The organism is Streptococcus sp. HF-2466 (genome assembly GCF_015594645.1).
GTDB classification, from domain to species: domain Bacteria; phylum Bacillota; class Bacilli; order Lactobacillales; family Streptococcaceae; genus Streptococcus; species Streptococcus anginosus.
Genome location: NZ_JADNQU010000007.1, coordinates 1 through 57,671, shown reverse-complemented (window position 1 = coordinate 57,671; position 57,671 = coordinate 1). Strand labels below are relative to the sequence as shown.

Sequence of the window (57,671 nt, the reverse complement as noted above, 5' to 3'; positions counted from 1 at the left end):
ATCAGAGGGTGAAGAGTATGCAGAAGTTAAGGCACAAGACTTTGTGACAGGCTTAAAATATGCTGCGGATAATAAATCTGATGCTATTTACTTGGTGCAAGATTCTGTTAAAGGCTTGGATGCTTACATGAAGGGTGAAAATAAAGATTTCTCTTCTGTCGGTATCAAAGCAGTTGATGATTACACGGTTCAATACACGCTTAATCGACCAGAAAGCTTTTGGAATTCTAAAACAACAATGGGCGTTCTAGCACCAGTTAATGCAGAATTTTTGAAATCAAAAGGCAATAAATTTGCACAAGCAACAGACCCATCTAGTCTTCTTTATAATGGTCCATACTTGCTGAAATCTATCACAGCGAAATCGTCTGTTGAATTTGCTAAAAATCCAAACTACTGGGATAAGAAAAATGTGCACATTGACAACATCAAGCTGTCTTACTATGATGGTCAAGACCAAGACAAACTTGCTAAAGGATTTAGTGATGGCTCATTTACCAATGCTAAAGTATTTCCAACTAGCCCAAGTTATGCTTCTGTCAGCAAGAAATACAAAAACAACATCGTTTATACTCCACAAGATGCAACAACTTACTTAGTAGCTACAAATATTGATCGTCAATCTTACAATCACACTTCAAAGACAACAGATGCTCAAAAAACTTCTACTAAGAAAGCTTTGCTAAACAAGGATTTCCGTCAAGCGATTACCTTTGCATTTGACCGCACTGCTTATGCATCACAGGTGAATGGTAAAGACGGTGCGACGAAGATGCTCCGTAATCTCTTTGTACCACCAACGTTTGTTCAAACAGATGACAAGAGCTTTGGAGAATTGGTCAAAGAAAAATTGATTGGCTACGATGAAAGTTGGAAAGATGTCAACTTAAATGATGCGCAAGATGGTCTTTACAATCCAACTAAAGCTAAAGAAAAATTAGCGAAAGCGAAAGCAGCGCTTCAAGCAGACGGCGTTCAATTCCCAATCCACATTGATATGCCAGTTGACCAAACAGCAACTAATAAAGTTCAACGTGTGCAATCATTGAAACAATCTATTGAAAAAAATCTTGGGAAAGAAAATGTTGTGATTGATATTCAACAAATGTCTAAAGACGACGTGAATAATATCACTTACTTTGCCGAATCCGCAGCGGCAGAAGATTGGGATCTTTCTGATAATGTTGGTTGGAGTCCAGACTTCCAAGACCCATCTACCTATCTTGATGTTATCAAACCTTCAAGCGGTGAAAGCACTAAGACCTATCTAGGATTTGATGCAGGCACGAACAACGCTGCTGCAGCACAAGTTGGTATGAACGAATATGAAAAGTTGTTGAATGAAGCTGAAAAAGAAACCACTAATACGAATGCACGCTATGAAAAATATGCTGCAGCCCAAGCTTGGTTGACTGATAATGCTTTGGTTATTCCGACAACAACCTTGACTGGTCGTCCAATTCTTTCTCGCACAGTGCCATTTACTAATCCATTTGCTTGGTCAGGAAACAAAGGGAATAGTGAAATCATTCTATATAAGTATCTTGAACTCCAAGATGAGCCTGTGACTCAAAATCAATACAAGAAAGCAATGGAAAAATGGAATAAAAAGCGCACAGAATCTAATAAAAAGGCTCAAGAAGAACTTGCAGATCATGTTAAATAATTGAAAAAAATTAGATAAAATTTAACAGAAAAACAAAAAAAGTTCAATTATGATAAAAATATTCTGACAATTGATTTTACAATTAACCAGAATTGTGATATAATTTTAAACAATCAGTTTAAAAATTGAAGGTATTCTAAAATTGAAAATAGGTATTTGTCGTGACGCGTGGCATTTCTCTATCAGTTCCTTCGGTCTTGGCTGACAGGTTATGTTTAATAACTTAACCATAGTTATTAAAGTGGAATATCTGATGTGACTCATGCTGAATCATTAAAATACAAAAAGAATTAGCAGATCATGTAAAATAAACTTCTCATCCGAACTTTCTCTAACAGGAGGGAAAGTTCTTTTGGGATTTTAAAGGAAACGGTAAATGAAGAAATATATTTTTATGCGTATCTTACGCTCTTTAGTATCTATTTTCATGGTAACAACGCTGACTTACACCATTATCTATACCATGGTGCCTAGGAAGTTGATTTTCAAACAGGATCCAAACTATAACAAAATAGCGACAACTCCTGATAAAAAGACCAATTACGAAAATACGATTTTTGAGCGCATGGGTTACATTGACTACTATGATACGAAGGAATTGCAAGAAAAAGCTAGTAAAGAGAATTCCTCTGTAACAGTAGAACCTACTAATGCAAATAAAAAAATCTATGAAGCTTACATCAAAAAGCTGGGACGCGGTTGGAAATTGCAGCAATTTAAAGAAAGCAAGCAATTTTATGCAACTCGTGAAGTTCCAGTCTATGAACGCGTTCTTGGTTTCTATGGTAATTTGATTCAAATTGACCATACCGGTGCTGTGAAAGATGCTTCTAATCCGAATTTGAAGCGTTATATTCGCATTGAAAATGATCCTGCTATTGGTTGGTCTGTTGTTGGTTCTGGAACAAGACATAAATATTTATTATATTTCAATAGTCAGTTTCCATTTATTCACCAAAATTTTGTAAGATTAAATCTAGGAACTTCTTATCCGACCTATGCTAATCTTCCTGTTTTACAGGTTATTTCACAAGGGCAAGGTCAAACGAAAACATCAGAAGTTCAATTTCCAACAGGAAAGAAAACATCATCTGTTAATATTTATACACGTACATATAAGTCTCCAAAACAAGCCGATGCACGCGATGTTGCTAATTACGGAAAAGATGATCCTTATACGGCGACAGAGAGCAATTATCAATATCCATCTATGATTGTGAGCTCTTCTATTGTTGGGTTGATTGGTTTGGCCTTGTCATACTTAATCGCCGTTCCACTTGGATCTTACATGGCTCGCTTTAAGAATACATTGTTTGATAGTATTTCAACCGGTGCTTTGACTTTCTTAATGTCACTGCCAACTATTGCCTTGGTTTATATCATTCGGTTGATTGGCTCAGCAATTGGCTTGCCTGATTCATTCCCTATTTTGGGAGCAGGTGATTGGCGCTCTTATGTGCTGCCGGCAGTTATTCTTGGACTCTTGAGTGCGCCTTGGACAGCAGTGTGGATTCGCCGTTATATGATTGACTTGCAATCACAAGATTTTGTTCGTTTTGCACGTGCAAAAGGTCTTTCTGAAAAAGAAATTTCTAATAAACATATTTTCAAAAATGCCATGGTGCCACTTGTATCCAGCATTCCAAACTCAGTTATTGGGGTTATTACAGGTGCAACTTTGACTGAAACAGTCTTTGCTTTCCCTGGTATGGGTAAGATGTTGATTGACTCTGTTAAAGCTTCAAACAATTCTATGGTCGTTGGTCTTGTCTTTATCTTTACTTGTCTTTCTATCTTCGCTCTTCTATTGGGTGATATTCTGATGACAGTACTTGACCCACGTATTAAATTAACATCAAAAGGAGGTAAATAATGGCTACAATTGATAAGACTAAGTTCCAATTTGTCAAACGCGATGATTTTGCCTCTGAAACAATTGATGCTCCAGCCTATTCTTACTGGAAATCAGTTATGCGTCAGTTCCTAAAAAAGAAATCAACAGTTATCATGTTGGGAATTTTGGTCGCTATTATTTTGATGAGTTTCATTTATCCGATTTTCTCAGATTTTGACTTTAACGATGTCAGCAAGGTGAATGATTTCGGTGCGCGTTATATTAAACCAAACGGTCAATATTGGTTTGGTACAGATAGCAACGGGAAATCTCTTTTTGACGGAGTATGGTTTGGAGCTCGTAACTCCATCCTCATTTCTGTCATTGCAACCGTGATTAACTTAGTTATTGGTATTGTGATTGGTGGTATCTGGGGAATTTCAAAAACCGTTGACCGTATCATGATGGAAGTGTACAATATCATTTCTAACATCCCTTCTCTCTTGATTGTCATTGTCTTGACTTATTCAATTGGTGCTGGTTTCTGGAACTTGATTTTTGCTATGACCATCACAGGTTGGGTTGGGATTGCTTATACAATTCGTATTCAAATCATGCGTTATCGCGACTTGGAATATAACCTTGCCAGCCGAACTTTGGGTACGCCAACACTGAAAATCATTGTGAAAAATATCATGCCACAATTGGTTTCTGTTATTGTGACCACGGCTTCGCAACTGCTTCCAAGTTTCATTTCTTATGAAGCATTTCTATCGTTCTTTGGTTTAGGGCTTCCTGTCACAGTACCAAGTTTGGGACGGTTAATTTCAGATTATTCACAAAACGTGACAACAAATGCGTATCTTTTCTGGATTCCATTGACAACCTTGATTTTGGTTTCTCTTTCATTGTTCGTTGTCGGTCAAAACTTAGCGGACGCTAGTGATCCACGTACACATAGATAGGAGTAAATATGACACAAGAAAAAAATGTAATATTGACTGCTCGCGATATTGTCGTGGAATTTGACGTTCGTGATAAAGTCTTAACAGCCATTCGTGGTGTTTCGCTTGACCTTATCGAAGGTGAGGTTCTTGCACTTGTAGGAGAATCTGGTTCTGGTAAGTCTGTTTTGACAAAGACATTTACAGGAATGTTAGAGGAAAATGGTCGAGTTGCTCAAGGAACGATTGATTACCGCGGACAAGATTTGACAAAATTGAAGTCTAATAAAGATTGGGAACCTATACGCGGTGTTAAAATTGCGACAATCTTCCAAGATCCGATGACGAGTTTGGACCCTATTAACACAATTGGTAGCCAAATTACAGAAGTGATTATCAAGCATCAAAAGAAAACGCCAAAAGAAGCAAAAGAAATGGCTGTTGACTATATGAATAAGGTCGGCATTCCTGATGCTGAAAAGCGTTTTAATGAATACCCATTCCAATATTCAGGAGGAATGCGTCAACGGATTGTTATCGCTATTGCGCTTGCTTGTCGACCTGATATCCTTATCTGTGATGAACCAACGACAGCGCTTGACGTTACGATTCAGGCACAAATCATTGATTTGTTGAAATCTTTGCAACACGAGTATGAATTCACAACTATTTTTATCACCCACGACCTGGGAGTGGTAGCAAGTATTGCAGATAAGGTTGCGGTTATGTATGCTGGTGAAATCGTTGAATACGGAACAGTAGAAGAAGTCTTTTACGATCCACGTCATCCTTACACTTGGAGTTTGTTATCTAGTCTGCCTCAGTTGGCAGATGATAAGGGTGAGTTGTATTCAATTCCTGGAACGCCGCCATCTCTTTATTCACATTTACAAGGAGATGCATTTGCCTTGCGTTCAGATTATGCGATGGAAATTGATTTTGAGGAAAAACCGCCTCAAATCTATGTGTCAGATACGCATTGGGCAAAAACATGGTTGCTTCATGAAAATGCTCCAAAAGTGAATAAACCTGCTGTTATTGATGATTTGCACGAAAAAATTAGCTTAAAAATGGGCTTTGCCCATTTAGACGCCTAGGAGGAAGGAAATGCCTGAAAAATTAGTAGAAGTTAAAGATTTGGAAATTTCCTTCGGTGAGGGAAGCAAGAAATTTGTTGCTGTTAAAAATGCTAATTTCTTTATCAATAAAGGAGAAACGTTTTCACTTGTAGGAGAATCTGGTTCTGGTAAAACGACAATTGGTCGTGCGATTATTGGTTTAAATGATACGAGTCATGGAGAGATTTTCTTTGAAGGGAAAAAAATCAATGGCAAAAAATCAAAAGAAGAAGAGTCAGAAATCATTCGTAAAATTCAAATGATTTTCCAAGACCCTGCTGCTAGTTTGAATGAACGTGCGACAGTTGATTATATCATTTCGGAAGGCTTGTATAATTTCCATTTATTTAAAGATGAAGAAGAACGCAAGAAAAAAGTGAAAGATATTATTCATGAAGTTGGATTGTTATCAGAGCATTTAACACGTTACCCGCATGAATTTTCTGGTGGTCAACGTCAGCGGATTGGGATTGCCCGTGCGCTTGTTATGGAACCAGATTTTGTCATTGCAGATGAGCCGATTTCAGCTTTGGACGTGTCTGTGCGGGCACAAGTTTTAAACCTACTGAAAAAATTCCAAAAAGAATTAGGTTTGACTTATCTCTTTATTGCTCACGATTTATCGGTTGTACGCTTCATTTCAGATCGTATTGCGGTTATTTATAAGGGTGTGATTGTCGAAGTAGCTGAAACAGAAGAACTCTTTAACAATCCAATTCATCCTTATACTCAGTCTTTATTGTCAGCTGTGCCAATTCCAGATCCAATCTTGGAACGGAAGAAAGTGTTGAAAGTCTATGATGCTAATCAGCATGATTATTCAACGGATAAGCCAGAAATGGTCGAAATTCGTCCTGGACACTTTGTGTGGGCTAATAAAGCAGAAGTTGAAAAATATAAAAAAGAATTATAACATCATTCTTTGACTTTGAGAGAATTTTAAAAATCACTTTAGAGGTTATCTAGAGTGATTTTTGAATTCATGTTATCTTTTTCTGGACGATTCTATTTTAAACTGTACTATACTAGATATGATAGAAAAGAGGAGTAATGGAATGTATCAATTGATTGCGTTTGATATGGATGGAACACTTTTGACTAGTAAAAAAACGATTGCCAAAAGCAGCGTTGAAGCGATTGGGAGAGCTCAAGATGCTGGTAAACAAGTTGTACTTTCAACAGGACGCTCTTTGTCAGAACTGCTTCCTTATGGAGATGATTTGCGCGGGATTCGCTATGCTATTCTTGCAAGTGGTGCATTGATTTATGATTTGGAGGCTAAATGCGTTTTAGCTAAGCAAACCTTGCCTGCTATAGCAGTGGATAAGGTGAAGGCGATAGCAGAAGCTCAAGATTTGATGCTGGTTTGTATGATTGACGGACAAGGCTATCTTCAAAAATCACATTTTGAGAATATTGCTAACTATTATATGGAAATTTATACTGAACTTTATGATAAAACAGCTATCTTGGTGGATAATATTTACGATTTGTTAGCTAAGGAGAGAGAGCATTTTGACAAAATCAATATTTATCACTTTACGGCAAGGGATCGAGATCAATCGTATGAGGTTTTGTTATCTGAGGATATTGCCATGATAAAATCAGAAGTAAGTGGTCTTGAACTAACAGCGCGGGGTGTTGAAAAAGGGCAAGGTTTAGCTCACCTGGCTCAATATTTGCAACTCCCTATGGAACAGATTATTGCTGTTGGTGATGCAGATAACGATGAAAGCATGATTCGCGAAGCAGGTTTTGGTGTCGCTATGGGAAATGCCAATGAGAATATCAAAGGTTTGGCAGATATTATTGTGGCAGATAACGACCACGGTGGCTGTGCGCAGGCTATTGATGATGTGCTTCTGGCAGATAAAATATAAGAACAACGAATAAACACTAACCCCCACTTAAGATTTCTCAATACTTAAGCGGGGGGTTAACTATCTCACAGTATTAAATACTCTTTCCTGAAGAGAGGTGGACGGGAAGAAAGTAGCCGGTTGTCACAACTTCTTCACCAGCAATTTTTCGAAGCAACAAATCTACCAGTAAACAAGCTATATCTTTCAATGGTTGCTGTATAGTGGCTAGTTGGGGATAGTAGTTTTCTACAAAATAAGTTCCGTCGTAGCCAATGACTTTTAGCTCCTCTGGAATTTTGATTTCCAATTCTTGAGCGACTTTCATGATTAAAATGGCTGTCAGATCATCTGAAGCAAAAATGGCATCAGGTTTTCTATGTTTTAAAATATTTTTGATTTCCATTTCTTTGCGAATAGGAGAGAAGTCACTTGATACATTGATAATTGGTGCATCAGGTAGAATGGAAGCAAAACCTGCATGGCGGAGACCTGTCGGGGAGTTTGAATTATCATTTCCGGTAATCATAATGATATTTTGGGCACCGGATTTGACCAAGGTTTCTGCAGCCAAGACACCACCAGCATAGTTGTCCGAAGATACAACAGGAATGGAAGGGGATAAGTTGCGGTCAAAAGAGATAATGGGAGCTGTTACACGGTCATAATCAGAGATGCCTAAGTTGTGGCTACCTGAGATAATGCCATCCACTTGATTGGCTTCTAGCATCTCCAGATACTCTTTTTCCTTACTTGAATTGTGCTCGCTATTGCAGATGATTGTCTTGTAGCCTCTTTTGAATAACTCATGCTCTAATTTGTCAATGAGTTCGGCATAAAAAATGTGACTGATATTTGGGAAAATCAATCCAATCAGTTTAGCGGATTTTCCTTGTAAGCTACGAGCGAGATTATTGGGCTTGTATCCCAACTCGCGCATGGCCTCATTGACTTTTGTAATCGTTTTTTCTGAGAGGTAGCCTTTTTTGTTAATTACACGAGATACAGTGGTTGGGCTGACTCCAGCAATTTTTGCAACATCAGTTAACTTTGCGACCATAATCTAATTCATAGTAAGTTCCAGTTGGATTTCCCTCGCTGATAAAAATACCGTTTTGGTTTTCATGAGGGAAAACGCGACCTGAAAATACTTTTTCTCCTTTGTTAATAAAAATTTCAAAAACTGACTTATCAATGAAGATAGTAGCAGTTGTAGCTTGGTTTTCAATCGTACAACTACGAACAGTACCAAATTCAAGAGCGTATTGCTCACCGGCTTGACTACGGTCAACTGTTACTTGACCATTTTTGATGTCAAAGTAAATGCGTAACCCCTTATGCTCTTGATCTGCAAAGAGGACGATTTCAGCTTGTGAATCAGCTGTAAATTCTAGTTCTAATTCATAGCAGTTCGTTGTCTGCGCTTGATTAGCAAATGTTTGGCTATTATCTGTGCGCAAGGATGTGATAGCTGGGACAGGGTATTGATAGAGTCTACCGTCTTTTAGGGTTAATTCTTTGACCAAAGAGAATGTTCCTTGGTGGTCGAAACGGTCGGATGGATAGGCAATATCTGGTAATCCTAGCCAGCTGACAGCTAAGGCACGTCCGTCAGGAGCATTGAAAGCTTGAGTGGCGTAGCATTCAAATCCATAATCTAAATTTTGCAGAGGACTAGGTTCAATAATTGTTGCTTTCTTTGTGTCAAACGATTGACCTATTTTATACATATTTGGATAAATATTGTCATAAGGAGTGACTTTTTTTGATAAACCTTGAGGACAGTAGAGCAAAATTGGCTTATCATCAATAAAGACAAGATTTGGACATTCCATCATGTAGGCGGTGTTGTCATTTTCAAAGTCTAAATTACCGACTTCTTCCCAGTTTGTATAATCGTTGTCAACCGCTTTATAAAGCTTGATATAGCCTTTTTTGTCAAGGTTTTGTTCCCCAACAATGGCGTAAAATTGTCCGTGGTAGTTAAAAATCTGAGGATCACGGAAATGATCTGTAGTGTCCTGAGGCTGTTCAATCAAGACTTTGTTTAATTTTTGAATATGTCCGTCTTTGTCCAGCAAAGCGCCGATTTGGTAAGGGTGACGAACCCAATTCTCATCACGGACATTTCCAGTATAGAATAGGAAAAGTTTGTCGTCAAACTGCATGGCAGATCCAGAGTAAGCACCGTGACTGTCTAATGGGGTGTCTGGCAGAACACGAACACCGGTTTCTGTGAAGTGTACGAGGTCATCACTTTCCAGTTGTACCCAAGACTTGAGCCCATGAGTTGCACCAAATGGAAAATTTTGATAGAAGACAATCCATTTTCCATCAAAATAGGAGAAACCATTTGGGTCATTCAGGAGTCCCGTATCAGGCTCTACGTGGTAGGTAGCACGCCAAGGTGATGTAGCGATTTTATTTTTTATCTGTTGGATTTCGTTTTCAGTCCATTGATCATATCGTTTGTAACGTTGTTCAGTAGTCCAAGCCAATCTTTTGTCCTCCGAGATAATTTTCTTACTTATATAGTAAACGTTTTCTCTGAAAAAATCAACTTTTTAATAGAAAAAAATAAAATTTCTGCAAAACGCTTGACATATTTTGGAATCATGTTAAAATAATAGTCGTAGGAGCGATTAAATCGCTTTCATAAAAGTTAATTATTTTCAATAAGGAGATGCAAATGGAAAATAAGGACATTGCAAAAGCAGTCATTGAGGCCATTGGCGGACGTGACAATGTAAGTAGTGTTGCTCACTGTGCGACCCGTCTGCGTGTCATGGTCAAAGATGAAGCTAAGATTGATAAAGACAGAGTTGAGAATCTTGAAAAGGTTCAGGGAGCTTTCTTTAACTCAGGCCAATACCAAATTATCTTTGGTACTGGTACAGTGAATAAAATCTATGATGAAGTGGTAGCGCTTGGTTTGCCTACATCTTCAACTGGTGAGCAAAAAGCAGAAGCAGCTAAAAAGGGAAATTGGTTCCAACGTGCCGTTCGTACATTTGGTGACGTATTTGTGCCAATCCTGCCAGCAATCGTAGCAACAGGTCTCTTCATGGGGATTCGTGGTGCGATTAATAACGATACGATTCTTGGGTTATTTGGAACAACTTCAAAAGCCTTTGCTGCGTCAGACTTCTATACTTACACAGTTGTGTTGACAGATACAGCATTTGCCTTCTTCCCAGCTTTGATTTCTTGGTCAGCTTTCCGTGTATTCGGTGGGAATCCAGTGATCGGTATTGTACTTGGTTTGATGTTGGTAAATACCGCTCTTCCAAATGCTTGGGATGTAGCTTCTGGTGCTGCAAAGCCAATCATGTTCTTTGGTTTCATTCCAGTAGTTGGTTATCAAAACTCAGTATTGCCAGCCTTCTTCATTGGACTACTTGGTGCGAAACTTGAAAAATGGTTGCATAAGAAAATTCCAGATGTGCTTGATTTGCTTGTTGTGCCATTCTTGACCTTCCTTGTGATGTCAGTTCTTGGACTCTTTGTCATTGGTCCAATCTTCCACTCACTTGAAAATGTCATTCTTGCTGCGACAAAAGCTATTCTTGCCTTACCGTTTGGCTTAGCTGGTCTCATCCTTGGTGGTGTGCATCAGCTTATCGTGGTAACTGGTGTTCACCATATCTTCAACTTACTAGAAGCACAATTGATTGCAAATGAAGGAAAAGATGCCTTTAATGCAATCATCACAGCTGCTATGACTGCCCAAGCGGGTGCAACTCTTGCAGTTGGTGTAAAAACAAAATCTAAAAAACTAAAAGCTCTTGCCTTCCCGGCTGCTCTCTCTGCAGGTCTTGGAATTACTGAGCCGGCTATTTTCGGGGTGAACTTACGTTATGGTAAACCATTTGTACTTGGTCTTGTTGCCGGTGCTGCTGGTGGTTGGTTAGCTTCTATTCTTGGACTTGCTGGTACTGGATTTGGTATTACCATTATCCCAGGTACACTGCTCTATCTGAATGGGCAAGTTCTTCAATATATCTTCATGGTACTTGTAACTACTGGTCTTGGATTTGGTTTGACTTACGCATTTGGTTACAAAGATGCTGAAGAAGAAGTGACTGAAGCAAAAGAAGTAGTAGAAGCTAATGAAGCAGCTGCGCCAGTCCTTTCTGATGAAACAATCGTTTCTCCAATCGTTGGTCAAATGGTTGACTTGAAAGATGTCAATGATCCAGTATTCTCTAGCGGTGCTATGGGACAAGGCGTTGCGGTGAAACCTAGTGAAGGTGTTGTGTATGCTCCTGCGGATGCAGAAGTGACAATCGCATTTGCAACTGGTCACGCTTACGGCTTGAAAACGGCAAATGGTGCTGAAATTTTGATTCACGTAGGTATTGACACAGTTTCTATGAACGGTGACGGATTTGATCAAAAAGTTGCTCAAGGTGATAAGGTGAAAGCTGGCGATGTTCTTGGTACATTTGATGCTGCGAAAATTGCAGCCGCTGGTCTTGATGACACAACTATGGTGATTATTACCAACACAGCTGATTATGCTTCTGTTACTCCTGTTGCAGAGGGTACAGTAGCGAAAGGCGATGCTGTGATTGAGCTAAAAGCCTAACCGTATAATGTGATAAGAGGTTGAGCAAAAAGGTTCAGCTTCTTCACTTTTGGTTAACAAAACACATTGACGTAGCGGTTGATTGTTTTCTTTGCTCGCTTCATGTCTCAAAGTTGTCAATCAACTGTGCGGGGTGGGAAACGAACTCTTTCCAGTTCTTTCCCACTCCCTTTTCTTTGAAAAAGAGAAGAAAAAGTAAGATTTTTACTCAGAAGTCATACGATGATATGCTATAATGAATAGAGAAGAAAACAAAATAAAAAGAGGTTTTGAAATGACAAAATTGTATGGAAGCCTAGAAGCTGGTGGTACAAAATTTGTGTGTGCGGTTGGAGATGAAAACTTTGAAGTAATTGAAAAAACACAATTTCCAACGACCACACCGATTGAAACGTTGGATAAGACGATTGCATTTTTCTCTCGTTTTGAGAATTTAGCCGGTCTTGCAGTTGGTTCTTTTGGACCGATTGATATTGACCCTAATTCAAAAACGTATGGTTTTATTACAACGACACCTAAACCACACTGGGCAAATGTCGATATTGTCGGTGCTTTGCGACGTGCTTTAAATGTACCGATTTACTTTACGACAGATGTTAATAGCTCTGCTTATGGTGAAGTAGTGGCGCGAAATAATGCAGGCGGACGAATTGAAAATTTGGTCTATTATACTATTGGAACGGGAATTGGTGCTGGCGCCATTCAACGTGGTGAATTTGTTGGTGGGACGGGTCATCCAGAAATGGGACATTACTACGTTGCAAAACACCCAATGGATGTAGAAAAAGAATTTAATGGGGTGTGTCCTTTCCATAATGGCTGTTTAGAAGGGCTGGCTGCTGGACCTAGTTTAGAGGCCCGGACAGGCATTCGAGGTGAAAATATTGAACTAAACAGCTCTGTTTGGGATATTCAAGCCTATTATATTGCGCAAGCAGCAATTCAAGCGACAGTGACTTTTCGACCAGATGTGATTGTCTTTGGTGGAGGTGTTATGGCGCAACAGCACATGTTGGATCGCGTTCGTGAAAAGTTCACAGTTTTGTTGAATGGTTATTTGCCTGTTCCAGATGTACGTGATTACATTGTAACGCCAGCGGTTGCAGGAAATGGGTCAGCGACACTTGGAAACTTTGTCTTAGCTAAAAAAGTCAGCGAAAAAAACAAAGGATAATTGAGTAATTGAGAGCAAGTGAGTGAATATTGAATAAGCTTGCTCTTTTTTTGATATAAGGAAGAAAATGATTAAACCAATTGTAAAAGATATGTTGGTTTTGCAGCAGAAAGCACAACCAGCAAGCAAAGAAGATGTCGGAATTGGGCAAGATTTGTTCGATACCTTAAGAGCGAACAAAGATAAGTGTGTCGGAATGGCAGCCAATATGATTGGAGTGCAGAAGCAGGTCATTATTTTTATGTATGGTATGGTGCCTGTTATCATGTTCAATCCTATTTTGAAAAGGAAGTCATCTCCTTACCGAGCGGAAGAGTCCTGTTTATCACTTGCGGGGAGTCGCTTGACAACTCGTTATAAGGAAATTACAGTTGAATATTTGGATCAACATTGGCGAAAGCAAACGCTGACTTTGAAAGATTTTCCTGCACAAATCTGCCAGCATGAATTGGATCATTTGGAGGGGATTTTGATTTAATGACCTGAAAACTCAGCTTTTATAGTACTGGGTTTTTAATTGGTCAAAAAATAGTTCTCATAGGAACTTTTTTCTTGACATTCGTTTAAATTATAGTAAAATAGTTCTCATGGAAACCAATTGGTTCTCTAGAGAACTATTTGAAAGGAAGTCAAAATGGAAAAACCATTATTGGAATTCAAGCGATTTGGACGAAAAACACATCTAATGATTCAAAAAATTGCCAAAGAGCGAGGAATTGAATTTATGGCGGGTCCGCAGGGGCAGGTATTGCATTTTGTGAATCACCGCGAAGACTGTGATAAGATGACCTTTATTAAAGATATTGAGCAGGAGTTGGGCATTACTAAGTCCGTTGCCAGTAATTTAATGAAGCGAATGGTGAAGAATGGCTTGATTTATCTGGAAGTAAGTGAGACCGATAAACGCGCTAAGATTATTCGTTTAACGCCGGAATCAAAGGAGCGCATGAATAAAATTCGTGATTTTTTTGATGAAATGGATCGTTGCCTATTGACAGATATTTCAGAAGAAGATTTGGTTACTTTTTTTCAAGTGATGGGAAAATTTTACCAGAATATTGAAAAATTAGAAAAAGGAGAAGCGAATGTTTAAATTGTTTAAACGTTTAACTGTCAAAGAAGTAGGGATGATTGTCATCAGCATCTTGTTTACTTGTTTAACAGTTTATTTAGAATTAGAGGTTCCAACTTATATTTCAAAAATTACGGAACTCCTCCAAACGAGGGGGACAGTAGTTTCTGATTTGTGGGATCCAGGTTTGAAAATGATTGGGCTGTCTTTTGCGAGCTTTCTTAGTGCTGTGACAGTTGGCTTTATTGCGGCTAGATTGGCGGCTAGCTTTACAACGAGTTTGCGGTCAGATATTTTCAATCGTGTGCTGGATTATTCAGACGCTGAGATTAAGCGATTCTCTATTCCGAGTCTTTTGACGCGGACAACCAACGATCTTACGCAAATTCAGCTCATGATTACCATGGGCTTGCAAGTTGTGACGCGTGGGCCAATCATGGCGATTTGGGCGATTACGAAAATCATTGGGAAATCAGAATACTGGCTCTGGGCGGTTATTGTGGCGGTTATTGTGAATATTATCATGACAACAGTTCTGATGACGTTGGCCTTTCCAAAGCAATCTGTTATTCAACGGTTGACTGATAAGTTAAATAGTATTACGCGTGAAAGTCTAACAGGGATTCGTGTTGTTCGGGCTTATAACGCTGAAGACTATCAAGATGACAAGTTTGCAGGAGCTAATGATGAAGTGACTCGTTTGAATCTCTTTGTCAGTCGTCTCATGGCGATTTTAAATCCAATTATGATGGGGATTTCGAGCGGCTTGACTTTGGCGATTTATTGGATTGGGGCTTACTTGATTCAAGACGCAGCCTTACCAGAACGTTTGCCAATTTTTAGTGATATGGTCGTCTTTATGTCTTATGCCATGCAAGTGGTGATAGGCTTCATGCTTATGGGGGCTCTTTTTATCATTCTACCTCGTACCTTGGTGTCTGCCGGACGGATCAATGAAGTGCTTGATTTATATTCAACGATTGAGTCTCCAACAGAGCCAAAAATAGCGAAAGATGTCAAAGGGGAAGTGGTATTTGACAATGTGTCTTTCCGCTATGCTAAAAATTCTGAGGCTGTTATCGAACATGTTAGCTTTACAGCTAAAGCAGGTGAAACCGTAGCTTTCATTGGATCAACCGGTTCTGGGAAATCCACTTTAATCAGCTTAATTCCTCGTTTCTATGATGTGACAGAAGGAAGAATTTTAGTGGATGGAGTAAACGTCAAAGATTATCAGCTGGAAGATTTGCATAATAAAGTTGGCTACATTCCACAAAAAGCTGTCCTCTTCTCTGGTGATATCAAGAGTAATTTAGACTTTGGGCAAAGCAATGAAAGCCCATTGGATGACGAAAAAATGTGGGCTGCACTTGATTTGGCACAGGCTAAATCATTTGTTGAAGAAAAAGAAGACGGTTTGCAATCTGAAGTTGCACAAAGCGGTACGAATTTCTCTGGTGGGCAAAAGCAACGTTTGGCGATTGCGCGTGCGCTTGCTCGCAAGCCTGAAATTTTGATTTTTGATGATTCGTTTTCAGCGCTGGACTATAAGACAGACCGCATTTTGCGGGAAGAATTAGCGAAAAAAGTGAAGGACACAACGAGATTGATTGTGGCGCAGCGGATTTCAACGATTATGGATGCCGATCAGATTTTGGTACTGGATAAAGGAAAAGTAGTCGGTCAGGGTACTCATAAAGAATTGCTGGCAACGAACGCAGTTTATCAAGAAATTGCTTACTCACAATTATCGAAGGAGGAATTGGAAAATGGAAAATAAAAAATCGTCTTTATTTAGCCAAGTGAAACCTTATCTCAAAGGTTTTCAGCTTCCATTGCTCATTGCATTTGTAGGAGCGGCAGTGTCTAGTATTATTACAGTTTATGGACCGGACAAATTAAAAGAAATTACCAACCTTATCACAGAGGGGATGCGAAGTCAGATTGATTTGAAATCAATCTCCAACATTGCTCTTTTCTTAGCGATTTTGTACGCAGCAGGTGCTTTGTTAAATTACGTTCAATCTTTTATCATTTCATCTGTTATTCAGCATTTCTCCAAACGCTTGCGGACAGCTATTGCTGAAAAAATCAATAAATTGCCTCTACGCTATTTTGACAGCCATTCCCAAGGGGACACTCTTTCACGGGTCACAAATGACGTGGATACTGTTGGGCAATCTTTGAACCAAAGTTTAGGAACGGTGATTTCATCAAGTTTACTGCTTATTGCGGTTCTCTTTATGATGTTTTACAATAATGTGGTCTTGTCCTTTGTGACGATTGGATCAGTCTTGATTGGCTTTGTCTTTGTTGCTTTGATTATGGGAAAATCTCAACGATTCTTCCGAGCACAACAAGAAAATCTTGCCAGCGTCAATGGCTATGTGGAAGAAATGTACTCTGGGCATAATGTCATTGTCAGCTACAATGCCACAGACGAATCCAAAGTAGCCTTTCAAACACTTAATACTAACCTTTACAACAGTATGTGGAAATCACAATTCATTTCAGGGATTATGATGCCGCTTATGATGTTTGTAGGGAACTTCGGTTACGTTATGGTTGTTTTGGTTGGGGCGAGCATGGCTTTGAATGGCGATGTCACTATGGGAACGATTGTTGCCTTTATGGTATATGTACGGATTTTCTCTCAACCGTTGTCACAAATTGCACAAGGGATTACTACTCTTCAACAAGCTAGCGCTGCTATGGGACGCGTATTTGAATTTTTAGCAGAGCCTGAAATGGAAAATGATGAGCATAAAGCGCAACAACTCACGACCCTAAAAGGAGATGTTACCTTTGATAAGGTATTCTTTAGTTATAATCCAGATCGAACGATTATTCATGATTTTTCTGCCAAGGCCAAAGCAGGGCAAAAGATCGCCATTGTCGGTCCGACCGGTGCTGGGAAGACGACCATTGTCAACTTGCTCATGAAATTTTATGAGATTGAGAAAGGGCGGATTACGATTGATGGCATTGATACCAAGCAAATGAAACGTTCTGAGGTACACGATGCCTTCTCCATGGTTCTCCAAGACACCTGGTTATTTGAGGGAACGATTAAGGAAAATTTGATTTACAATCAGAAAAATATTTCTGATGAAGCAGTTGTGGCAGCTGCCAAAGCTGTTGGGGTTCATCACTTCATCAAGACTTTGCCAAAAGGATATGATACGGTGCTGGACGATACTGTGAGTCTCTCTGTTGGGCAAAAGCAATTGCTGACCATTGCGCGTGCCCTTCTTAAAGATGCTCCATTACTTATCTTGGACGAAGCGACTTCATCTGTTGATACACGGACGGAAGAGCTGATTCAAAAAGCGATGGATAAACTAATGGAAGGACGGACTTCCTTTGTCATTGCTCACCGTTTGTCAACGATTCGTAATGCTGACTTAATTTTGGTTATGCGAGATGGCAATATCATTGAACAAGGCAATCATGAACAATTGATGGAACAAAACGGCTTCTATGCTGATCTTTACAATAGTCAATTCGATGAAGACGCAGAGTATGCGTAAGTTGAATTGAAGATAGTAAGTAAGACAGAAATTCTTCTTAGTCAAAATGATCTGAGAAGAGTTTCTGTTTTTTTGACTGTTGATTTACTTTTTTTGTTAGAAAAGAAATAGTTGAACTCAAACTCCCCAAGGTATCAGAATCCTTGGGGAGTTTTGCTAAATTCAATCTTCAAAACCATTTTTGTCAGACAGTTCTTTAAAGAAATGACCTGTATTTTCTCCTTTATAAAAAATTCTATATTATAATATTATAATTCTATATTTTTGGTAAAAAGCCAACCTTTTATTCGAAAAAGTATAGACATTTGTTTTAAAATATAGTATAGTTAGAGTATCAAGGAAAAAAGTGGTATGATGGCAACTAATTCCATTTTAGGTGGTGTCCTTCAGTTAGTGGATATGGTGATTGTTGGATTTATCTGGTATCCATTCCTTCGTATGCTGGACAAACAACCTGATTCTGTATTATAATGAGATGAATGACAGATTTGCAGGAGCTATCATATGCCTAAATACGAAGAAATAGCGAATATACTTCGAGATAGAATCGCAAATGGAGTCTACCCAGTAGACTCCATGTTGCCTATTCAGTCTGAATTATCAAAAGAGTTCGGTGTTAGCCGAATGACTATAAAAAAAGCTGTTGAGATTCTAACCATTGAGGGATTGATTTTTTCCAAACAAGGAAATGGGACGAGAGTGTTAAATTCATCCTTTTGGGATAAAGAAGATTCAAAATTTCGCTTGAATAACTACAATGGCTTGAGTCAAGGTTTAAAAAATGATGAGCGAAAATTAACGAGCCAGATTATTCAATTTGCAGTTGAATTTCCAGAAGCTGAGATTGCAGAGCGCCTGCAAGTGGAAATGACAGTACCGGTTTATAAAATTATACGATTGCGTCTGCTTGATGACCAACCTTATGTGTTGGAGCACACGTATATGCCGTGTGACTTGGTGCCAGGGTTGGATGAGAGCATTTTGCTTCAGTCTATCTATGCTTATTTATGGGATGAATTAAACTTAAAATTTGCCGGAAGTTATCGCCATATCACAGCTGAAAAGCCAGATGAATATGACCAAAACTATTTGGCTTGCCAAGAGACAGATCCGATTTTGCAGGTGGAGCAAGTTGTTTATCTGGAAACTGGACGTCCGATTGAGTATTCGAAAAGCCGCAATCGCTTTGACACGAGAGGGTATTCTCTTTTAGATGTTAAAAATATTTAAGTCATTTGTGCAATATTAAAGGAGGAAATGATGTCAGAACCATTATTTTTACAATCTGTTATGCAGGAAAAAATCTGGGGCGGAACGAAGCTGCGAGATGAATTTGGCTATAAAATTCCCAGTGATAAAGTAGGCGAATACTGGGCGATTTCGGCTCACCCGCATGGCGTATCTACGATTAAAAACGGTCGCTTTGCTGGTATGGGATTGGATCAGCTCTATGCAGAACACCGAGAGTTATTTGGTAACAGCAGCGAGCCTGTTTTTCCGCTTTTAACCAAAATCTTGGATGCCAATGATTGGCTCAGTGTTCAGGTTCACCCAGATGATCATTATGCTATGGAGCACGAAGGGGAGTTGGGAAAAACAGAGTGCTGGTATGTGATTGCTGCAGATGAAGGAGCAGAAATCATCTACGGGCACAATGCCAAGTCACGAGAAGAGCTGCGTCAGCAGATTGAAAAGAAAGAATGGGATAAGCTGTTAACCAAAGTGCCAGTCAAGGCCGGAGATTTCTTCTATGTTCCAAGCGGTACTATGCACGCCATTGGATCAGGCATTCTGATTTTAGAGACACAACAGTCTAGCGATACTACCTATCGTGTCTATGACTTTGATCGAAAAGATGCTAAAGGCAATCTGCGCGAGTTGCATTTGGAAAAATCCATTGATGTGCTCAATATCGGTGCACCAGCTAATAGCCGTCCAGTTACGGTGGAAGCAGATGATTTGACATCAACGCTTTTAGTAGCTAGTGATTTCTTTGCTGTTTACAAATGGGAAGTATCAGGGAAAGTGGCGATTGAAAATACAGCTGCTTATTTGCTAGTAAGTGTGCTAGCAGGGCAAGGTGTGCTAACTGTAGATGGGGAAACGTATCCAATCGCAAAAGGAGACCATTTTATCCTACCAAGCGATGTGGAAGAGTGGACATTCGAAGGGCAAGACCTTGAAATGATTGTTAGTCATCCGTAATATCTTTTATATAGAAAATCAGAGGTTAGGGAAAAGTCCGTAACCTTTTTAAAATTATAAGTCTAAAGCATCATGATGTAGTGGTTCAGTAGTTTGCCTATTTTTTTACAGATGATTTCCAAGCAATGATTTCAGTCTATTTTGCTCTCTTACTTATGCAGAAATTATCAGTTATATTAAAAAATGATGTCATTTTCAGAAAACGTTGATAGTATTTCAGAAAAGCGTTATAATGGCTAATATTGAAAAATTTAGGAGAAAAAATATGTTTTCCAAGTTGAAGAACATTTTTATCGGGCGACCTTTGAAATCAAGTGATGAGGGAGATGAAGGGAATTTACTCACTAAGCTACAAGCCTTGGCTATGCTGTCAAGTGATGCTCTGTCTTCGATTGCCTATGGTCCTGAACAAGTTGTTTTGGTTTTGGTATCCGTATCTGCTGGTGCAATTTGGTGGTCGTTACCAATTGGTATTGTGGTGCTGATTTTGCTGGCTAGTTTAACCATTTCATATCGTCAGGTGATTCATGCTTACCCACAAGGCGGTGGGGCTTATATGGTCACAACGGAAAATCTTTCCCCTAAAGCTGGTCTAGTTTCAGGTGGTAGTTTGCTAGTTGATTATATGTTGACAGTAGCGGTATCTGTTTCTTCTGGAGCGGATGCGATTACGTCAGCAATTCCTGCTTTGCATCCGTACAATTTGCATATTTCGATTGTTTTAGTGCTGATTTTAATGTTAATGAATTTACGTGGCTTGCGGGAATCGGCGGTTTCGCTGATGATTCCAGTTTATTTGTTCATCGCAAGTACCGTTTTCTTAATTGGCTTTGGTTTATCGCAATTATTGCTGGGAAATTTATCCTACCATGCAACAGCTCCGATTGGAAAATCTATTTCAGGTGTCAGTTTGGTTCTTCTGCTTCGTGCATTTACGAGTGGCTCAGCTTCTCTGACAGGTGTGGAAGCTATTTCAAATTCTGTACCATTTTTCAAAACACCCAAAGCTGAAAATGCAGCGAAAACCTTGGCAATTATGGCAGCCATTTTAGGTTTCATGTTTGCTGGTATTACTTTTTTAAACTACTGGATTGGCATCGTTCCGGTAAAAGGCGTTACAACGCTCGCTCAAATGGCGCAAGCTATTTTGGGAAATTCACCTGTTGGGCAGCTTCTCTTTTATATTTTCCAACTGTCAACAGCGCTCATCCTTGCTGTAGCGGCTAATACAGGTTTTTCGGCCTTTCCCATGTTGTCCTACAATATGGCAAAAAATAAATATATGCCACACATGTATATGGAAAAAGGAGCACGCCTTGGTTATTCAAATGGGATTCTGACTTTAGCTATCGGTGCTATTCTTCTTTTGCTAATTTTTAATGGGAATACTGAACGGCTCATTCCACTTTATACCATTGGTGTATTTGTGCCTTTTGCTCTTTCTCAAACGGGAATGGTCGTGCATTGGCGCAAGCAGTATGGAAAACATTTCTTGAAATATTCAGTAGCAAATATTTTAGGCGCTGCTATTTGTTACACCATTGTAGCGATTTTGCTACTTTTTCGTTTGCGAGATATTTGGCCATTCTTTCCGATTATCATCGTTTTATTATGGATTTTCTTGAGTATTAAAAATCATTACAATAAAGTAGCGAAACAGCTACGTTTGAATGAAGAAATTGAACGCGTAGACTATGCAGGAAATCTGGTTTTGGTGCTTGTCGGGAATGTCACACGAGTTAGCGTTGGTGCGATGAATTATGCCCGTAGTATCGGTGATGAAGTGATTGCTATGCACGTATCTACCAAAGAAACACAAGAAAAAGACGAAGAAGTAGCCAGTGAATTTAAACAATATTTTCCAGATATTCAATTTGTAAATGTGGAAACAAGCTACCGTAATATCATCAGACCAACCGTACAGTATGTAACAAAAATCGCTCGTGGTGCGCAGAAGAAAGGTTATACCGTAACGGTATTAGTGCCACAGTTCATTCCAAATCATAGTTGGCAAAACATGCTACACAATCAAATGAGCTTGAAATTGAAATATTTCCTCAGATGGCATGAAAATGTCGTTGTAGCCAGCTATTCTTATCACTTAAAAGAGTAAGAACATAAAACGGCAGTTTTGAATGGAACTGCCGTTTTATCCTTTTATTTTCTTGAAAGATATAGTGAAAAATGCTATAATGAAAAGAACATTTTAAAATAAGAATTGTAACAAGTAAGGAAAGAAATGGCGAATATTTTAAGAAAAATTATCGAAAATGATAAAGGTGAATTAAGAAGATTAGAAAAAATGGCAAAGAAAGTCATGGCGTATGAAGATGAAATGGCTGCTTTGTCAGATGAAGCTTTGAAAGCAAAAACGGATGAATTTAAGCAACGGTATCAAAATGGCGAGTCATTAGATGACTTGCTTTATGAAGCTTTTGCGGTTGTTCGTGAAGGTGCAAAGCGTGTGTTAGGACTTTTCCCTTACCCAGTACAGATTATGGGTGGGATTGTCTTACACCATGGAGATGTGCCAGAAATGCGTACAGGGGAAGGAAAGACTTTGACTGCGACCATGCCGGTTTATCTGAACGCCTTGTCTGGAGAAGGGGTTCACGTTGTTACAGTAAATGAATATCTGACAGAGCGTGACGCAACGGAAATGGGGGAACTGTACTCTTGGTTGGGGCTTTCTGTTGGTATCAACCTTGCTGCGAAGTCATCCGCAGAGAAAAAAGAAGCCTATGAATGTGATATCACGTATTCAACCAATGCAGAGATTGGTTTTGACTATTTGCGTGATAATATGGTGGTGCGTGCTGAAAACATGGTGCAGCGTCCGCTAAACTACGCTTTGGTCGATGAGGTGGACTCCATTTTGATTGACGAAGCTCGTACGCCTTTGATTGTGTCAGGACCAACTTCGTCTGATACAAACCAACTTTATCACATGGCAGATAGCTTTGTGAAGTCTCTTAATAAAGATGACTACATCATTGATGTGCAGTCTAAAACCATTGGACTTTCTGACTCTGGGATTGATAAAGCAGAAAGCTACTTCAAGTTAGAAAATTTGTATGATATTGAAAATGTAGCACTAACTCACTTTATTGACAATGCCCTTCGTGCAAACTATATCATGCTGTTAGATATTGACTATGTGGTGAGTGAAGAGCAAGAAATCTTGATTGTGGACCAATTTACAGGCCGTACAATGGAAGGTCGCCGGTATTCAGACGGACTTCACCAAGCAATTGAAGCCAAAGAAGGTGTGCCAATTCAGGATGAAACGAAGACTTCGGCTTCTATCACTTATCAAAATCTATTCCGTATGTACAAGAAATTGTCAGGAATGACAGGGACAGCTAAGACAGAAGAGGAAGAATTCCGCGAAACCTATAATATTCGGGTCATTCCGATTCCGACAAATCGTCCAGTAGCTCGTATTGACCATCCAGATCTTCTTTATCCAAGTATTGAGTCTAAATTTAAAGCGGTTGTTGAGGACGTGAAAGCTCGTCATGAAAAAGGACAACCTGTACTTGTTGGGACAGTTGCTGTTGAAACGAGTGATTATATTTCTAAAAAATTAGTCGAAGCTGGAGTTCCTCATGAAGTATTGAATGCGAAAAATCACTATAAAGAAGCGCAAATCATTATGAATGCTGGTCAACGTGGCGCGGTAACGATTGCAACCAATATGGCTGGTCGTGGTACAGATATTAAGCTTGGTGAAGGGGTTCGTGAACTTGGTGGACTTTGCGTTATTGGTACAGAACGACATGAAAGCCGTCGTATTGATAATCAGCTTCGTGGTCGTTCAGGTCGTCAAGGAGATCCTGGTGAATCACAATTCTACCTATCACTTGAAGATGAACTTATGCGTCGCTTTGGATCGGAACGGATTAAAGCTGTTTTGGATCGCATGAACCTTAGCGAAGAAGAATCTGTCATCAAATCTCGTATGCTGACGCGTCAAGTAGAAGGAGCTCAAAAGCGTGTTGAAGGGAACAACTATGATACACGTAAACAAGTCCTTCAATATGATGATGTTATGCGGGAGCAACGTGAAATTATCTATGCGCAGCGCTATGATGTCATTACGGCGGATCGTGATTTGGCACCGGAAATTCACGCCATGATGAAGCGAACGATCAACCGTTTTGTGGATGGCAACAGTCGTGCAGAACAAGATGAAAAATTAGAAGCAATTGTTAATTTTGCAAAATACAATCTTGTTCCAGAAGAATCTATTGAAATCGCAGATTTAGAAGGCTTGTCTGATGAAGATATCAAGGCTGATTTATACAAACGTGCCTTGGAGGTTTACGATAGTCAAGTGGCGAAACTTCGCGATGAGGATTCCGTCAGAGAATTCCAAAAAGTTCTGATTTTGCGCGTCGTGGATAGCAAATGGACTGATCACATTGATGCTTTGGATCAACTTCGGAACGCAGTTGGACTTCGTGGTTATGCTCAAAATAACCCAGTCGTTGAATACCAAGCTGAAAGTTTCCGTATGTTTAATGATATGATTGGTTCGATCGAATTTGATGTGACGCGTTTGATGATGAAGGCTCAAATTCACGAGCAAGAACGTCCACGTACGGAGCATCATATCAGCACAACAGCGACACGCAATATTTCAGCACAACAATCTGGCTTACCTAGCGATATTGATTTGACAAAAGTGAAGCGCAATGACTTGTGTCCATGTGGTTCTGGTAAGAAATTTAAAAATTGTCATGGACGCCACAGATAAGTAGTGCAAAGAGGGGGAGATTATGACATTTAAGGCGACTAGCGAGCCAATTGATGTAGCAAAGGTTCGTAATTTATCAAAGTTAGAAGGAGAGGCTTTAGCTAAAAAAAAGGCACGAGATCGTGAGTTAAATGCCATTATCCGTGGAGAAGATGACCGCATTCTGTTGGTCATTGGTCCATGTTCTTCTGATAATGAAGCGGCTGTCCTAGAATATGCAAAGCGCCTATCTGCCCTCCAAGAAGAGGTGAAAGACCGTATTTTCATGGTTATGCGCGTGTATACAGCTAAGCCTCGCACCAATGGTGATGGTTATAAAGGATTGATTCATCAACCGAATGCTAAGGCTGCTCCAAGCTTAATTAATGGGATTAAGGCTGTTCGGAATTTACATTATCGTGTCATTACGGAGACGGGAATGACGACAGCTGATGAAATGCTCTATCCAGAAAATCTTCCGTTGGTAGATGATTTGATTTCTTATATGGCTGTTGGGGCGCGTTCTGTGGAAGATCAGCAACACCGTTTTGTCGCTAGTGGGGCTGATGTTGCGACCGGTTTGAAAAATCCTACGTCTGGCAATCTCAATGTCATGTTTAACGGGATTTACGCAGCGCAAAACAAGCAAAGTTTCTTGTTTGCTGGTAAGGAAGTAGAAACTTCAGGAAATCCTTTGGCACACGCTATTCTGCGTGGTGGGCTTGATGAGTATGGAAAAAATATTCCAAATTATTACTATGATAATTTACTGGATACGATTGACCAATATGAAAAAATGGGTTTGGGAAATCCTTTCATCATCATCGATACCAATCATGATAACTCTGGTAAGCAGTATTTAGAGCAGGTGCGGATTGTCCGTCAAACCTTAATCAATCGTGACTGGAATGAGAAAATCAAAAAAGTTGTACGCGGCTTTATGATTGAATCTTACTTAGAAGACGGCCGTCAAAACGAGCCTGAAGTATTTGGAAAATCCATTACAGACCCTTGTCTGGGTTGGGATAATGCAGCACAGCTTGTACATGAGATTTATGATACATTAGGAAAATAATATGACATTTATTGAAAAGGGTCAGAAAATTGATATTGATCGTATTAAAGAGACGACACGATTATCTGAAGCAGCTTTGATCATTAAGGAAAAGCGAGATAAAGAACTAGCCGCTATTCTCCGCGGAGAAGATGAACGACTTTTGTTGGTCATCGGTCCGTGTTCTTCGGATAACGAAGATGCAGTTTTAGAATATGCTCATCGTTTGTCTGATTTGCAACAGAAAGTAGCAGACAAAATCTTTATGGTCATGCGTGTTTACACAGCAAAACCTCGAACTAATGGTGACGGTTATAAAGGATTGGTTCATCAGCCAAATGTAAAGGCGGCTCCAAGTTTAATCAATGGGCTTAAGGCGGTTCGTAATCTACATTATCGTGTTATCACAGAGACTGGATTAACAACTGCTGATGAAATGCTGTATCCGTCTAATTTGATTTTAGTAGATGATTTGGTAAGTTATCATGCTGTCGGAGCACGATCTGTGGAAGATCAAGAACATCGCTTTGTAGCGAGTGGTCTTGACGCACCTGTTGGAATGAAAAATCCAACGTCAGGTAATATGAATATTCTGTTCAATGCAATTTATGCAGCGCAAAATAAGCAAACTTTCCTATATCACGGTCAGGAAGTAGAGACATCTGGCAATTCTTTAGCGCATGCTATTTTGCGTGGGTCTATAAATGAATATGGTAAAAATATTCCCAATTTCTATTATGAAAATCTCTTAAATGATATTCAACAGTATGAAGAAATGGGACTAGAGTACCCTTTTATCATGATTGATACTAATCATGATAACTCAGGCAAGTGTTATTTAGAACAAATTCGGATTGTCCGTCAAACCCTAATCAATCGTGACTGGAATGAAAAAATCAAAAAAATTGTACGCGGCTTTATGATTGAGTCTTACTTAGAAGATGGTCGTCAAAATGAGCCTGAAGTGTTTGGAAAATCCATTACAGACCCTTGTCTGGGTTGGGATAATACAGTCAGACTAGTCAAGGAAATATATACTACCCTATCTAAAAATGAAAAATAAGAAAGATGGGGAGTGGATTTGTAAAATCTGATAGTATTAGTGCATTAAGTTTTATTTTAGAAAGTAACCGAGTCTGGCACACTTTTGTCCCAGCCTCTTTTTAAAAAGATGATTAAAGGACATGGTATTGATATAGAGGAAATTTCTTCTATTCAAAAAGTTTATGAAAAAAATGCTCGCTTCGCCAAGAAAGTTTTGACTGTTGCTGAATTTGCACGGTTTGAAGAACTTTCTGGTAGGCGAAAAATGGAATATTTGGCAGGACGTTGGTCTGCTAAAGAGGCTTTTTCTAAAGCATGGGGGACTGGAATTGGTTGTGTCACTTTTCAGGATTTAGAAATTTTAAACAATGAAAAGGGAGCGCCTATTTTTACTAAGTCGCCTTTTTCTGGCAAGGTCTGGGTGTCGCTCAGCCATGCAGGTAATATTGTTACAGCTAGTGTTATTTTGGAGGAACATCATGAAAACGAGTCATCATCGACCTACTAGGGCTGTTGTGGATTTAGCTGCTATCCGCTTTAATATTAAACAAATTGCAGCGCATATTCCAAACAATGTGGAAAAATGGGCTGTTGTCAAGGCAGATGCCTATGGTCACGGTGCAGTTGCTGTTACGCAATCTATTGAGCCAATTGTGGATGGCTTTTGTGTTTCCAATATTGATGAAGCTGTAGAGTTGCGTGATGCCGGCATTACGAAAAAAATTTTGGTATTAGGAGTGTCAGATGTTCATGCCATTTCATTGGCAATTGAACGCAAAGTGACCTGTACCGTTGCTAGTTTAGAATGGATTGATTTGCTGCTACAGTCAAATATAGATGTAGCTGGTTTGGCTGTTCACATAAAAATTGATTCTGGGATGGGACGGATTGGTTTTCGAGATAGTCAAGATGCTCAAGAAGCCATTCATCGTTTGGAAAAAGCAGGTGCTCAGGTAGAAGGCATCTTCACCCATTTTGCAACAGCTGATGAAGCAGATACGCATAAGTTTGAAGCACAGTTGGCACGTTTTAAAGAAATTTTAGGGCAACTAGAAACCGTTCCACCGATTGTTCACGCTAGTAATTCTGCAACGACCCTTTGGCATGCAGATACTGTGATGAATGCGGTGCGTCTGGGTGATATTATCTATGGTCTCAATCCTAGCGGTCGTACCTTGCAGCTTCCTTACGAAATGAGACCGGCTCTTTCTCTGGTGTCGGAATTGGTTCATGTCAAGCAGCTGGAAGCAGGGGCAGATGTGGGTTATGGAGCCACTTACACTAGCGATAGCCCACAGTTCATTGGGACGATTCCATTAGGCTATGCTGACGGTTGGACGCGAGATATGCAAGGTTTTGATGTTCTAATTGACGGACAATCTTGTCCCATTGTTGGTCGTGTGTCTATGGATCAGATTACCGTTCGTCTACCTAAAGCTTGTCCTATTGGTACACCTGTCGTTTTTATCGGAGAAAGTGGCAAAGAATCCATTTCTGCAACAGATGTAGCAGAAAAACGAGGAACGATTAACTACGAGGTGCTTTGTTTGATTAGCGACCGTGTGCCTAGAGTTTATAAAGAATGAGCTGAAATTTAGAAGCAGTCGGAAACAGCCCAAAGAGTTATTGGAGGTTGTCTGTTTTAGTTTGCTTTTATAAATTATTGAAAAACAGAACTGAAAGAGGAATTATGAATTTACACCAACCTTTAACGGTTCTGCCGGGTGTGGGGCCGAAATCTGCTGAAAAATTTACTAAGCTAGGAATTGAAAGCCTGCAGGATTTGTTGCTCTATTTTCCATTTCGCTATGAAGATTTTAAAAGTAAAAATGTATTAGAATTGGAAGACGGCGAAAAGGCAGTTATTTCAGGGGTGGTGGCTACACCAGCAAATGTCCAGTACTATGGCTACAAGCGCAATCGCCTGCGTTTTACCATAAAGCAGGGAGAGGTGGTACTTGCAGTCAACTTCTTTAACCAACCTTATCTAGCAGACAAGGTAGAGGTTGGCTCAACCATTGCTATTTTCGGCAAATGGGATAAGGCAAAGGCTAGTTTGACTGGGATGAAAATTCTGGCGCAAGTAGAAGATGATTTGCAGCCAGTTTATCGAGTAGCTCAAGGGATTAGTCAAGCCAGTTTGGTCAAGGTCATTAAGACAGCCTTTGACCAAGGGTTGGAATTGCTCTTGGAGGAAAATTTGCCCCAAGTGTTGTTAGAACGCTATCAGTTGCTAGGACGGAGTCAGGCAGTACGGGCAATGCATTTCCCAAAGGATTTGGCAGAGTACAAGCAGGCTTTGCGTCGGATCAAGTTTGAAGAGCTTTTTTACTTTCAAATGCAGTTACAGGTCCTAAAGAGCGAAAGCAAGAATGCGAGTCAAGGGTTAGCTATTCCTTGGCGAGGTGATTTATTAGAAAAAAAGCTGACACTGCTACCTTTTGAATTGACAGCTGCCCAGAAGCGGAGTCTTGATGAAATTCTACAAGATATGAAAGCACCAACCCACATGAACCGGCTTTTGCAGGGAGATGTGGGTAGTGGAAAGACGGTGGTTGCAGGTTTAGCCATGTATGCTACCTATACGGCTGGTTTGCAGTCTGCTCTTATGGTACCGACTGAAATTTTGGCAGAGCAGCATTTTGATAGCTTGAGCCAACTTTTTCTTGAACTACGGATAATTCTGTTGACAGGAGGAATGAAGCCGACAGAACGCAGACAAGCACTAGAAGCGATTGAGGCTGGTCAGGTAGATATGATTGTCGGTACTCATGCTTTGATTCAAGAAAGTGTGACATATCATCAGCTTGGTCTGGTGATTATTGATGAACAGCACCGCTTTGGAGTGGGACAGAGACGAATTTTGCGAGAAAAAGGAAATAATCCTGATGTGCTCATGATGACTGCAACACCGATTCCGAGGACACTTGCGATCACTGCCTTTGGCGATATGGATGTGTCGGTTATTGATCAAATGCCAGCGGGGCGTAAGCCGATTATCACTCGCTGGGTCAAGCACGAGCAGCTGAATGTGGTTCTCAATTGGTTGGAGAAAGAGCTGCAACGAGGTGCTCAGGTCTATGTCATCTCTCCTTTGATTGAGGAGTCGGAAGCGCTGGATCTGAAAAATGCTATTGCTTTGGAAGAGGAATTAAAGGCTTATTTCGGTGACAAAGCACAAGTAGCTCTGCTACATGGTAAAATGAAGAGCGAAGAAAAAGATACTATTATGCAGGATTTTAAGAAAGGAAAAATTGACATTCTGGTTTCCACGACTGTTATTGAAGTCGGTGTCAATGTCCCCAATGCTACGGTCATGCTAATCATGGATGCGGATCGATTTGGGCTCAGTCAGCTCCACCAGTTACGTGGTCGGGTAGGACGTGGAGACAAGCAATCTTATGCGGTTCTCGTGGCTAATCCTAAGACAGAATCCGGCAAGAAACGCATGAAAATCATGACGGAAACGACTAACGGTTTCGTCTTGGCTGAGGAAGATTTGAAAATGCGTGGCTCTGGTGAAATCTTCGGCACGCGTCAATCAGGGATTCCAGAGTTTCAAGTGGCGGATATTGTAGAAGATTATCCAATTTTAGAAGAAGCCAGAAAAGTCGCTAGTCAAATTGTGTCCATTTCTGATTGGAGAACGCATGCAGACTGGCATATCGTAGCTCTTCATTTGGACAAGCAGGACTACTTGGATTGATTTTAGTTTATCATCATATATAAACCAAAAAACTTCACCATTTGGATGAAGTTTTTTAAATTAAGTTTTCTGAAAGAAATCTATAAGCCTGCTTTAAGTTTTTCGGGCTATACTAAATTCATCAAAAAGAAAGAGGTAAGTCCAATGACAGTAAACATTAAAGTACATTATAACAAAACATTCAAAAAATCAGGAAAGGAATCAGAAATATATGGCAAATAACTAAAAACAAAAGAGCTAAAAACTTTTTTCATAAATCTCCTAAACATAAAATATCCTAAGAAGCTTCGAAATATCGGAGCTTCTTATCTATGTAAAATTAACCTTCAATATAGTTTCTTAAGGCTTGTCCTCGCAGCCCAGCATTCAGAGCAATCAAGAGTTTGATACGAGCTTTAGGAGCATTGAGCTCTTTGACAAACATAATGCCTGATTCGTGTAACTTCACGCCGCCCCCTTCATAAGCGTAAACTGGCTCTGCAATGCCGTTAAAGCAACGAGATACAAGTGCAATTGGCAGCCCAGAATTCGCAAGTTGACTGAGCTTTTGGGCAACTTCTTGTGGGAGATTCCCAGCACCAAAGGCTTCAACGATGAGACCGTTTATCTTTTCCAAGTCTAACATATCAAGCAGTTCAGTTTTCATTCCAGCATAGGCTGGGATAATCGGTACTAACCCAGAAATTTTATCTAAATGAAAACGAACGCGTGGTTCAGCTGTTTTGAAATAGAGGATTTCTTGCTTCATAATCAGTCCGAGTGGTCCATGAGTTGGCGTTTGAAAAGTGCTGACATTGGTTGTATGCGTTTTGGTCACGTATTTGGCAGCATGGATTTCATCATTCATAACCACCAGAACGCCTTTTCCGCGTGCCTTGTCATCGCTTGCTACCCGAAGTGCAGATAAGTAATTGTAAACTCCGTCACTTCCTAGTTCATTGGAGCTTCGCATGGCACCGGTCAAGACGACAGGGATATCTGGAAGTTCCATGGTATCCAAAAAATAAGCTGTTTCTTCCAGAGTGTCCGTTCCATGAGTAATGACAACCCCGTCAAAATGCTTCCCGTCTGTCTTGATTTTTTGATACAATTGTAGCATGTGCTGTGGTGTTATGTGAGGGCTAGGAATATTGAAAACATCAAGAGCCGTCACTTGAATGCCTTCTAGAGGAACTGCAATATGGTTCATGGGATTGTGTTCGTTTGTGATGACTTTTCCAGTAGTATCCGCCTGCATGGAAATAGTACCGCCAGTATGTAAAACTAAAATTCTTTTGGTCATAAGTGAGCTTCTCCTGAATCTATGCTATAATTATTGTATCATAAAAGAAAGAGATGAGAAATGAATGGAAATCAAAGCAGTCTTCTTTGATATTGATGGAACATTAGTAAACGATAGTCGGACGGTCTTGAAATCCACAGAACAAGCGATTCATAGTTTGAAACAGCAAGGAATTTTAGTTGGTTTAGCCACAGGAAGAGGTCCCTTTTTTGTTCAATCCTTTATGGAACAGTTGGATTTAGATTTTGCAGTAACCTATAATGGACAATATATTTTTTCAAAAGAGAAAGTCATTTCTGCCAAGCCAATTGATAAAACCAGTTTGCGTCACCTGATTCAGTATGCTCGCCAGCATAAAATAGAAATCTCGTTTGGAACAAAATCAGGAGTGGTTGGCTCCAAAATCATGAGCTTTGGCATGAGCAAGTTTTCTCAATGGACCAGTCGTTTTGTTCCGAAGAAGATGACACATTTGGTCAATAAAAGTTTCAATAATGTAATCAGCAAGGCACTTCCCCAACAACAGAATGATTTGTTTAAGTCTATTCAAGAGCCGATTTACCAAGTATTGATGTTGGCAACACCGAAAGAAACACAAACTATCGAAGCGGATTTTCCAGATTTAAAGTTTACTCGTAGCAGTCCTTTCGCAGCTGATATCGTCAATCAAGGAATGTCAAAGTTAGAAGGAATTAAGCTGGTCGGAAAAGAATACGGTTTTGACATCAATCAAGTCATGGCTTTTGGTGATTCTGATAATGATGTTGAGATGTTAGCGGGCGTTGGTATGTCTATTGCCATGGGAAATGGAACCAGTCGAGTGAAAGAAGTTGCAAAACACACGACCAGCAGCAATAGTCAGGACGGGATTCATAAAGCTTTGGAACACTTTGGCATTTTAGCGAGTGAAAAAGTCTTTATCAGTAGTGACCACCATTTTAATAAGGTCAAAGAATTTCATGGGACAATGGACGAATGCACACAGGAAGAACCCATTCTGTGGACACCAGAAGGTGCTCGTCACCGTGCAGGCTTCAAGGTAGAAGAACTAGTGGAATTTTTACGAGCAGCCAGTCCTTCTGAAGAGGTCTTTGAGCAGTCTGTTCAATCTTTGCACGAAGCTGTGAACAAAGCTGCTGAAAAAGTCAAAAAGAAGAGCAAAGCAGAGATGTCTCTCGTTGGGCAAGTAGATGCACTGATTGATATGTTGTATTTTACCTATGGCAGTTTTGTGTTAATGGGAGTGGATCCGGAATACTTGTTTGAGATTGTCCACCGAGCCAATATGGGTAAACTCTTCCCAGATGGCAAAGCGCACTTTGACCCAGTTACTCATAAAATTTTAAAACCAGATGATTGGGAAAAAAATTATGCACCGGAACCTGCTATCAAAAAAGAGCTTGAACGTCAAATTCAAGCCTATCAACGAAATTGTGAAAAAAATGAAGAATAAAAAAGAGGAGAGACTGGTTTATGCCAATCTCTCTTTATCTTTGTATTATAATGTTTTTTCTTTATCACGGACAACAAGCAAGTCAACTTTTGCGTGACGCAAGATGTATTCAGATGAAGAGCCAACCAGTAACCGTTCAAAGGCGTTAAGCCCAGTAGCACCAACCATGATGAGGTCAACTTTTTGTTCTTCTGGAATATCTGTTGCAAGAAGGGTTTTCGGATTTCCCATTTCAACAATTGTGACAACATTTGCCACGCCGGCTTCTTTGGCTTTTTCAGCATATTGATCCATGAGTTTCTTTGCATCTTCTTGCAATTCTTCATAGACTTCTGCATCAAATGTAGAAACGCTTTGCAAGGCACGTGTATCAATAACATGTGCTATTGTTAAACGCGAATTATTTCTAAGCGCAACATTTACACCCTTTTCAAAGGCAAGCTCAGCTTCGTGAGAACCGTCAACAGCGACCATAATGTTTTGATATCTTTGTAGCATAGGAATACCTCCATTCTTTCTTTAGTTATATTGTAACCCTTTACATGAAAAAAGTAAAGCATTTTCATGCAGACTTTACAAGAAGTTTTTTAGATTTTTTAGAAAAATTGCGTTATAATAAATTGACTCTTTTGAAATGAGGAAAAATTCGATGAAAGAATTTAATAAATCAACAAAATTAGAACATGTGGCTTATGATATTCGGGGTCCCGTCTTAGAAGAAGCAATGCGGATGCGTGCAAATGGTGAGAAAATCCTTCGGTTGAACACAGGAAACCCTGCCGAGTTTGGTTTTACGGCACCAGATGAAGTGATTCATGATTTAATTATGAATGCACGGGATAGTGAGGGCTATTCAGACTCGAAAGGGATTTTTTCTGCTCGGAAAGCTATTATGCAATATTGCCAGTTAAAGAATATTCCAAATGTTGATATTGACGATGTCTACCTTGGAAATGGGGTTAGCGAGTTGATTGTCATGTCTATGCAAGGTTTGCTAGACAATGGTGATGAGGTGCTGGTACCTATGCCGGATTATCCTCTCTGGACGGCAGCGGTCAGTTTAGCGGGAGGAAATGCAGTTCATTATCTTTGTGATGAAGCGGCAGATTGGTATCCAGATATTGATGACATTAAATCAAAAATTACCTCTAATACAAAGGCTATTGTCGTTATCAATCCAAACAATCCGACAGGAGCCTTATATCCTAAGGCAGTGTTAGAAGAACTTGTTGAAGTTGCGCGGCAAAACAATTTGATTATTTTTGCGGATGAGATTTATGACCGTTTAGTGATGGACGGTGAGAAACATACGGCTATCGCAAGTTTGGCTCCTGACCTTTTTTGTGTCAGCATGAACGGCTTGTCTAAATCGCACCGTATTGCTGGTTTTCGTGTCGGATGGATGGTACTGTCTGGTCCTAAATATCACGTAAAAGATTATATTGAAGGGCTGAATATGCTATCCAATATGCGGTTGTGTTCAAATGTCTTATCTCAGCATGTGGTACAAACGTCACTCGGCGGTTATCAATCAGTCGATGAATTGCTACTTCCTGGCGGACGGATTTATGAGCAACGGAATTTTATTTATAAAGCTATCAATGAAATTCCAGGTCTATCTGCAGTAAAACCTAAAGCAGGGCTTTACATTTTCCCTAAAATTGATAGAGAAATGTATCAAGTAGATGATGACGAACAATTCGTGCTGGATTTCTTAAAGCAAGAAAAGATTTTACTGGTGCATGGACGGGGCTTTAATTGGAAAGATCCTGATCATTTCCGGATTGTTTATCTGCCTCGTGTAGATGAACTGGCGCAAATCCAAGAGAAGATGACTCGTTTCTTAAGGCAATATCGGAGATAATAGAAAGCGAGACAGACTCGCATGATTGCTGACGCGTTCACCTACTGCATCGTCAATTTATTACACAGTGTGCTATGAAGCTGGAGACTTTCGTCCCAGCTTTTTGTGCTAATATGGAGGAGTGAGAAGGCTAGCCAAGCTAATTGCACACAATTGTATCTCAATAAACAATTTTCAGATAATTGTTGAAGATTAAAGCGTTTTATGGTATAATCAATAAGATTATATGCGAGGTAAATTATGGCAAACTTATTAGCAAAAACACGAAAAATTACATCTATTTTGCGTCGTTCAGATGAGCGATTACAAGATGAATTACCTTACAATGCAATTACCCAGCAGCTAGCTGAAATTATGGATTGCAATGCTTGTATTGTAAACAGTAAAGGGCGTCTTTTGGGGTATTTCATGCGCTACAAGACGAATAATGACCGAGTGGAAGCATTTTATCAAACGAAAATCTTCCCAGAAGAGTATGTTCGCACAGCGAATTTAATGTATGATACAGAAGCCAATCTTCCTGTCAATCATGATTTGTCAATTTTTCCAGTCGAAACCAAAGATGAATTTCCAGATGGCTTGACGACAATTTCACCTATCCATGTTTCAGGGATTCGCTTAGGAACTTTGATTGTTTGGCGCAATGATAAAGAATTTGATGATGATGATTTGATTTTGGTTGAAATTGCAAGTACAGTGGTTGGTATTCAGTTGCTCAACTTCCAACGAGAAGAAGATGAAAAAAATATTCGTCGCAGAACAGCGGTAACCATGGCTGTGAATACTCTATCTTATTCAGAATTACGAGCTGTTTCAGCAATTTTGGGTGAATTAAATGGCAATGAAGGTCAATTGACAGCATCGGTCATTGCGGATCGTATTGGCATTACTCGCTCAGTGATTGTCAATGCTCTGCGTAAACTAGAGAGTGCAGGCATTATTGAAAGTCGTTCTTTGGGAATGAAAGGAACCTATCTTAAAGTCCTTATTCCCGATGTCTTTGAAGAGATTAAAAAGAGAGATTACTGATGACAAAAGCATTGATTTCGATTGATTATACGGTGGATTTTGTGGCAGATGATGGCAAGTTGACAGCTGGAGCTCCAGCTCAGGCAATTTCTGAAGCTATTGCCCAAGTGACCGAGGCAGCTTTTGAGCGAGGAGATTATATCTTTTTTGCCATTGATGCCCATGACGAAGGAGATACTTTCCACCCGGAAAGTAAACTCTTTCCACCACATAACATCAAAGGCACTAGTGGACGTAACCTTTATGGACCGTTGGCGGATTTTTATCAGGAGCATAAAGCAGATTCTCGCGTCTTTTGGATGGATAAACGGCATTATTCAGCTTTTTCGGGAACAGATTTGGATATTCGTCTGCGAGAAAGAAAAGTTGACACGGTGATTTTGACTGGTGTTCTGACGGATATTTGCGTTCTCCACACAGCTATTGATGCCTATAATTTAGGGTATCAAATTGAGGTGGTAGAGTCTGCTGTAGCTTCTCTTTCGGAGGAAAATCATAAATTTGCACTAAACCACTTGCAAAATGTTTTAGGTTCGACTATAATAGATAACAATTTAAAAGTAAAAAAGCAGTAGAGTAGGCTTGTTGACTTGAACAGAGAGTGCTGAAAGCTGAGAGCAGCACCAAGGAAGCAAAATCCGAAGAACATACTGTCAATGATATAATGGTTTTTTCTATGCTATTTATGGTAAAGGATGATATTGTCTAAAACTATTATATCATTGCAAGAAATTTGTGTGAATCAAAGCGCAAACGTCTGCTCACGTTACGAGCTAGAGGTTGCAATGCAACGAATAACAGTGGTACCACGGCTTTCGTCTGTTTTACAGGCGGAAGCCGTTTTTCTATAGCTCTTAATGTTTTAGCGTTTAGAGCTATGATTATAGATTTACGTAGTAAAGTCAATGTTCCTTATAATTCTTAGTACTTAGAGGAGCGGTTGCAATTTTGTTAGTTGGACAAAAGCTGTAAACAAAAAATGCTTCCTATTTTTAGTATCTAGAGCTACGGGCGTAGATTTCTATAAGTAATTTGTGGCAAGTTGACGATTTAACTGAAATGAATTTAGAAAGAGGTAGAGAATATGAAAGAAGTTTTTATTGGAAACTACGGTTTGGAACAAGTTGGTCAGAAAATGATAGCGACTGGGTGGGTTGCAAATATCCGAAATCATGGGAAATTGGCTTTTATAGAGCTACGAGACCGAGAAGGACTGCTTCAAATTTTTGTCGCAGGTGATAGCCCGGCTTTTACTGAAATTGAACATCTACATAAAGAAGATGTGATTGCTGTTACAGGAGAAGTTGTCGAGCGAGAAGCCCGCTTTGTCAACAAAGCTATCAAGTCTGGACAGGTGGAGCTGCGAGCAGAGGCAATTCAAATCCTTGCAAGTAGTAAGCCTCTTCCTTTTGAACTCGATCAGCACGCCCATACAGGAGAAGAGTTGAGACAGAAATATCGCTATCTGGATTTGCGTCGGAGTAAGATGACAGAGAACCTCAAACTTCGTCACCAAGTAACCAGCACAATTCGTGACTACTTAAACGGTAAGGATTTTCTGGAAGTGGAGACACCTTATTTGACGAAATCTACACCAGAAGGAGCCAGAGATTTTTTGGTTCCTAGTCGAGTTTTTAAAAATCAATTTTATGCCTTGCCACAAAGTCCGCAAATGTTGAAGCAACTTTTAATGGGAGCTGGCTTGGAGCGTTATTATCAAATTGTTCGTTGTTTTCGAGACGAGGATCTACGAGGAGACCGTCAGCCTGAATTTACTCAGGTCGATATGGAAATGAGCTTTGCTAGTGAAAAAGACATTCGCATGCTTGTAGAAGAGATGCTCAAAGCGGTTGTTAAGAAAACTCATGGTTTGGAGCTGACAGAAGCTTTTCCGACTATCAGTTATGAAGAAGCCATGAACCGCTTTGGTACAGATAAGCCGGATACGCGATTTGGTTTGGAATTAAAAAATCTGACCAATCTCTGTCAGGATAATCCCTCTCTTTTGCTGAAGCAGGCTTTTGCTCATCACGAAGAATTATGGGGCATTTGTGTTCCAAATGCTACGGATTCTTTCACGAAGAAGCAGCTCAGTCATTTCTATCAGGAAATGAAAGAATTTGGAGCTAGTAGGTTTGCTAGTCTTAAGGTGGAAGCAGGTGAATTTCAAGGGGATTTGGCTTCGACTTTTGAAGTAGAAGCAACAGCTTTCGTAGACCAATTCGAAGCGCAAGACGGTGATTTGCTTTTACTGGTCATCGCCAAGAAAAGACAAGCCCAAGAAGCTCTAGGGCACTTGCGATTGGAGATTGCCAAACAATTAGACTTAATCGATCAGAGTCGACTGGACTTCCTTTGGGTGCTGGATTGGCCTTTGCTAGAGTGGAATGAGGAGCAGGGGCGCTATCAAGCCATGCACCACCCATTCACCCAAGGAATTTTTGAAAATGAGAAAGAAGATTTAGCTTCAATCAAAAGTCATGCCTATGATATTGTCCTTAATGGCTATGAAATTGGGGGCGGTAGTTTACGGATTCATGATCGAAAGAGTCAAGAAGCTATGTTTGAACTTCTGGGTATGGAAAAAGAAGATTACGAGCGTGACTTTGGCTTTTTCTTAGAAGCGCTTGATTATGGTTTTCCGCCGCATGGTGGTCTAGCACTGGGCTTGGATCGATTGGTTATGATTTTAGCTGGTGAAGAAAATATCCGTCAGGTCATTGCCTTTCCTAAAAATGGAACTGGTTTTGATCCTATGCTAGAAAGTCCCAGCCAAGTAGATGCGAGTCAAGTGAAAGAACTTCATTTGGAATTGAAGAACTAAGCCTATTTGTGATAAAATAAGAAGATGGTTGTTTTTCGGTTATGCTGAAAAATAAAAGAAGAGAAAGGAAACAGAGATGAAAATTACTCAAGAGGAAGTAACGCATGTTGCCAACCTGTCAAAACTAGCTTTTTCACCTGAAGAAACGGCAGAATTTGCGACAACTTTGTCAAAAATTGTGGATATGGTGGAGTTGTTAAACGAAGTTGATACGACTGGTGTGCCTTTTACATCAAATGTTGCAGAAAATGTCAACTATATGCGTGAAGATGTAGCAGTTGCAGGTTGGAATCGAGAAGAACTTTTCCAAAATGTTCCTGAAAAGGAGCGAGGCTATATCAAAGTGCCTGCTATTCTAGATGACGGAGGAGACGCCTAATGACTTTGAATCAAAAAACAATTGAAGAATTGCATAATCTCCTTGTCAAAAAGGAACTTTCCGCAGTTGAGCTGACGAAAGCTACTCTGGAAGATATTAAGAGTCGAGAAAGTTCCATTGATAGCTTTATTACGATTAGTGAAGAAGAAGCATTGGCGCAAGCGGCAGCAGTAGACGCGAAGGGAATTGATGCAGATAATTTTATGAGCGGGATTCCACTAGCTGTTAAGGACAATATTTCTACTAAGGGGGTTCTGACGACAGCTGCCTCCAAGATACTCTACAATTACAAGCCGATTTTCGATGCAACCAGTGTGGAAAAACTCCATGAAAAAGACATGATTGTCATTGGTAAGACCAATATGGACGAATTTGCCATGGGCGGCTCCAGTGAAAATTCTTATTTTAAGACTACGAAAAATGCTTGGGACGCTACAAAAGTTCCCGGAGGCTCATCTGGTGGTTCAGCGACAGCAGTTGCTTCTGGTCAAGTTCGCTTGTCTTTAGGTTCTGATACTGGTGGTTCTATCCGTCAGCCAGCTTCCTTTAACGGAGTGGTCGGACTGAAGCCAACTTATGGGCGTGTTTCTCGTTTTGGACTCATTGCTTTTGGGAGCTCGTTGGATCAAATTGGACCATTTTCTCGGACGGTCAAAGAAAACGCTCAGCTTTTGGGCGTAATTGCAGGCAATGACAAAAAAGACTCAACTTCTTCTCAACGAGCTGTTCCTGATTTCACTAGCAAGATTGGCCAAGATATTAAAGGATTAAAAATTGCTCTTCCGAAAGAATATATGGGTGAAGGGATTGATGAAAAAGTCAAGGAACGCATTTTAGCGGCTGCCAAGCATTTGGAAAGTCTGGGAGCGATTGTTGAAGAAGTTAGCCTGCCCCACAGCAAATATGGGGTAGCGGTTTACTATATCATCGCTTCTTCTGAAGCCAGTTCCAACTTGCAACGTTTTGACGGGATTCGTTATGGCTATCGGGCAGAAGAGATTGAAAACTTAGAGGACGTCTATGTCAAATCTCGCAGTCAAGGTTTTGGTGAGGAAGTGAAGCGTCGGATTATGCTCGGAACGTTTAGTCTATCGTCTGGTTATTATGATGCTTATTTCAAAAAGGCGGGTCAAGTTCGGACGCTCATTATGCAGGATTTTGCCAAGGTCTTTGAAAAGTATGACTTGATTTTAGGACCAACTGCGCCGACGGTTGCTTACGACTTAGGAACTCAAAGTCACGATCCAGTAGCTATGTATTTGGCTGATCTTTTGACCATTCCGGTCAATTTAGCAGGGCTTCCTGGCATTTCCATTCCAGCAGGCTTTGCGGATGGTCTGCCGGTTGGGCTGCAATTGATTGGAAATCATTTTGATGAAGAAACGATTTACCAAGTAGCAGCAGCTTTTGAAGCAACGACAGACTACCACAAGCAAAAACCAGTCATTTTTGGAGGTGAAAAATAATGAACTTTGAAACGATTATTGGACTAGAAGTCCACGTTGAATTAAAAACAAATTCAAAAATTTTCTCACCAGCACCGGCTCATTTCGGGGAAGATCCAAATACCAACACCAATATCATTGACTGGTCTTTCCCAGGTGTCCTGCCGGTGATGAACAAGGGAGTTATTGATTACGGTATTAAGGCTGCTCTGGCACTCAATATGGATATTCATCAAAAGATGCACTTTGATCGCAAGAATTATTTCTATCCAGACAATCCGAAAGCCTATCAAATCTCTCAATTTGACGAGCCGATTGGTTATAATGGCTGGATTGAAATCGAGCTGGAAGACGGTGCGACTAAGAAAATTCGCATTGAGCGGGCTCATTTGGAAGAGGACGCTGGCAAGAACACTCATGGCAGCGATGGTTATTCTTATGTTGACCTTAATCGTCAAGGGGTGCCTTTGATTGAGATTGTTTCAGAAGCTGATATGCGCAGTCCAGAAGAGGCTTATGCTTACTTAACGGCGCTCAAAGAAATTATCCAGTATACGGGTATTTCTGACGTCAAAATGGAAGAAGGCTCCATGCGCGTGGATGCCAATATTTCTATTCGTCCTTATGGTCAAGAAGAGTTTGGAACCAAGACAGAACTAAAAAATCTTAATTCCTTCAATTTTGTTCGTAAGGGCTTGGCTTTTGAGGAAAAACGTCAGGCTGAGATTTTGCGTAGCGGTGGTCAGATTCGTCAAGAAACTCGCCGTTACGATGAAGCAACAGGCGAAACTCTTTTGATGCGGGTTAAAGAAGGTTCGGCAGATTATCGTTATTTCCCAGAGCCTGACCTACCAATTTTTGAGATTGATGATAGTTGGATTGAGGCAGTGCGCTCAGATTTACCAGCCTTTCCAAAAGAACGTCGGGCTAAGTACAAGGCAGACTTTGGATTGTCAGACTATGATGCTAAGCAATTAACAGCGACGAAGAACATCTCAGATTTCTTTGAAGCTGCGGTGGCAGCAGGCGGAGACGCAAAATCTGTGTCAAACTGGCTCCAAGGTGAGGTGGCTCAATATCTCAATGCGGAAGGTAAAACCATTGAAGAAATCGGTTTGACACCAGTCAATTTGACTGAAATGTTGAGTTTGGTGGCAGACGGTACGATTTCCTCTAAAATTGCCAAAAAAGTCTTTGTTCATTTGGCGAAAAATGGTGGGTCAGCCAAGGAATACGTTGAAAAAGCTGGCTTGGTGCAAATTTCTGATCCAGCACAACTTCTGCCAATCATTCAAGAGGTTTTTGCTAACAATGAAAAAGCTCTTAACGATTACAAGAGTGGCAACAAAAATGCAGCCAAGTCCCTGATTGGTCAGCTCATGAAAGCTACCAAAGGTCAAGCCAATCCACAAGTAGCTCAAAAGCTACTTAATGAGGAATTAGCGAAGTTGTAAAATCTAAAAAATCAGTCGTTTTGGCTGATTTTTTGTGCTATAATCATAAAATGGAAAAGTTTAGGGGTAAGATATGTCAAAAATAGCAAAGGGCACCATTTTAACCTTAGTCGCAGGAATTGCATGGGGCTTGTCTGGGACGAGCGGACAATACTTGATGGCGCATGGATTTCCGGTTTTAGTTTTAACAAATGTCCGACTTATAATCGCAGGGGCTTTGTTGGTATTGTATATGGTGCTAGCTAATCGTAGAAAATTGATTGAAATGATAAAAGACCGAAAAGCAATAATGTCTTTGGCACTGTTTGCTTTGTTAGGATTGTTGCTCAATCAATTTGCTTATTTAAAGTCTATTTATGAAAGCAATGCAGGAACGGCAACCGTTTTACAATATGTCTGTCCGGTGGGAATCCTTGCTTACACTTGTCTCAAAGACCGTGTTGCACCTACTGTGACAGAAGTATTGTCTATGATATTAGCGGTTGGTGGAACCTTTTTGATTGCCACCCATGGACAACTCAATCAGTTATCTGTCACACCTGCAGGACTGTTCTGGGGGCTGTTTGCCGCATTCACTTACGCTTTGTATATTCTTATTCCGATTCAGCTGATAAAGACATGGGGTAGTATTCCGGTGATTGGAGTGGGCATGATGCTAGCAGGCATTGTCTTAACGCCATTTAGCGGTATTTTGCGTTTTCATTGGCAGTTGTCAATGAAAGTATATCTGGCTTTAGCGGGGATTATTTTAGTGGGGACAATCCTCGCCTATACACTGTTTCTCAAAGGAACCAGTTTAGTCGGGCCTGTGAAATCTAGCCTTCTAGCGGCTGTTGAGCCTATATCGGCTGTGTTTTTCGCCTTTCTCATTATGCACGAGCAATTTTATCTCGTAGATTTTGCTGGTATGTTTATGATTTTATCAGCGGTCGCCTTGATTTCTATAAAAGATTTGATATTGGAAAAAAGAAAAGGGATCTTATAAAAAGACAGAGCTGTTTATTTCACTCTGCCTTTTATTTTGAAAATAATTGCCAAAAGAAATCAATAATATACGTCAAACCATAAGTATAAATGACCAGTGTGATTGGTTTGCATAATACAATAATTATCATATATTTTTTAAAAGTCATTTTCGTAAGGGCAGCCAGCATGCAGAGAAAGTCTGCTGGGCTGATAGGCCAAATCATCATAAAGATGAAAAAACGCTCAAAACGATTGCCCTCATCCAGCCAGCCAATGTATTTGTCATAGGTGCGTTTGCTGACGACAGATTGGACAAAAGCCGGACCGTAGGTACGCGCTAGATAAAAAATAATAGCACAGCCAATGACGATACCAACATAATTATAAATGGTACCAATGATATGACCATAAATGAAGACACCAGCAACCGAAGTCAAAGCTCCAGGAATAATAGGAACAACTGTTTGTAGGATTTGCAGGAAAATAAAGAGTGACGGTCCCCAAATGCCAGCTTGCTTAATAAAGGCTGACAGGGTTTCTTTGGATTGTAAAATGCCAGCATAATAGGCCCAGATACAGAAAATCACCGTCCCAACTGCTCCGATAATAGAAGACCAGTTGATAAATTTTTGTAAAAAAGGGGAAACGGCAGTCATTTTCTTGCTCGTATTTGCCATAAATTCCTCCGTGTTAAATTCTCTATTCTTACTATAACATTTTTAAACATTTTTTGGCAAATTGTACATAAAATCGATGAAAAAATCTAGGGTGCGAAAACTCTTTTTTTATGTTAAAATAGGTAGAAGTATAATGTTTGGAGAGAAATGTGGCAATTGAAAACTACATGCCTGATTTTGCGATTGAGGCAGTTTACGATTTGACAGTTGAAAGTTTAAAAAAACACGGTATCAAGGCTGTTTTGGTGGATTTAGATAATACTCTTATCGCATGGAACAATCCCGATGGAACACCAGAAATGAAGCAGTGGCTCCATGATGTGCGCGATGCAGGAATTCGGATTATTGTAGTGTCCAATAACACTAAAAAACGAGTGAAGCGAGCAGTTGAAAAGTTTGAGATTGATTATGTCTGTTGGTCTATGAAACCATTCACTTGGGGGATTGATCGGGCACTGAAAGAATTTCATTTTGAGAAAAATGAAGTGGTTATGGTGGGAGATCAGCTCATGACTGATATTCGAGCTGCTCATAGAGCAGGAATTCGTTCGATTTTGGTCAAGCCACTGGTCGAGCATGATTCGTTAAAGACCCAGATTAATCGAGCTCGTGAGCGTCGTGTGTTGAAAAAAATCACCGAAAAATACGAACCGATTGAGTATAAAAAAGGAATTTAAACATGGAAGACATTCTCTGTATTGGGTGCGGAGCACCGATTCAGACAAAATATAAGGATAGGCTTGGCTACACCCCTCAGTCGGCTTTGGAAAAGGGAATGGAGACAGGTGAGCTGTATTGTCAGCGCTGTTTCCGTCTGCGTCACTACAACGAAATTACCGATGTGCAATTGACTGACGATGATTTTCTCAGACTTCTCCACGAAGTCGGCGACAGCAATGCTCTCGTAGTCAATGTAGTAGATATTTTTGATTTTAATGGTTCAGTCATTCCGGGTTTGCCACGTTTTGTGGCTGGCAATGATGTGCTGTTGGTTGGGAATAAAAAAGACATTCTCCCCAAGTCGGTCAAGACGAGAAAGGTTACCCAATGGCTGACAGAGCGGGCTCACGAGGAAGGACTGCGCCCTGTTGATGTAGTTTTGACCTCAGCTCAAAACAAGCAAGCGATTAAAGAATTGATTGAAAAGATTGAGCACTATCGGAAAGGTCGAGATGTTTATGTGGTCGGTGTGACCAATGTCGGTAAGTCCACGCTTATCAATGCCATTATTCAGGAAATTACCGGAGATAAGGAAGTTATTACGACTTCACGATTTCCAGGGACGACACTAGATAAGATTGAAATTCCGCTGGCTGACGGCAGTCATATCTACGACACACCAGGGATTATCCACCGCCACCAAATGGCTCATTATCTGTCTGCTAAAAATCTCAAATATATCAGTCCGAAAAAGGAAATCAAGCCCAAAACATATCAACTCAATCGTGAACAAACCCTCTTTTTAGGGGGCTTGGGACGCTTTGATTTTGTGTCGGGTGATAAGCAGGGCTTTACGGCTTATTTTGACAATGAACTCAAATTGCACCGCACCAAGCTTGCGGGAGCGGGCGAATTTTATGAAAAGCATGTTGGCTCTTTGCTAACACCGCCCTCTAAAAAAGAAGTATCAGATTTTCCTCAGTTAGTCAAACATGAGTTGAAAATTGAAGCCAAAACAGATGTAGTTTTTTCAGGCTTGGGCTGGATTCGTGTGACAGGACCAGCAAAGATTGCAGCCTGGGCGCCAGAGGGAGTAGCAGTAGTGATCCGCAAAGCCATTATCTAAGAGGAAATGGCTGTTAGAAAAATAAAGAGAAGATAAACGAAATAAGAAACAAAAGAGGAATCTATGTCATTAACATCCAAACAACGAGCTTTTTTAAATAGTCAAGCTCACAGTCTCAAACCAATCATTCAAATTGGCAAAAACGGTCTCAACGACCAGATTAAAACGAGTGTTCGTCAAGCTCTAGATGCTAGAGAATTGATTAAAGTAACTCTTCTGCAAAATACAGATGAGAACATCCATGAAGTATCAGAAATTCTCGAAGAGGAAATCGGTGTGAATACTGTTCAAAAAATTGGTCGCACTTTAATTCTGTACAAGCAGTCTAGCAAAAAAGAAAACCGCAAAATTTCAGTAAAGGTAAAAGAAATTTAGAGGAAGCAGCCTATGGCAATTGAATTACTGACTCCTTTCACCAAGGTGAAGTTGGAACCAGAAGTAAAAGCAAAAAAAAGAAAGCAAGTTGGGATTTTAGGTGGAAATTTCAATCCAGTTCACAATGCCCATTTGGTCGTAGCTGATCAAGTTCGGCAACAATTATGTTTAGAGCAGGTCTTGCTGATGCCTGAGTATGAGCCACCACATGTTGATAAAAAATCAACGATTGATGAGAAGCACCGACTGAAAATGCTAGAGTTGGCAATTGAAGGCATTGAAGGTCTGGGAATTGAAACCATTGAGCTGGAGAGAAAAGGGATTAGTTACACCTATGATACGATGAAATTTTTGACGGAAAAACATCCAGATACAGATTATTATTTCATCATCGGAGCGGATATGGTAGATTACCTTCCCAAGTGGCATCGGATTGACGAATTAGTCGATTTGGTTCAATTTGTTGGGGTTCAGCGCCCCCGCTATAAAGCAGGAACATCTTATCCAGTTATCTGGGTAGATGTGCCGTTGATGGATATTTCTTCGAGTATGGTTCGAGCTTTTCTGGCTCAAGGTCGGACGCCGAATTTTCTCCTACCCAAGCCAGTTTTAGACTATATTGAGAAAGAAGGGCTTTACAATGGGATATGAAACTTATGTGGGAATTTCTCGTGAGCAACTTTTAGTCAAAATGCAGCAACTTCTACCAGAAAAACGTTTTAAGCATTGCCTTGGAGTGGAACAAGCAGCGATTAACTTGGCAGAGCGCTTCGGAGCAGATGTAGAAAAAGCTGGTTTGGCAGGTCTGCTCCATGATTATGCGAAAAAGCTCTCTGACGAAGAATTTCTGGCGCTGATTGATAAGTATGCTTTGGATCCAGCATTGAAAGATTGGGGAAATAATGTCTGGCATGGCATGGTCGGCATTTATAAAATTCAGGAAGATTTAGGGTTGACAGATCCAGAAATTTTGAGAGCTATTGAGGTTCATACCGTAGGTTCTGCTCAGATGTCCGATTTAGATAAGGTGGTTTATGTAGCAGACTATATTGAGCCTAATCGGGACTTTCCAGGAGTGGAGCAAGCGCGTGAAATTGCTCATGTTTCGCTCAACCAAGCTGTGGCTTATGAAACGGCACATACAGTGGAACACTTGGCACACAAGGGCTTGCCTATCTATCCTCAAACTTTGGAAACTTACAATGCTTATGTACACTATTTAGAGAAACATTAAAACGAAGAGGACTACATGAAAGAACAAGAACTATTAGAAATTGTTGTAAAAGCAGCGGATGAAAAACGAGCAGAAGACATTACTGTGCTAGATTTGCAAGGATTGACGACGATGACAGACTATTTTGTCATTGCCAGCTCTATGAACAGCCGTCAACTAGAGGCTATTGCTGATAATATTCGTGAAAAAGTCACAGAAGCAGGGCAATCAGCTAGCCATGTAGAAGGAGACTCTGCTGGAGGCTGGGTACTTTTGGATCTAGGCGAGGTGGTTGTTCATATTTTTTCTGAGGAAATGCGGAATCACTACAACCTTGAAAAACTCTGGCATGAAGCCGTTGGTGTGGATGTGACACCATTGCTTGAGAAACAAGCCTTGTAGATAAAAAACGATGAGGGTTGAGGACATTGTCCCAACCTCTTTCAATGAGAAGAAAGGAAGAGTACCTTTTTGGTACTTCTAGATAAGATGACAACTTATGAAACCTTCGCATCAGTCTATGATGCTATTATGGATGATAGTCTTTATGATAAATGGACCGATTTTTCGCTCCGCCATTTTCCAAAAAATAAGAAAAAGCTCTTAGAATTAGCTTGTGGAACAGGAATTCAATCCGTACGCTTTGCCAAAGCTGGCTTTGATGTGGCAGGACTTGATTTGAGTGATGAGATGCTTGAAATCGCTCGTAAACGTGCCAAAGAAGCAGGTGAAGCTATTGAATTCAGACAGGGCAACATGCTTGATTTGTCGCAGGTTGGTAAATACGACTTGGTGACTTGTTACTCTGATTCAATTTGCTACATGGTCGATGAAGTTGAAGTCGGTGATGTCTTTCAGCAAGTTTACCACTGCTTAAACGAAGGCGGCGTTTTCATTTTTGATGTGCACTCAACTTACCAAACTGATACAGTTTTTCCTGGCTATTCTTACCATGAAAACGCTGATGAATTTGCCATGGTCTGGGATACATACGCCGATGAAGCACCCCATTCAGTCGTGCATGAATTGACCTTCTTCTTGCAAGACGAAGACGGACGCTTCACACGTTACGACGAAGTCCACGAAGAACGCACTTACGAAATTCTGACCTATGATATTTTACTGGAACAAGCTGGATTTAAAAATGTTAAAATCTATGCAGATTTTGAAGACCAAGCACCGAAAAAGGAAAGCAAACGTTGGTTTTTTGTGGCGGAGAAATGAGATGACTGTTACTGGTATTATCGCAGAATTTAATCCCTTTCACAATGGTCACAAATATTTGCTGTCGCAGGCTGATGGTGTGAAGGTTGTTGCTATGTCGGGTAATTTTGTCCAACGTGGTGAGCCTGCGATTGTGGATAAGTGGACACGCGCGGAAATGGCTCTGCGAAATGGCGCTGATTTGGTGGTTGAATTGCCATTTTTGGTGGCTGTTCAGTCAGCGGATTACTTTGCACAAGGTGCGATGGACATTTTAGAACGTCTAGGTGTGAATAAGTTAGCCTTTGGTACGGAAGAGGTCTTAGATTATCAACACTTTTCACAGATTTATGGGGACAATCGACAGAAAATGGTGGACTATTTGCAAAGCTTGCCAGATGATTTGTCTTATCCACAGAAAACGCAGAAAATGTGGGAAAAGTTTGCTGGTGTGAAATTCACAGGCAATACACCCAATCACATTTTAGGGCTGTCCTATGCTAAAGCTTGCGCGAATAAGGCTATCGAGCTTCTCCCAATCAAACGTCAGGGAGCTGGTTATCATTCACAAGAAGAAAATTTAAAATACGCCTCTGCTACGGCTCTTAGAGATCGTCTTAATTGTCCAGATTTTTTGGAGAAATTTACCCCGGCTCATGAACTGCTGATTCAGTCTCCCAAAGTGACCTGGTCAGCACTCTATCCTTTGCTGCGTTACCAGATTATCAGTCATCCCGATTTGACGAGTTTTTATCAGGTTAATCAAGAACTTGCGGTGCGCTTGCAGGAAGCAGTGAAAAGCAGTTATAGCGTAGAGGAGTTGGTCGAACAAGTCGTAACCAAGCGATATACGAAAGCACGAATCAGACGAATTCTGACTTATATTTTGGTCGGTGCAAGAAATGATCAGTTGCCTAGCGGTATTCATATCTTGGGCTTTACTCAAGCAGGTCGAGAACATCTTAAAAAGATGAAAGGGAAAACAGACTTCATCAGTCGCATCGGTCAAGAACCATGGGATTCCTTAACCCAGCGAGCTGATTGTATTTATCAGCTAGGGAACGCCCAACTAGAGGAGCAGAATTTTGGGAAAATCCCGATAATAGTAGATTGATACAAAATTATTTTATAGAGCTAGACATTGTCAATAATTTGCTAGTGAAATTCAACCTGACTTGTGATATAATAAGAAAGATTGAAAAAGTGAAAATCTAAAGGAGAATATCCAATGGGACGTAAATGGGCCAATATTGTGGCAAAAAAGACTGCCAAAGATGGTGCAAACTCAAAAGTTTATGCTAAATTTGGTGTTGAAATCTATGTAGCAGCTAAAAAAGGAGAGCCAGATCCAGAATCGAACTCAGCTTTGAAATTTGTTATTGAACGTGCGAAACAAGCGCAAGTGCCAAAGCATGTCATTGACAAAGCACTGGATAAGGCAAAAGGAAACACAGACGAAACCTTTACAGAGGGGCGTTATGAAGGGTTTGGACCAAATGGTTCTATGCTCATCGTTGATACACTAACTTCAAATGTCAACCGTACTGCAGCAAATGTTCGCTCTGCCTTTGGTAAAAACGGTGGAAATATGGGAGCAAGTGGCTCAGTTTCTTATATGTTTGATAATAAAGGTGTGATTGTGTTTGCAGGAGACGATGCAGATAGTGTCTTTGAACAACTGTTAGAAGCAGATGTAGACGTAGATGATGTAGAAGCAGAAGATGGAAGCATTACAGTTTATACAGCACCAACAGACCTGCACAAGGCTTTGACGGCTCTCCGTGAATCTGGTGTAGAAGAATTCCAAGTTACCGAATTGGAAATGATTCCACAATCTGATGTGGTGTTATCAGGCGAAGATTTAGAAACATTTGAAAAATTGTATGCTGTTTTAGAAGACGATGAAGACGTACAAAAGATTTATACAAATGTAGAAGGATTTTAATAGTGAAGAAAGAGGTGGTGGGACAGAAGTAAATATTTTTAATTTTTACTTCTGTCCTACCACTACAGATTGAGACTGAGATAATTTTGTCCCAGTCTCTTTTTTTGTTACTTACTAATCTCTCAGTGTTTTTTAAGAAATTTAGTTATAAGACCGTATGTATGTTGAGCTAGTATCTTCTTTACTTTGATAGAGTAGACATGGAGTTTGGTAGAAAAGGTGGCTAGCTAATAATATGTAGTTGAAGAGTGAGGTTGGTTTCCAAGACTGCTTGTTGTAGCTTAGTTTATTCTAAAAATTCAAATAAGGAGCGTAAAAAGCAGACAAACCAGTGATAAACTATAAGTTGAGAGAAGTAAACTATTGGTCGATTGAGTTTGTAAGAAAAGGTGCTACAATATAATTAGCAAATGGAGGGAGGAAAAATCTGATGAAAAAACAAACACTAGGTATGATGATTTCATCATTAAGGAAAGCAAAAGGGATGACACAATTAGAACTGGCTGAAAAGATGGGGGTCACTGATAAGGCTGTTTCAAAATGGGAAAGAGATTTATCCTATCCAGATATTAATACCATTCCTAAATTAGCAGACCTGTTTGATACATCGGTAGATGAGCTGATGCAAGGACAGACAGTGATGAAAGAAAACAAGAAAAATAGAAAATCTGATATTGTTGACACCGTGTTGAGAGGACTTGGAGTAGCCATGGGGATTGTTGTAGTGGTTTTATCTGCTTTAGGAAAAGTGGACACTAAGGCTGCACTGACAATGCTTGGACTTGGTTTAACCAGCCTTTCTATCTCCTCACTAAAGGATAGAAACGAATGAGAATAATTGTTAAAGGCGTTGGTGAAATAACTATCGCCCTTTCTGGTAAGTTTTCATATTCAGGTCATCTAGAGATTTTACATGGGGTTATATTACAATGGTAATAAGATTCTCGCAAGCGTTTGGGAACAGGGAAAAAGAGGAGGGGGAAATGGACGCTTTTAAGCATATCAATCCTAAGTTTTTAGTATGGTAAAGAATTATTCGGGTGCACAATTTGTCAAAGACCTTGTAGCTAGATTATCGTGGCAATTATTGCCTTACCATTGTCAATTGCTTTAGCGATTGCTTCGAGGGTCAATCCAGAGCAAGATCTTTATACAGCTGTTGTAGTTGGTTTTTTCATTTCCTTTTTTAGGTGGGAGTCGTGTTCAGATTGGTGAGCCAACAGCCGCTTTGGTTGTTATCATTTATGGAATTATTGCGCAATACGGTCTGGCTGGTCTGACAGTGGCTACTTTCTTAGCTGGCCTTATGCTCATTGGCATAGGTTTGTTGCATTTTGGTGATCTGATTAAATTTATTTCAAAGACCATCACTGTTGGATTTACCCTTGGAATCATCGTTGGACAAATCAAGGACTTCTTTTGTCTGAACAAGGTAAAAATGTCTTAATTCTTCGTATGCGCAGTGTGTCTGCAATGGATATTTCGGGGTTGGATGCTCTTGAAGAGATCCTTGGCAAATGTCAACGAACAACCTTACCATATCATGGAAAAAGCAAGCTTTATTGATAGAGTTGGTGCAGACAACTTTTGTGCTAATATTGATGTCGCTTTAACGCGCGCAGCTAGTTTAGAAAAGTAATTGAGTTTTCCACTATTCGTCAAATGTATCAATGTTTGGTAAAAATCGGATTTCGTTTAGCTCTACTTGATAAAGAAAATCTATCACTTTGATAAAAATCAAATAATAGTCAAGAAGGAAAATATTTGATATGATAAGACTTATCTTAATGAAAGAGGTTATTATAGGAATATGAAAAAAGTGTTGAAATATTCTTCTTTAGCAGCCCTTGGTTTTTTGACAATAGGAGCTTTAGCAGCGTGCTCCAATTCAAAATCAACGACTTCATCTGGAAAAACAGAAATTAAAGTCGCAACGAATGCTTCACCCAAACCATTTAACTATGAAGAAAATGGTAAACTAACAGGTTATGAAATCGAAGTAGTTCGTGCGATCTTCAAAGATTCTGACAAATACAAGGTCAAATTTGAAACGACAGAGTGGTCTGGTATTTTCGCTGGTCTAGATAGCGATCGCTACCAAATGGCAGTGAACAATATCAGCTATACAAAAGAACGGGCTGGCAAGTATTTGTATGCAGCTCCAACTGCTAAAAATCCAAACGTTTTAGTGGTGAAAAAAGACGATAAAAGTATCCAATCGCTGGATGATATTGGTGGTAAAACAACAGAAGTTGTACAAGGGACAACGACTGCAGCACAATTAGAAAAATACAATCAAGCACATGCTAACAATCCAACGAAAATTAGCTATACAAAAGCGGATTTTCAACAAATTATGAACCATTTAAACGATGGAAAGTTTGATTATAAGATTTTTGATAAAATCGGTGTTGAAACAGTTATTAAAAATCAAAAACTGAACCACCTAAAAGTGATTGATTTACCAAGCCATCAACAACCTTATGTTTATCCGCTTTTAGCAAAAGGACAAGATGAGTTGAAAACATTTGTTAATAAGCGCATTCAAGAGTTGTATAAAGACGGAACTCTGGAAAAATTATCCCAAAAATTTTTTGGCGGTAGTTACTTGCCAGCGGAAGCAGATTTGAAATAAGAGAATGTAAAGCCAGCTAGTTTCAAAGTTTCAGCTGGTTTTCTTACACAAAACAGTTATAGTTTATAGCTATACCTTTTGTTATGAAATAACAATTTGTCAATCAGATAAATATGTGCGATACTATTTTCATAAGATTTTTAAAGGAGAATGAAAATGAAATTGAAAAAATGGTTTGGAATAACAGCTCTAGCAGCGACAGCAGTAATTGGTTTAGCAGCTTGTGGTTCGGGAAATAAAAATACTGATGCTAAGACAGTTAAAATTGGTGTGATGACAAAAAGTGATTCGGAAGAAAAACGTTGGAGCAAGATTCAAGAGTTGTTGAAAAAAGATAACATCAAGTTGCAATTTACAGAATTTACGGATTACTCTCAACCGAATAAAGCAGTTGCTGATGGTGAAGTGGATATCAATGCTTTCCAACACTACTATTTTTTGAACAACTGGAATAAGGAAAACAAGCAAAACTTAGTTGCAGCAGCTGAAACTTATATTGCCCCAATTCGCCTCTATTCTGGTACAAAAAATGGGAAAAATAAATATACGAAGGTAAGTCAAATTCCAAATGGTGCAGAAATCGCAGTTCCAAATGATGCAACAAATGAAAGTCGAGCACTCAATCTATTGCAATCTGCAGGTCTGATTAAATTAGACAAATCTGGGAATGAATTGGCAACTGTGGCAAATATCAAAGAAAATCCAAAGAAATTGAAAATTACAGAATTGGATGCCAGTCAAACAGCACGTTCATTGACATCTGTAGATGCAGCTGTTGTCAATAATACTTTTGTTACCGAAGCAAAAATTGATTTTAAAAAAGCTCTGTTTGTTGAACCAAAAGATAAAAACTCAAAACAATGGTTTAATATCATTGCAGCTAAAAAAGATTGGGAAAAATCTCCAAAAGCAGATGCCATTAAGAAAATTATCAAAGCCTATCATACAGATGAAGTCAAAAAAGTAGTTGACGAAACATCAGATGGTCTAGATCAACCAGTTTGGTAAGACTCACCCTATTTATCTGTATTTCAGTTTGACAAAACTCAGTTGGAATCGCCGACTGAGTTTTGTCGCCATAACTATGAGGAAAAAAGATGACATTTTCAAGTGAAGAAGAACAAATTAAAAGATTTGACGAGGATATGGTGGCACAAGACTATATTGCCGTTTTACGGGCGTTGATTGCTAAAAAATCAATCTTTGCCCAACAGGTTGGTCTACAAGAAGTTGCTGCTTATCTAAAAGAAATCTTTATCAAAGCCGGTGCAGAGGTGGAATTAGATGAAAGCTATACAGCGCCATTTGTGATAGCAAAATTTAAAAGTCAGAATCCAACAGCTAAGACAATTATTTTTTACAACCACTATGATACAGTTCCGGCAGATAGTGATCAAATTTGGACAGATGATCCGTTCACTCTATCTATTCGGGATGGTAGTATGTATGGTCGTGGAGTCGATGATGACAAAGGGCATATTATTGCACGTTTGACGGCTGTTCAAAAATACCTACAAACGCATGATGACTTGCCTGTTACTGTCATTTTTATCATGGAAGGTGCGGAGGAATCAGCTTCGGTTGATTTGGAGAAATATCTAGAGAAACACAAATCTCTTCTACATGGAGCAGACCTGTTGGTTTGGGAACAAGGCATTAAAAATTCTTTAGGTCAACTTGAAATTTCTGGTGGAAATAAGGGAATTGTCACGTTTGATATCAAGGTTAAAAGTGCAGAAGTGGACATTCATTCTAGCTTTGGTGGTGTGATTGATTCAGCTTCTTGGTACTTGTTGAACGCCCTTGCTAGCTTGAGAGGTAAGGATGGACGTATTCAGGTAGAAGAACTTTATGATCAAGTAATCGCACCTAATCAACGAGAGTTAGCTTTAGTAGAAAAATACGCTCAACGCAGTCCAGAAGAAGTACAAGCTATTTATGGTTTGGAATTACCTTTATTACAAGAGGAGAAAAAAGCTTTTTTAAATCGCATTTTCTTTGAACCATCTTTGAATATTGAAGGAATTACTTCTGGTTACCAAGGTCAGGGAGTGAAGACGATTCTTCCGTCAGAGGCTTCAGCAAAAGCAGAAGTTCGCTTAGTACCAGGATTGGAACCTCATAGAGTGTTAGAACTGATTCGCAAACAACTCGACAAAAATGGTTTTGATAAGGTAGAATTAGTTTATACTTTGGGAGAAATGAGCTATCGTAGTGATATGAGTGCGTCGCCGATTTTAAATGTCATTAAACTGGCTAAGAAATTCTATAAAAAAGGAGTTTCTGTCTTACCAACTACAGCAGGTACAGGACCGATGCATACGGTATTTGAAGCACTTGAGGTACCAATGGTCGCCTTTGGACTTGGAAATGCGAATAGTCGAGACCATGGCGGTGACGAAAATGTACGCATTGCAGATTATTACACCCATATTGAATTAGTAGAGGAGCTGATTGCAAGTTATGAGTAAAGAAATGATTCAGTTAGATCACATTGATGTAACCTTTCAACAAAAGAAACGTCAGATTCAAGCAGTTAAAGATGTGACTATTCATATTCAAGAAAGAGATATCTATGGAATTGTCGGTTATTCTGGGGCTGGGAAATCAACCTTGGTTCGTGTCATTAACCTACTGCAAGTTCCAACGAGCGGGAAAATTATTGTAGATGATGATGTTCTTTTTGACAATAAAGTAACCTTGACAGCAGAACAGCTACGTCGCAAACGTCAAGACATCGGCATGATTTTTCAACATTTTAATCTGATGAGTCAATTGACAGCAGAAGAAAATGTCGCTTTTGCGCTCAAACATTCTGGCTTATCAAAAGAAGAAAAGAGAGCAAAAGTGCGTACACTGTTGGAGTTGGTCGGTTTAGCAGATCGTGCTGAAAATTATCCTTCTCAGCTTTCTGGAGGGCAAAAACAACGGGTTGCAATCGCACGTGCCTTAGCAAATGACCCTAAAATCTTGATTTCTGATGAATCAACCTCTGCTCTAGATCCTAAAACAACTAAGCAAATCCTAACGTTATTGCAAGATTTGAATCAAAAGTTAGGATTAACGATTGTTTTGATTACTCATGAAATGCAAATTGTTAAAGACATTGCTAATCGTGTCGCTGTGATGCAAGACGGCCAACTGATTGAAGAAGGTTCTGTCTTGGATATTTTCTCTAATCCTCAGCAAGACTTAACCAAAGACTTCATCTCGACTGCAACAGGAATTGATGAAGCTATGGGCAAGATTGAACAGCAAGAAATTGTCAAACATTTGGCAAAAAATAGCCTCTTGGTGCAAATGAAGTACGCAGGAACCTCTACAGATGAACCCTTACTGAATGAAATTTACAAACATCATCAAGTTACTGCCAACATACTTTATGGAAATATTGAAATTTTAGGTGGAACGCCTGTCGGGGAATTGGTCGTTGTTTTATCTGGTGAAAAGGAAAATCTAGCAGCTACTAAAACAGCCATTCGTGAAGCTGGTGTTCAATTGACAGTATTGAAGGGAGGAGCATAGATGGAAAATTTTATTCAAACATACTTGCCGAATGTTTATCGAATGGGTTGGAGCGGTCAAGCTGGCTGGGGAACAGCTATTTACTTGACATTGTATATGACAGTCATTTCTTTTATTATCGGCGGATTGTTAGGTTTAATTGCAGGGCTTTTTCTTGTTTTGACTGCTCCAGGAGGTGTCTTGGAAAATAAAGTAGCTTTTTGGATTTTAGACAAAATCACGTCTATCTTCCGTGCTATCCCATTTATTATTTTGTTAGCTGTTCTTTCACCTTTTTCACACTTGATTGTGGGGACTAGTATTGGACCAAATGCAGCTATCGTACCTCTTTCTTTTGCAGTATTTGCTTTCTTTGCTCGCCAAGTTCAAGTTGTACTCGCTGAGTTAGACGGCGGTGTTATCGAGGCCGCCCAAGCTAGTGGAGCAACTTTTGGTGATCTTGTCGGTGTTTATCTGCGAGAAGGTTTGCCAGATTTGATTCGTGTGACAACAGTCACTCTCATTTCTCTCGTTGGCGAGACTGCAATGGCTGGTGCAGTCGGTGCTGGAGGAATCGGGAATGTTGCGATTGCTTATGGCTTCAATCGTTATAATAACGATGTAACGATTTTAGCAACAGTTATTATCATTGTACTTATCTTTGCCATTCAGTTTGCTGGTGATTTTTTGACTAGAAAATTAAGCCATAAATAGGATAGCTGAGATGATTGTTAGAGATAAACAATAAATATATAGAAAAGTGATATAAAAGTTCTATGATAATAGGTCATAGAATTTTTAGTTTATACATATTTTCTCTTTCGTATGACCAGTACAAGTATTTAGCAGTTTACAGGAGATAAGAAAGAGGAGGAAGAAAAAATTGGAAGAAAAAGTTTAAGAAAAGTAAAAAAAGATGAAAAAAGGTATTGACAAGAAGAGAAGGAGATGATATACTAAGATAGTTGTCGCTTGAGGGGCGACAAAGACCTTTGAAAACTGAACAAGACGAACCAATGTGCAGGCGACTGTTTAAGAAGACAGTCCGTCAAACATTAAGAAGAAACAATAAATCTGTCAGTGACAGAAATGAGTGAGAACTCAA

Annotated in this window: 51 protein-coding genes and 2 pseudogenes (1 of these 53 running past the window's edge); 48 read left to right on the top strand and 5 right to left on the bottom strand. The window is 39.8% G+C overall.

The features are described 5' to 3' along the window. The 6 genes from IYQ91_RS06735 to IYQ91_RS06710 form a co-directional block, all read left to right on the top strand. Positions 1–1,666 carry the 3' portion of a peptide ABC transporter substrate-binding protein gene (locus IYQ91_RS06735; protein ID WP_195673428.1) on the top strand. The gene continues 314 nt to the left of window position 1, outside the view, so 1,666 of the gene's 1,980 nt are visible here — the last part of the coding sequence; the start codon falls outside the window, past its left edge; it ends in the stop codon at positions 1,664–1,666. Between the two features lie 376 nt (positions 1,667–2,042). Next, positions 2,043–3,539: an ABC transporter permease gene (locus IYQ91_RS06730; RefSeq protein WP_049507325.1), complete on the top strand. Its 1,497-nt coding sequence runs from the start codon at positions 2,043–2,045 to the stop codon at positions 3,537–3,539. Next, a complete protein-coding gene (gene oppC, locus IYQ91_RS06725) occupies positions 3,539–4,465 on the top strand; it encodes an oligopeptide ABC transporter permease OppC (RefSeq protein ID WP_003026180.1) in 927 nt (308 codons plus the stop codon). Before IYQ91_RS06730 ends, oppC begins: the two co-directional genes overlap by 1 nt. Positions 4,466–4,473: 8 nt before the next feature. Beyond that, complete coding sequence (locus IYQ91_RS06720; RefSeq protein WP_004224088.1) at positions 4,474–5,541, top strand: ABC transporter ATP-binding protein; 1,068 nt, start codon at positions 4,474–4,476, stop codon at positions 5,539–5,541. Positions 5,542–5,551: 10 nt separating this feature from the next. Further along, a complete protein-coding gene (locus IYQ91_RS06715) occupies positions 5,552–6,475 on the top strand; it encodes an ATP-binding cassette domain-containing protein (RefSeq protein ID WP_003026175.1) in 924 nt (307 codons plus the stop codon). A gap of 142 nt (positions 6,476–6,617) precedes the next feature. After that, complete coding sequence (locus IYQ91_RS06710; protein ID WP_195673427.1) at positions 6,618–7,442, top strand: Cof-type HAD-IIB family hydrolase; 825 nt, start codon at positions 6,618–6,620, stop codon at positions 7,440–7,442. A gap of 73 nt (positions 7,443–7,515) precedes the next feature. Here the strand turns inward: IYQ91_RS06710 and IYQ91_RS06705 are convergent, their stop codons facing one another. Both IYQ91_RS06705 and IYQ91_RS06700 read right to left on the bottom strand, forming a co-directional pair. Next, a complete protein-coding gene (locus tag IYQ91_RS06705; protein WP_117644842.1) occupies positions 7,516–8,481 on the bottom strand; it encodes a LacI family DNA-binding transcriptional regulator in 966 nt (321 codons plus the stop codon). After that, a complete protein-coding gene (locus tag IYQ91_RS06700; protein WP_195673426.1) occupies positions 8,462–9,919 on the bottom strand; it encodes a sucrose-6-phosphate hydrolase in 1,458 nt (485 codons plus the stop codon). Before IYQ91_RS06700 ends, IYQ91_RS06705 begins: the two co-directional genes overlap by 20 nt. Positions 9,920–10,110: 191 nt before the next feature. Here IYQ91_RS06700 and IYQ91_RS06695 point away from each other — a divergent pair, with 191 nt between their 5' ends. From IYQ91_RS06695 to recG, 16 genes and pseudogenes are all read left to right on the top strand, one after another. Further along, entirely contained in the window at positions 10,111–12,009 is a 1,899-nt protein-coding gene (locus IYQ91_RS06695) for a sucrose-specific PTS transporter subunit IIBC (RefSeq protein WP_195673425.1), read from the top strand. A gap of 274 nt (positions 12,010–12,283) precedes the next feature. Next, a complete protein-coding gene (gene scrK, locus IYQ91_RS06690; protein ID WP_003026165.1) occupies positions 12,284–13,183 on the top strand; it encodes a fructokinase ScrK in 900 nt (299 codons plus the stop codon). Between the two features lie 67 nt (positions 13,184–13,250). Further along, positions 13,251–13,661, top strand: a complete 411-nt coding sequence (locus IYQ91_RS06685) for a peptide deformylase (RefSeq protein ID WP_195673424.1) — start codon at positions 13,251–13,253, stop codon at positions 13,659–13,661. A gap of 156 nt (positions 13,662–13,817) precedes the next feature. Continuing rightward, the gene (locus tag IYQ91_RS06680; RefSeq protein WP_003031754.1) at positions 13,818–14,276 is read left to right on the top strand and encodes a MarR family winged helix-turn-helix transcriptional regulator; all 459 of its coding nucleotides are present in this window, start codon (positions 13,818–13,820) and stop codon (positions 14,274–14,276) included. Further along, a complete protein-coding gene (locus tag IYQ91_RS06675) occupies positions 14,269–16,035 on the top strand; it encodes an ABC transporter ATP-binding protein (RefSeq protein WP_084740527.1) in 1,767 nt (588 codons plus the stop codon). The genes IYQ91_RS06680 and IYQ91_RS06675 overlap by 8 nt, the downstream gene beginning before the upstream one ends. After that, positions 16,025–17,785 (top strand): ABC transporter ATP-binding protein, encoded by a 1,761-nt coding sequence (locus IYQ91_RS06670; RefSeq protein WP_195673423.1) that lies wholly within the window; start codon positions 16,025–16,027, stop codon positions 17,783–17,785. The genes IYQ91_RS06675 and IYQ91_RS06670 overlap by 11 nt, the downstream gene beginning before the upstream one ends. Before the next feature lie 345 nt (positions 17,786–18,130). Further along, a pseudogene (locus tag IYQ91_RS06665) lies at positions 18,131–18,256 on the top strand (PTS cellobiose transporter subunit IIC); the annotation flags it as partial. Between the two features lie 33 nt (positions 18,257–18,289). After that, a complete protein-coding gene (locus IYQ91_RS06660) occupies positions 18,290–19,015 on the top strand; it encodes a GntR family transcriptional regulator (RefSeq protein ID WP_084740534.1) in 726 nt (241 codons plus the stop codon). A gap of 30 nt (positions 19,016–19,045) precedes the next feature. Further along, complete coding sequence (gene manA / locus IYQ91_RS06655; RefSeq protein ID WP_195673442.1) at positions 19,046–19,990, top strand: mannose-6-phosphate isomerase, class I; 945 nt, start codon at positions 19,046–19,048, stop codon at positions 19,988–19,990. A 265-nt stretch (positions 19,991–20,255) separates the two neighbouring features. Next, the gene (locus tag IYQ91_RS06650; protein WP_195673422.1) at positions 20,256–22,103 is read left to right on the top strand and encodes an APC family permease; all 1,848 of its coding nucleotides are present in this window, start codon (positions 20,256–20,258) and stop codon (positions 22,101–22,103) included. 126 nt (positions 22,104–22,229) lie between these two features. Then, positions 22,230–24,749 (top strand): preprotein translocase subunit SecA, encoded by a 2,520-nt coding sequence (gene secA, locus IYQ91_RS06645; RefSeq protein ID WP_195673421.1) that lies wholly within the window; start codon positions 22,230–22,232, stop codon positions 24,747–24,749. A 22-nt stretch (positions 24,750–24,771) separates the two neighbouring features. Then, positions 24,772–25,803: a 3-deoxy-7-phosphoheptulonate synthase gene (locus IYQ91_RS06640; protein ID WP_195673420.1), complete on the top strand. Its 1,032-nt coding sequence runs from the start codon at positions 24,772–24,774 to the stop codon at positions 25,801–25,803. A 1-nt stretch (position 25,804) separates the two neighbouring features. After that, complete coding sequence (locus IYQ91_RS06635; RefSeq protein WP_126467566.1) at positions 25,805–26,845, top strand: 3-deoxy-7-phosphoheptulonate synthase; 1,041 nt, start codon at positions 25,805–25,807, stop codon at positions 26,843–26,845. A 108-nt stretch (positions 26,846–26,953) separates the two neighbouring features. Next, positions 26,954–27,334, top strand: coding sequence for a holo-ACP synthase (gene acpS / locus IYQ91_RS06630; protein ID WP_022526544.1), 381 nt, complete (start codon positions 26,954–26,956; stop codon positions 27,332–27,334). Beyond that, complete coding sequence (alr, locus tag IYQ91_RS06625; RefSeq protein ID WP_195673419.1) at positions 27,306–28,412, top strand: alanine racemase; 1,107 nt, start codon at positions 27,306–27,308, stop codon at positions 28,410–28,412. Before acpS ends, alr begins: the two co-directional genes overlap by 29 nt. Positions 28,413–28,516: 104 nt before the next feature. After that, positions 28,517–30,532: an ATP-dependent DNA helicase RecG gene (recG, locus tag IYQ91_RS06620; RefSeq protein WP_195673418.1), complete on the top strand. Its 2,016-nt coding sequence runs from the start codon at positions 28,517–28,519 to the stop codon at positions 30,530–30,532. A gap of 319 nt (positions 30,533–30,851) precedes the next feature. Here the strand turns inward: recG and IYQ91_RS06615 are convergent, their stop codons facing one another. Further along, a complete protein-coding gene (locus IYQ91_RS06615) occupies positions 30,852–31,814 on the bottom strand; it encodes an asparaginase (RefSeq protein ID WP_022526540.1) in 963 nt (320 codons plus the stop codon). 64 nt (positions 31,815–31,878) lie between these two features. On the opposite strand from IYQ91_RS06615, the gene IYQ91_RS06610 reads away from it, so the two are divergent. After that, complete coding sequence (locus tag IYQ91_RS06610) at positions 31,879–33,267, top strand: Cof-type HAD-IIB family hydrolase (RefSeq protein ID WP_195673417.1); 1,389 nt, start codon at positions 31,879–31,881, stop codon at positions 33,265–33,267. 45 nt (positions 33,268–33,312) lie between these two features. Here IYQ91_RS06610 and IYQ91_RS06605 read toward each other — a convergent pair whose 3' ends face one another. After that, positions 33,313–33,765, bottom strand: coding sequence for a universal stress protein (locus IYQ91_RS06605; protein WP_020999785.1), 453 nt, complete (start codon positions 33,763–33,765; stop codon positions 33,313–33,315). 151 nt (positions 33,766–33,916) lie between these two features. On the opposite strand from IYQ91_RS06605, the gene IYQ91_RS06600 reads away from it, so the two are divergent. The 8 genes from IYQ91_RS06600 to IYQ91_RS06565 all read left to right on the top strand — a co-directional run bounded on the left by IYQ91_RS06600 (position 33,917) and on the right by IYQ91_RS06565 (position 43,247). Then, complete coding sequence (locus tag IYQ91_RS06600) at positions 33,917–35,131, top strand: pyridoxal phosphate-dependent aminotransferase (RefSeq protein ID WP_195673416.1); 1,215 nt, start codon at positions 33,917–33,919, stop codon at positions 35,129–35,131. A gap of 240 nt (positions 35,132–35,371) precedes the next feature. Then, complete coding sequence (gene codY / locus IYQ91_RS06595; protein ID WP_003028802.1) at positions 35,372–36,160, top strand: GTP-sensing pleiotropic transcriptional regulator CodY; 789 nt, start codon at positions 35,372–35,374, stop codon at positions 36,158–36,160. Beyond that, a complete protein-coding gene (locus IYQ91_RS06590) occupies positions 36,160–36,735 on the top strand; it encodes a cysteine hydrolase family protein (protein ID WP_022527097.1) in 576 nt (191 codons plus the stop codon). Before codY ends, IYQ91_RS06590 begins: the two co-directional genes overlap by 1 nt. 509 nt (positions 36,736–37,244) lie before the next feature. Next, positions 37,245–38,984, top strand: coding sequence for an aspartate--tRNA ligase (gene aspS / locus IYQ91_RS06585; protein WP_195673415.1), 1,740 nt, complete (start codon positions 37,245–37,247; stop codon positions 38,982–38,984). Between the two features lie 76 nt (positions 38,985–39,060). Continuing rightward, positions 39,061–39,363: an Asp-tRNA(Asn)/Glu-tRNA(Gln) amidotransferase subunit GatC gene (gene gatC / locus IYQ91_RS06580; RefSeq protein ID WP_003028817.1), complete on the top strand. Its 303-nt coding sequence runs from the start codon at positions 39,061–39,063 to the stop codon at positions 39,361–39,363. Continuing rightward, entirely contained in the window at positions 39,363–40,829 is a 1,467-nt protein-coding gene (gene gatA, locus IYQ91_RS06575; RefSeq protein ID WP_195673414.1) for an Asp-tRNA(Asn)/Glu-tRNA(Gln) amidotransferase subunit GatA, read from the top strand. Before gatC ends, gatA begins: the two co-directional genes overlap by 1 nt. Further along, a complete protein-coding gene (gene gatB / locus IYQ91_RS06570; protein ID WP_195673413.1) occupies positions 40,829–42,262 on the top strand; it encodes an Asp-tRNA(Asn)/Glu-tRNA(Gln) amidotransferase subunit GatB in 1,434 nt (477 codons plus the stop codon). The genes gatA and gatB overlap by 1 nt, the downstream gene beginning before the upstream one ends. A 73-nt stretch (positions 42,263–42,335) precedes the next feature. Next, entirely contained in the window at positions 42,336–43,247 is a 912-nt protein-coding gene (locus IYQ91_RS06565; protein ID WP_174720792.1) for a DMT family transporter, read from the top strand. A 31-nt stretch (positions 43,248–43,278) separates the two neighbouring features. Here the strand turns inward: IYQ91_RS06565 and IYQ91_RS06560 are convergent, their stop codons facing one another. Beyond that, positions 43,279–43,905, bottom strand: a complete 627-nt coding sequence (locus tag IYQ91_RS06560; protein WP_195673412.1) for a TVP38/TMEM64 family protein — start codon at positions 43,903–43,905, stop codon at positions 43,279–43,281. 149 nt (positions 43,906–44,054) lie between these two features. On the opposite strand from IYQ91_RS06560, the gene IYQ91_RS06555 reads away from it, so the two are divergent. The 17 genes and pseudogenes from IYQ91_RS06555 to IYQ91_RS06480 all read left to right on the top strand — a co-directional run bounded on the left by IYQ91_RS06555 (position 44,055) and on the right by IYQ91_RS06480 (position 57,280). Continuing rightward, the gene (locus IYQ91_RS06555; RefSeq protein ID WP_003031000.1) at positions 44,055–44,582 is read left to right on the top strand and encodes a YqeG family HAD IIIA-type phosphatase; all 528 of its coding nucleotides are present in this window, start codon (positions 44,055–44,057) and stop codon (positions 44,580–44,582) included. Positions 44,583–44,584: 2 nt separating this feature from the next. Further along, complete coding sequence (gene yqeH, locus IYQ91_RS06550) at positions 44,585–45,691, top strand: ribosome biogenesis GTPase YqeH (protein WP_195673411.1); 1,107 nt, start codon at positions 44,585–44,587, stop codon at positions 45,689–45,691. 63 nt (positions 45,692–45,754) lie between these two features. Continuing rightward, a complete protein-coding gene (yhbY, locus tag IYQ91_RS06545; RefSeq protein ID WP_003026106.1) occupies positions 45,755–46,066 on the top strand; it encodes a ribosome assembly RNA-binding protein YhbY in 312 nt (103 codons plus the stop codon). Positions 46,067–46,078: 12 nt separating this feature from the next. Continuing rightward, positions 46,079–46,717 carry a nicotinate-nucleotide adenylyltransferase gene (locus tag IYQ91_RS06540; protein ID WP_195673410.1) on the top strand — a complete coding sequence of 213 codons (639 nt, stop codon included), beginning with the start codon at positions 46,079–46,081 and terminating at the stop codon, positions 46,715–46,717. Then, positions 46,707–47,300: a bis(5'-nucleosyl)-tetraphosphatase (symmetrical) YqeK gene (gene yqeK / locus IYQ91_RS06535; RefSeq protein ID WP_195673409.1), complete on the top strand. Its 594-nt coding sequence runs from the start codon at positions 46,707–46,709 to the stop codon at positions 47,298–47,300. The genes IYQ91_RS06540 and yqeK overlap by 11 nt, the downstream gene beginning before the upstream one ends. Before the next feature lie 15 nt (positions 47,301–47,315). After that, positions 47,316–47,681 (top strand): ribosome silencing factor, encoded by a 366-nt coding sequence (gene rsfS, locus IYQ91_RS06530; protein ID WP_049517370.1) that lies wholly within the window; start codon positions 47,316–47,318, stop codon positions 47,679–47,681. Between the two features lie 87 nt (positions 47,682–47,768). After that, the gene (locus tag IYQ91_RS06525) at positions 47,769–48,503 is read left to right on the top strand and encodes a class I SAM-dependent DNA methyltransferase (RefSeq protein WP_195673441.1); all 735 of its coding nucleotides are present in this window, start codon (positions 47,769–47,771) and stop codon (positions 48,501–48,503) included. Between the two features lies 1 nt (position 48,504). Next, the gene (locus tag IYQ91_RS06520) at positions 48,505–49,596 is read left to right on the top strand and encodes a nucleotidyltransferase (protein WP_195673408.1); all 1,092 of its coding nucleotides are present in this window, start codon (positions 48,505–48,507) and stop codon (positions 49,594–49,596) included. Between the two features lie 114 nt (positions 49,597–49,710). Further along, the gene (locus IYQ91_RS06515; protein WP_003039425.1) at positions 49,711–50,427 is read left to right on the top strand and encodes a YebC/PmpR family DNA-binding transcriptional regulator; all 717 of its coding nucleotides are present in this window, start codon (positions 49,711–49,713) and stop codon (positions 50,425–50,427) included. Positions 50,428–50,857: 430 nt separating this feature from the next. After that, entirely contained in the window at positions 50,858–51,259 is a 402-nt protein-coding gene (locus tag IYQ91_RS06510) for a helix-turn-helix domain-containing protein (RefSeq protein WP_195673407.1), read from the top strand. A gap of 151 nt (positions 51,260–51,410) precedes the next feature. Continuing rightward, positions 51,411–51,856 (top strand): annotated as a pseudogene (locus tag IYQ91_RS10110) (SulP family inorganic anion transporter); the annotation flags it as partial. A gap of 26 nt (positions 51,857–51,882) precedes the next feature. Beyond that, positions 51,883–51,993, top strand: coding sequence for a hypothetical protein (locus IYQ91_RS10155; protein ID WP_368404839.1), 111 nt, complete (start codon positions 51,883–51,885; stop codon positions 51,991–51,993). Between the two features lie 244 nt (positions 51,994–52,237). After that, complete coding sequence (locus IYQ91_RS06500; RefSeq protein WP_195673406.1) at positions 52,238–53,062, top strand: amino acid ABC transporter substrate-binding protein; 825 nt, start codon at positions 52,238–52,240, stop codon at positions 53,060–53,062. A 156-nt stretch (positions 53,063–53,218) separates the two neighbouring features. After that, complete coding sequence (locus tag IYQ91_RS06495; RefSeq protein ID WP_039677716.1) at positions 53,219–54,070, top strand: MetQ/NlpA family ABC transporter substrate-binding protein; 852 nt, start codon at positions 53,219–53,221, stop codon at positions 54,068–54,070. A gap of 89 nt (positions 54,071–54,159) precedes the next feature. After that, positions 54,160–55,533 (top strand): M20/M25/M40 family metallo-hydrolase, encoded by a 1,374-nt coding sequence (locus IYQ91_RS06490; protein WP_195673405.1) that lies wholly within the window; start codon positions 54,160–54,162, stop codon positions 55,531–55,533. Next, positions 55,526–56,587 carry a methionine ABC transporter ATP-binding protein gene (locus tag IYQ91_RS06485; protein WP_195673404.1) on the top strand — a complete coding sequence of 354 codons (1,062 nt, stop codon included), beginning with the start codon at positions 55,526–55,528 and terminating at the stop codon, positions 56,585–56,587. Before IYQ91_RS06490 ends, IYQ91_RS06485 begins: the two co-directional genes overlap by 8 nt. Beyond that, on the top strand, positions 56,588–57,280 hold the full coding sequence (locus IYQ91_RS06480; protein WP_003031017.1) for a methionine ABC transporter permease: 693 nt from the start codon (positions 56,588–56,590) through the stop codon (positions 57,278–57,280). It begins immediately after the preceding gene. Positions 57,281–57,671 lie beyond the last annotated feature (391 nt).

Excerpts from the sequence above, each read along its gene's own strand:
- IYQ91_RS06520 (WP_195673408.1), top strand. The coding sequence starts at position 48,505 with ATGACTGTTACTGGTATTATCGCAGAATTTAATCCCTTTCACAATGGT.
- IYQ91_RS06710 (WP_195673427.1), top strand. The coding sequence starts at position 6,618 with ATGTATCAATTGATTGCGTTTGATATGGATGGAACACTTTTGACTAGT.
- IYQ91_RS06485 (WP_195673404.1), top strand. The coding sequence starts at position 55,526 with ATGAGTAAAGAAATGATTCAGTTAGATCACATTGATGTAACCTTTCAA.
- IYQ91_RS06480 (WP_003031017.1), top strand. The coding sequence starts at position 56,588 with ATGGAAAATTTTATTCAAACATACTTGCCGAATGTTTATCGAATGGGT.
- IYQ91_RS06495 (WP_039677716.1), top strand. The coding sequence starts at position 53,219 with ATGAAATTGAAAAAATGGTTTGGAATAACAGCTCTAGCAGCGACAGCA.
- IYQ91_RS06715 (WP_003026175.1), top strand. The coding sequence starts at position 5,552 with ATGCCTGAAAAATTAGTAGAAGTTAAAGATTTGGAAATTTCCTTCGGT.
- IYQ91_RS06615 (WP_022526540.1), bottom strand. The coding sequence starts at position 31,814 with ATGACCAAAAGAATTTTAGTTTTACATACTGGCGGTACTATTTCCATG.
- IYQ91_RS06670 (WP_195673423.1), top strand. The coding sequence starts at position 16,025 with ATGGAAAATAAAAAATCGTCTTTATTTAGCCAAGTGAAACCTTATCTC.
- IYQ91_RS06610 (WP_195673417.1), top strand. The coding sequence starts at position 31,879 with ATGGAAATCAAAGCAGTCTTCTTTGATATTGATGGAACATTAGTAAAC.
- IYQ91_RS06515 (WP_003039425.1), top strand. The coding sequence starts at position 49,711 with ATGGGACGTAAATGGGCCAATATTGTGGCAAAAAAGACTGCCAAAGAT.
- IYQ91_RS06660 (WP_084740534.1), top strand. The coding sequence starts at position 18,290 with ATGCCTAAATACGAAGAAATAGCGAATATACTTCGAGATAGAATCGCA.
- yqeK (WP_195673409.1), top strand. The coding sequence starts at position 46,707 with ATGGGATATGAAACTTATGTGGGAATTTCTCGTGAGCAACTTTTAGTC.
- IYQ91_RS06525 (WP_195673441.1), top strand. The coding sequence starts at position 47,769 with ATGACAACTTATGAAACCTTCGCATCAGTCTATGATGCTATTATGGAT.
- gatB (WP_195673413.1), top strand. The coding sequence starts at position 40,829 with ATGAACTTTGAAACGATTATTGGACTAGAAGTCCACGTTGAATTAAAA.
- yqeH (WP_195673411.1), top strand. The coding sequence starts at position 44,585 with ATGGAAGACATTCTCTGTATTGGGTGCGGAGCACCGATTCAGACAAAA.
- IYQ91_RS06680 (WP_003031754.1), top strand. The coding sequence starts at position 13,818 with ATGGAAAAACCATTATTGGAATTCAAGCGATTTGGACGAAAAACACAT.
- IYQ91_RS06565 (WP_174720792.1), top strand. The coding sequence starts at position 42,336 with ATGTCAAAAATAGCAAAGGGCACCATTTTAACCTTAGTCGCAGGAATT.
- IYQ91_RS06490 (WP_195673405.1), top strand. The coding sequence starts at position 54,160 with ATGACATTTTCAAGTGAAGAAGAACAAATTAAAAGATTTGACGAGGAT.
- gatC (WP_003028817.1), top strand. The coding sequence starts at position 39,061 with ATGAAAATTACTCAAGAGGAAGTAACGCATGTTGCCAACCTGTCAAAA.
- IYQ91_RS06720 (WP_004224088.1), top strand. The coding sequence starts at position 4,474 with ATGACACAAGAAAAAAATGTAATATTGACTGCTCGCGATATTGTCGTG.
- IYQ91_RS06635 (WP_126467566.1), top strand. The coding sequence starts at position 25,805 with ATGACATTTATTGAAAAGGGTCAGAAAATTGATATTGATCGTATTAAA.
- rsfS (WP_049517370.1), top strand. The coding sequence starts at position 47,316 with ATGAAAGAACAAGAACTATTAGAAATTGTTGTAAAAGCAGCGGATGAA.
- secA (WP_195673421.1), top strand. The coding sequence starts at position 22,230 with ATGGCGAATATTTTAAGAAAAATTATCGAAAATGATAAAGGTGAATTA.
- IYQ91_RS06685 (WP_195673424.1), top strand. The coding sequence starts at position 13,251 with ATGATTAAACCAATTGTAAAAGATATGTTGGTTTTGCAGCAGAAAGCA.
- IYQ91_RS06500 (WP_195673406.1), top strand. The coding sequence starts at position 52,238 with ATGAAAAAAGTGTTGAAATATTCTTCTTTAGCAGCCCTTGGTTTTTTG.
- manA (WP_195673442.1), top strand. The coding sequence starts at position 19,046 with ATGTCAGAACCATTATTTTTACAATCTGTTATGCAGGAAAAAATCTGG.
- recG (WP_195673418.1), top strand. The coding sequence starts at position 28,517 with ATGAATTTACACCAACCTTTAACGGTTCTGCCGGGTGTGGGGCCGAAA.
- acpS (WP_022526544.1), top strand. The coding sequence starts at position 26,954 with ATGATTAAAGGACATGGTATTGATATAGAGGAAATTTCTTCTATTCAA.
- codY (WP_003028802.1), top strand. The coding sequence starts at position 35,372 with ATGGCAAACTTATTAGCAAAAACACGAAAAATTACATCTATTTTGCGT.
- IYQ91_RS06695 (WP_195673425.1), top strand. The coding sequence starts at position 10,111 with ATGGAAAATAAGGACATTGCAAAAGCAGTCATTGAGGCCATTGGCGGA.
- IYQ91_RS06730 (WP_049507325.1), top strand. The coding sequence starts at position 2,043 with ATGAAGAAATATATTTTTATGCGTATCTTACGCTCTTTAGTATCTATT.
- IYQ91_RS10155 (WP_368404839.1), top strand. The coding sequence starts at position 51,883 with ATGCGCAGTGTGTCTGCAATGGATATTTCGGGGTTGGATGCTCTTGAA.
- IYQ91_RS06650 (WP_195673422.1), top strand. The coding sequence starts at position 20,256 with ATGTTTTCCAAGTTGAAGAACATTTTTATCGGGCGACCTTTGAAATCA.
- IYQ91_RS06510 (WP_195673407.1), top strand. The coding sequence starts at position 50,858 with ATGAAAAAACAAACACTAGGTATGATGATTTCATCATTAAGGAAAGCA.
- IYQ91_RS06675 (WP_084740527.1), top strand. The coding sequence starts at position 14,269 with ATGTTTAAATTGTTTAAACGTTTAACTGTCAAAGAAGTAGGGATGATT.
- oppC (WP_003026180.1), top strand. The coding sequence starts at position 3,539 with ATGGCTACAATTGATAAGACTAAGTTCCAATTTGTCAAACGCGATGAT.
- IYQ91_RS06600 (WP_195673416.1), top strand. The coding sequence starts at position 33,917 with ATGAAAGAATTTAATAAATCAACAAAATTAGAACATGTGGCTTATGAT.
- yhbY (WP_003026106.1), top strand. The coding sequence starts at position 45,755 with ATGTCATTAACATCCAAACAACGAGCTTTTTTAAATAGTCAAGCTCAC.
- IYQ91_RS06605 (WP_020999785.1), bottom strand. The coding sequence starts at position 33,765 with ATGCTACAAAGATATCAAAACATTATGGTCGCTGTTGACGGTTCTCAC.
- IYQ91_RS06705 (WP_117644842.1), bottom strand. The coding sequence starts at position 8,481 with ATGGTCGCAAAGTTAACTGATGTTGCAAAAATTGCTGGAGTCAGCCCA.
- aspS (WP_195673415.1), top strand. The coding sequence starts at position 37,245 with ATGAAAGAAGTTTTTATTGGAAACTACGGTTTGGAACAAGTTGGTCAG.
- alr (WP_195673419.1), top strand. The coding sequence starts at position 27,306 with ATGAAAACGAGTCATCATCGACCTACTAGGGCTGTTGTGGATTTAGCT.
- IYQ91_RS06540 (WP_195673410.1), top strand. The coding sequence starts at position 46,079 with ATGGCAATTGAATTACTGACTCCTTTCACCAAGGTGAAGTTGGAACCA.
- gatA (WP_195673414.1), top strand. The coding sequence starts at position 39,363 with ATGACTTTGAATCAAAAAACAATTGAAGAATTGCATAATCTCCTTGTC.
- scrK (WP_003026165.1), top strand. The coding sequence starts at position 12,284 with ATGACAAAATTGTATGGAAGCCTAGAAGCTGGTGGTACAAAATTTGTG.
- IYQ91_RS06590 (WP_022527097.1), top strand. The coding sequence starts at position 36,160 with ATGACAAAAGCATTGATTTCGATTGATTATACGGTGGATTTTGTGGCA.
- IYQ91_RS06640 (WP_195673420.1), top strand. The coding sequence starts at position 24,772 with ATGACATTTAAGGCGACTAGCGAGCCAATTGATGTAGCAAAGGTTCGT.
- IYQ91_RS06560 (WP_195673412.1), bottom strand. The coding sequence starts at position 43,905 with ATGGCAAATACGAGCAAGAAAATGACTGCCGTTTCCCCTTTTTTACAA.